The following is a 48,527-nucleotide window of genomic DNA, read 5'->3' as shown; positions in this document are numbered from 1 at the left end:
ATTTGCACCGGACGATGCTTCGCATCGCCGGGAGCAAATCGACCTCTCCCCGGCGGGGAGAGGTGGGCTGAATGTCGGGCCGGACCGACTCGATTAAACGCCATTCGGCTCCAGCCGCCGATACGTCAGGCCCATTCGCCCTTGCGGAACACCGGCACGCGCCGGCCGTCGGCGTGGATGCCATCGATGTCGATCTGATCCGAGCCGATCATCCAATCGATATGGATCAGGCTCGTGTTACCGCCCTGCGCTGCGATCTGTTCCGGCGACAGCTTGGTGCCGTTGACGAAGCATTTGGAATAGCACTGGCCGAGCGCGATGTGGCAGGCGGCGTTCTCGTCGAACAGCGTATTGAAGAACAACAGCCCGCTTGCCGAGATCGGCGAGGAATGCGGCACCAGCGCGACTTCGCCGAGCCGGCGCGCGCCCTCGTCGGTGTCGAGCACCTTGTTCAGCACTTCCTCGCCGCGCGAAGCCCTGGCCTCGACGATCCGTCCACCCTCGAACTTCACCGCGATATTGTCGATCAGCGAGCCCTGGTACGACAGCGGCTTGGAACTGATGACATGGCCATCGACCCGGCGGGCATGCGGCGTGGTGAAGACCTCCTCGGTCGGGATGTTGGCATTGCAGGTAATGCCGTTATTGGCGGTCGCGGCGCCGCCCTCCCATTCGTGACCGTCGGCCAGCCCGATCGTGAGATCGGTGCCAGGCCCCGTATAATGCAGCGCGCCGAAGTGCTGCGCGTTCAGCCATTCGGTCCGCAGCCGCAGCGCCGCGTTGTGCTTGCCCCATGCGGCGACGGCGTCGTCCTGGTCGACGCGCGAGGCCGCGAAGATCGCGTCGGCCAGCTTGGCGACCGCGACATCCTCCTCGTCATCCGGGAACACCTGCCTGGCCCATGACGGACTAGGATAGGCGATGATGTTCCAGTTGATGTCGAAGGTGACGATGCGCTCCAGCGCCGGCTTGTAGGCAATGGAATTGGCCTTGCTGGCGCGCGCGACCCTGCTGGGATCTTGGCCGGAGAGCAGCATCGGATCATCGCCGACGATCGCGAGCCGCGCGGTGTTGGCGGCAAAGGCTTTCGACATCCCCTCATAGAGCCAGCCCGCGGCGCGGTCGAAGCTCGAATCATGGCCGAATTTATAACGCGACAGCGTGATCGCTTCGTCGGAAAGAATCGGCGTCACGATGCCGGCGCCGGCCTTGTAGGCATGTTCGGCGATCCGGCGCACCAGCGGCAGCGCCACCGTCGGCGCCGTCAACAGCAGATCCTGTCCGGCCTGCAATTGCAGCCCGACCTTCACGGCCACTTCGGCCAACCGGTCGAGTTTGACGGGATCGATCGGCGTTGAAAAATTGCGTTGATGCGCGGTCATGACAGGTCCTTGTGCAAGATCGGTAGCTATCCCCAGAGATAGGCGAATTGACGGCGCCGTTCAACGCTTCGCCGACGCCAAAACCCGATCGACCATTTCAGGCGCCAGACCGAGATAGTTCTTCGGCGACGTCAGCCGCTCGATGGTGGCGCGATCGATGTGTTCGGAAACTCGCTTATCCGCCGACAATGCGTCCGCAAGATGGATGCCCTTTTCGTTGGCGAGCCGGCAGGCGTCATAGACGACGTCATGCGCCTGCTGCCGGCCAATGTCGGGGGCCAACCCCATCATCACGGCTTCGGCGACGATCAGCCCACGGCTGATATCGAGATTCTCGGCCATCTTCTTGTCGTCGACGATGAGACCCCCCAGCGCGAATTTCGCCTGATGCAACGCGCCGGCGGTCAGCACAAAGCTTTCCGGAAGCGCCATCCACTCGGCATGCCACGGCCCGGTGGCGCGTTCGAAATCCTGCACCATTGCATCCAGCATCAGGCCGGCATGCTGACGTACGCCTTTGCACGCCGCCAGCATCAATTCCGACGAAATCGGATTGCGCTTCTGCGGCATGGTCGAGGACGCGCCACGCCCCTTGACGAAGGGCTCATAGAGTTCGGCGAATTCGGTCGAGGCCATGATCATGATGTCGAGCGCGATCTTGCCGAGCGAGCCCGTGACGAGGCCGAAGAAATTCACCACCTCGGCCAGACCATCCCGCGCGACGTGCCAGGTGGAGACGGGAACGCCAAGCCCCAGCTCCTCGCACAGCGCCTGCTGGACCTCGAATCCCTTGTCGCCGAGCGAGGCCAGCGTACCGGCGGCGCCCGCGAATTGTCCGACCAGCACGCGCGGCTTCAATTGCGCCAGCCGTTCGGCGTGACGGTCGAACATCGCGAGCCAGATCGCGGTCTTGTAGCCGAAGGTCACCGGCAGCGCCTGCTGCAGATGGGTGCGGCCCGCCATCGGCGTGTCACGATGTTTTATCGAGAGATCAGCGAGGACGCCGCGCAGCACCGCGATGTCGGCTTCGACAATGGCAAGCCCGTCGCGCACTTGCAGGACCACCGCGGTGTCCATGATGTCCTGCGTCGTCGCGCCCCAATGCACATAGCGGCCTGCCTCACCGCACTGCTTCACCATCTGGTGCACCAACGGCAGGATCGGATAGCCGACGATATCGGTTTCACCGCGTAACAGATCGAAATCGAATTTCGACACATCGGTTAGCCTGGCGATGTCGTCAGCGGCCCCCTGCGGGATCACGCCGCAACGTGCCTCGGCCTTTGCCAGTGCGATCTCGACCTCGGCATAGCGCGAGATCAGGCTGAAATCCGAAAACACCTCGCGCATGCGCGGTGTGCCGAAGGCGTCACGAAACAGGATGGAGTCGAAAACCGTGGTCGAGGTGGGGAAGCCAGCCATGATTTTTCCTTTGGTCTGACTTGAAGAGTAGCCAATAAAGTCAGGCCAACCAAGGCTTCGTCATGCCGAGAGCGATTCAGACACCCACACGTCTAATGGGTCGCCACCATATAATCGACGATCTTGCCGACATCCGCGTCATCGATCGGGGCGCCGTAGACCTTGATCATCTTGGTCACCTCGGCCTGCCAAAAATCCTTTTTGAATGCGGTGCCATGCGGCTGGGTCTTGATGTAATCGGCCGAATGACACGCCGTGCAATTTCCGAGCGCGGCATCCTGGTTCGGGCCCGGCCCGAACGCCGCGGTCTCCTCAGGCAGCTGGTAGGAGATCGGTTTGGCCGATGAGATGATCGGCACGGCGCCGAGCACGAGGATCGATGCGGCGAACCAGAGCGCGATTTTCAGATGTGACATGCGCATTCCTCCTCAAGCCGCCGTGACGGAAGTGGTCTCGATCACGTTGCGCATGTAGCCGGGCGGATTCCACAGCGGCTTGTCCGGCTGGGTCTGCCCGGCCTGATTGGTGGCGCGCACCTTGATGTCATGCGGACCGGCCGTCAGAGGAACCGACACTTGCCATTCGCGGAAGGAGTAGTTGCCGAGATCCTTGCCGAGCTGGCTCGCAAGCCAGGTGGCGCCGCCATCGGTCGAGACGCTGACGTCCTTGATCCCCTTGCCGCTATCGAAGGCGATGCCTTTGAGCAGCACAGGTCCCGCCTTGAGCTTCGCGCCGCTGCTCAGGTTGGTGATGAACGAGCGGACGTTGAACTTGTTGATCGGGATGGTTGCCTTCGGCGAGGTGCCCGGCTCGACGCAAGCGCACTCGGTATCCGGAATGCGGTAGGCCGACTTCATCCAGAAGCCGTCGAACACGCTGTCGAGCACGGTGATCTCGTTGAGGTGTTTGACCCAATAGGTGCCGTAATAGCCGGGCACGATCAGCCGCAGTGGAAAGCCGTTGAGCAGCGGCAGATCGGCGCCGTTCATCGCATAGGCCAGCATAACCTCGCCGTCGCGGGCATGATCGATATCGAGCGCCTTGGCGAAATCGGGCGTCTTGTCGAACACCGGACCGTCCATGCCACCGAATACGACCTGTTTGGCGCCGGCCTGAACGCCCGCTTGATCCAGCACCGCCTTGAGCGGCACGCCTTTCCATCGCGCGTTGCCCATCGCACCATTGGCGAGCTGGCCGCCGGCGACGCGCGGCTCGGAAAATCCGCGACTGTTGCCCGAGCATTGATTGACCGCCACCAGTTCAACCGCCGGCATCTTCTTGATGTCGGCAAGCGACAATTTGATCGGCTTGTCGACCTTGCCCTTGATCTCGACCGAAAAGACATCGGGATCGATGTCATAGGGAATGCCGGCCAGATGATAGCGCACGAAAAACGCATCGTTCGGCGTGATGGCGCTTTCGTCGAATACCGCGAACGGGGTTTCAAGCTGAGGCGGCCGGCTGGTGAGGCCGATCATCGGCCGTTTCTGCGGATATTTGACCAGCGGCCGCTCGCCATTCTCGAACGGCAGGGTTACCGTATCAGCAGCAAACGCCCGCAACACCCCGAAGGCCGTACCGGAGCCGAGCGCGGCAAACGCAGCACCGGATCGCGTGATCAACTGACGCCTATCCATCATTCGAACCTCCCATAAAGAGTTCTTGTTCGTTCGCGAATACGCTTCCGAAGGGTGCCGCTTGCTCCGCATATCGGATCGGCGGCGAGAATCGTGTTCGCGGTTGGGGATTATGACGAGGCTATCGGGGATATGCAAAGCAGGCGACCGAAATAGACGAAAGAGCTCTCGTCGAACCGATCCGACGAAAGTCTATCTGCTGGCGCCGCCCTCGCCGGCCAGCACGGACCGCAGCCACGCGATCAAGGCGCGGCGAGACCGTCAACTCGCCGCGGTATGGCGCTCCGCTACTTCATCCCGGTGATGGAAGCGCTGACGGCGCGGGGATCTCGCGTCGGCCAGCGGCCGCTCTCGACCTGGGAGAGGAAATCGCCGACCAGCCGGTTATATTCTTCCGGTTCCTCGATGTTGATCGCGTGACCCGCGTTCGGCATCACCACCAGCGCCGATGAGGGAATGCTTTGCTTCATCAGGATGCCCGGCATCAGGCACGGCCAGTCTTCATCACCGGTGATCACCAGCGTCGGCACGGTGATGCGCTGCATTTCCTCGACCAGCGTATAGAGCGACGGCCGTTCCTTCTGGACCCCCTGCTGGGTGTTGGCCGATCCCACCGCCGAATGTTCAGCCAGCATCCTCTTGAACTCGGCGTGGCCGCGCGGGTCCTTGTTTTCATATTGAACGCGGGTCGGCCCGTAGGCGTAGCGTTCGGCGAAGGCCGGCATGCCCTCGGTCCGGATCATGCCCGCGATCACATCGGCTTCGGCCCGGAAGATCTCGCGCTTGTCGAGCTCGGCGCCGTAGCCGCAGCCGCCGATGCACAGCGAGCGCGCCCGCTCCGGGTGCCGCAAGCCGAAATGCAGCGTCGCGAATCCGCCCATCGAGAGGCCGATGATATGCGCCTGACGTTCGCCGACATGATCGAGCACGGCGAGAATATCGTCAGCGGCGCGGGCTTGCGAATACGACGAAACGTGCTCCGGCACTTCGGACGGCGGAAAGCCCCGCGCATTGAAGGCGATGGTGCGGTAGCGCTTGCCGAAATAACGCATCTGCTGCTCCCAGCTGCGCAAATCGCCAGCGAATTCGTGGACCAGGATCACGGGATGGCCAGATCCGGTTTCCTCGAAATACAGCCGTATTCCGTCATCCGTCGTCGCATGGGGCATGGTGGTCTCCTGGAATTCCTGGGCTCGTACTTTTAGTTAAGGTTGCGAAGCGGTACGCGCCGGCGCGTTTGGCCCGCGGCAGATAGCTGCCATAGCCCTTGGCGCCGACCAGCACGCCATCATCGACCACGACCTTGCCGCGCAGCATGGTCAGCACCGGCCAGCCCGTGACCTCGAGCCCCTCATAGGGCGTGTAGTCCGAGCCGTCGTGGATCAAATCGTGGCGGATCGTGACTTTTCGTTTCGGGTCCCACAACACGATGTCGGCGTCCGATCCAATCGCGATCGTCCCCTTGCGCGGATAGAGCCCGTAGATCTTGGCATGATTGGTCGAGGTAAATGCGACAAACGAGTTGAGGTCGATGCGGCCCTTGACGACGCCTTCCGAGAACAGGATCGGAAGCCGCGTCGCGACGCCGGGAATTCCGTTCGGCACCCAGCGGAAGCTGGTGCGGCCTTTCGGCGTCAACTTGCCTTGCGGATCGTCGTAGCGGAACGGGCAATGGTCGGACGAGAACACCGAGAACACCTTCTGCTCCAGGCCTTCCCAGCATGCTTGCTGGCTCGCAACGTCGCGCGGCGGCGGCGAGCAGACATATTTGCTGCCTTCCATGTTGAGCTGGTCGAGGTCTTTCTCGGTCAGCATCAGATATTGCGGACAGGTCTCGCCCATCACTTTCAGGCCGCGCTGCTGGGCACGGCGGATCTCGTCCATCGACTCGCGGTTGGAGACGTGCACGATCATGATCGGGACATCGATCAGTTCGGAGAGTGAAATCGCGCGATGCGTCGCCTCGCGCTCGACCGGGATCGGCCGCGATGTCGCGTGATAACGCGGCGCGGTGTTGCCGGCGCGCTCGAGCCGGTCGGTCAGGAAGCGAATCGCGTCAAAATTTTCCGCGTGCACCATCAGCACGGCGCCGGTCTCGCGTGCCACCGCCATGGTTTCGAGCAATTCGCGATCCGAGAGCGCCAGGCCCTCATAGGTCATGAACACCTTGAGCGAGGTATAGCCGTCCTCCACCAGCGCCGGCAGTTCCTGCCCCAGCACCTGTTCGGTCGGGTCGGTGACGATCAAATGAAAGGCGACGTCGATGTGACACTCGCCGTCGGCCAGCGAATGGTAATGCTTCAACGCCTCGCGCAGGCTCTGGCCTTTCTCCTGCAAACAAAACGGCAGCACCGTGGTGTTGCCGCCGAACGCCGCCGACCGCGTGCCGGTGGCGAAACCGTCGGCCATCACGATACCGTCGCCCGACGGCTGCGCAAAATGAACATGGCTGTCGATGCCGCCGGGCAAAACCAGCCGGTCGGTCGCGTCGATGATGGTGGCGGCCTCGCCGAGATCGTGTCCCAGCGCTACGATGCGTCCGTCGCGGATCGCGATGTCGCAGGCAAAGGTGTCGGCGGCAGTGGCGACGGTGCCGCCGCGGATGATGGTATCGAACGACATCAGATGGTTTCTCCTTTCGCATCGATTGGCCGCCGGTGCTCGATCCGCGCGGCCAACGGTTCCGTCAGCCCGATGGTCGGCTTCGGATCCGGACGACGGAACGTCCCGGCTGTGGCCTTGCGTGGCTTCAGCGCGACCAGTGTCTCGGCCTGCCGCACCGCCGCGGCGGTCGGATCGACGACCGGGACCGCAATGCGATCGCGGACCTTGTCGGCAAGGCCCGCCAGCGGCGCGCCGGAGAGAATGACGACGTCGGCGTCGTCCTCTTCGATCGCGCGGTTCGCCAGCGCCACCAGCATCTCTTCCTTCTCGGCCTGAACATCGGAGATCGATTTGAACGCGCCATCGAGCGTGCGGATACCGGCGCAACGCGCGTCCATGCCGTGCATGGTGACGCATTCCTGATACCAGGGCCCCAGCGCGCGGGCGAAGGTCACAATGGCGAACTTGCGGCCGAGCATGCAGGCGGTCAGCATCGCGGCTTCGGCAAGGCCAACCACCGGAAAATCAAACAGCTCGCGCGCTCCGAACAGGCCGGGATCGCCGAACGCGGCGATAATTGCGGCATCGATGCCGGGGCCGGCCGCCGCCAGCATTTCAAGCGCGATGGCGCCGCCGATCTGCGCTTCGGCGCGGGTCGCAATATACGGCACGCCACGCCGGGCGGTCACCGGGATGAGTTCGGTCCCCGGCGAAGCGACTTTCGAGCCAGCCGAATAGAGCAGATCCGTCACGGCGGCGGTGGTGTTGGGATTGAGCAGCAGGATTTTCACAGCCCGGCCTTTCGCTTCGCCGCGGCTCGGAGCTCGCGGGAGGTTTTCACGGCGCCGGCCTCGTCGGCCTCGAGCGGCAGCGTCCCGGCGACAACCTCGCCGGTACGACGAACATGATGTCCGAGCAATTGTCCGGCGCGGCCGGCGTCGCGCGCCTTCAGCGCATCCAGGATCTCCTGGTGGTCCCGCACCGACTCCTCCCAGCGCCCCAATACCGACAGGCCGAAGAAGCGCGCGCGCTCGGCGCGCGGCAGCAACGCGTCGTGGGTGGCCTTCAGCACGCTGTTGCGGGCAAAGCCGACGATGGCGCGGTGAATTTGCTGGTTGATCTCGAAATATTCACGCATCTCGCCACGGCTGTGATGCCATTCGATACGCCGTTGCATGGTTTCGAGTTGCTCGACATCGCGCGCCGCCATCCGTGTCGCCGCAAGCTCGGCGGCGCAACGTTCGATGCCGGCCAACGCCTCGAACAGTTCGACCAGTTCATCCTGGCGCAGCGGCGCCACGATGGCGCTGCGGTTCAGCCGCAGCTCGACCAGGCCTTCGGTCGCCAATTGTTTCAGGGCTTCGCGCAGCGGCGTTCGCGACACCCCGAGCGCGTCGGAAAGATCGGCCTCGAGCAATAGCTGTCCGGGCGCCAGATCGCCGCGCACGATCAACAGGCGAAGCCGCGTCGCGGCCTGCTCGTACAAACCCGCGCGTGGCACACGCAGTTGCCGTCGCGGCAGCGCCGTCACGGCGCGGCGCGGCTTGGCGGCGTTCTTGAGCGCGCTCTTGGCTTGAGCCTTGAGCTTGATCCTGCCTGCGCTCGATTTCGAACGGTTCATGAAGAAGACCTCTGGGTATCCCCGCCCGCGCTTGCAAGAACCGAATCAGTGAACAGCCCGCCCCAGCCCTCGATACGCGCCGGATCTATTCCGGTCGCGATCAAGCACGCCCATAGCGTCACCGCAATCGAATCGAAGACGGGTACGCCGAGTCTCGCTTCGAGCACCTCGGCCGGGCCGGCGCCACGCATATTGGTGCAGAGCACCGCCACGGCGTCGCAGCCTTCGCGCACGACTTCTTCGATCAGGCGCGCGACTTCGGCCTCGGGCACTTCGGCGAACGAAAAATTGTCCTGCAGCGACAGATGCCGCTCCACGACACAGTGCAATCCCTCGGAGCCCCAGACGGCGATGATCTTTTCCTGGACGTCCTTGCGATAGGGCGTCACCAGCCCGATCCGTTTGCTCCCGGTGCGCTGGAACAGATCGCGATAAGCGAGCACGGTGGTTCGCGCCTTGATGCCGGTTGCCGCCGTGATCCGTTCGCACAAACGTTCGTCGCGATCGAAACCGAGCCAGCTCGCCGACGTGCCGTTCCAGGCGATGACATCGACTTTGGCGTGCGCCAGAAGCTCCGCTGCGCGCAAGATCTCGCTGTCGTCGAATTGCGCCAGTGCTGCCTCGGACAGCGCGATTTCGGTCACCTTGAAGCGGGAGAAATGTACCGAGACATCCGCAATGCCGGCCAGCATCGCGTTGGTGATCGGCTCCAGCGCGGTGTTGGATGAAGGGGTCAGCATGCCGAGCCGGACTTGTCGTGTCGTCATTTGGAGCCTCATAAGAGAAGCAGGGATGGACGCGACGCATCGCCGCGTCCATCCTGTGTCGTATCAGACCGGCAGTTTGCGACTGTAATCGATCAAGCTCGAACAGATCAGCAGCGCCACGCCGGCGCCGGCAAAGAACATCAACGCCAGGAAGTAAGATCCGGTAGCCTGGACGATGAAGCCGACGATCAACGGCGTCAGCACGCCCGCGATGTTGCCGCCGAGATTCATGCAGCCGCCGAGGAAGCCGGCTTTTTCGCGGCCCGCGAGCGCTGCAGGTATCGCCCAATACATCCCGCACCAGCGCAGGAAGAACAGCGTGGCGGACAGCAGCACCACGACGGCGACGGGGTCGGTCACATAGGCCACCGAGAAGATCGACACCGTCGCCATGATCGCGGCTATGCCGAACAGCGTGCGGAACACCAGATTGGGTCCGCCGCCATGGCTGCGCCAGTAGTCGCCGACCCAGCCGCCGACCAGTTCGCCGACGAAGCCCGAGAAGAAGATGATGAAGGAAGCGCCGCCGAGCGTCTTGATGTCGAAGTTGTGGACCTTGAACAGATAGGTCGGCATCCAGGTCAGCAGGCCGTAGAAGGCGGTGTTGAAGAACATCCAGCCCAGGCACATGCACCACACCGAACGAAAGCGGAAATAAGCCGTCCAGCTGGCGCCGCTTGATGCGGGCATGCCTGCGTCTTCCAGCGCATGCGCCTGCTCGATGTAGCGTGCCTCGGCCTCGTTGATCGACGGATGCTGTCGCGGAGAATTGCGGATGTAATACCAGGCGAGCAACCCGCACAGCATGGTTCCGACACCGGCGATGACAAAAGCCATGCGCCACGAATTGAAGGCGGCGATCAACCACGCGATGATGATCGATCCCAGGGCCGCGCCGAGCGGCGCACCGCCGTCGAGCAGCGTCGCGCCACGGCCGCGTTCGGTCTGCGTCATCCAGATGCCGTTGAGCTTGCCGCCGGCGGGATAGATCGGCGCTTCAGACGCGCCCAGGCCAAGCCGCGTCAGCAGCAGGACGGGCCAGCTGGTGGCCACGGCCGCGATCGCCTGGAAGGCGCCCCAGAAAATCGTCGCCGACGCGATCACGACCCGCGGCTTGAAACGGTCGGCCAGCATGCCGCCCGGCACCTGCATCAACGCGTAAGTCCAGAAGAACGAGCTAAGGATCAATCCCTGCATCGCCGGATCGACATCGAACTCCTTGGAGATCAGCGGCATCGCGACCGATAGCGAGGCGCGGTCGACATAGTTGATCGAGACCAGGAACAGCATCAGAAGAAAAATCTTCCAACGCACACTGGTCGGCTTGGCGGTGTCGGTCGCTGCGATGGCTGAGACGGTATCGCTCATGGCTCTCTCCAATTGCCGGCGACGCCAAGTCTGGGGCATTTGGAAAGAAGCAGCAATAATTTTTTGTATTTTGCATGCAAAATTACATAAGATACTGATATTACATAGCATATTTGTGTAATTGCGGTGCTTGATTTAGCATGCCGGCCGTTCGCACGCTCAGCCGTTCCACTTTTCGTTCGTCGCGTTGAGAATCTTCACGAGGCTGGAATCTTCCTGTAGCCCGCCATGTTTTTCCCGCCATTTCGGCCCCGGGCCGCGCATATAATGCGCTTCCGGAAAATATTGCTTCGACGATCCGCCCCACAAAAACATCAGCAGCCGTTCCACCGCGTGGTGCATCGTCTTGCGGACCGGCGCACGTGCCTGCGCCTCTGTCGTATGGTGCATGTTCAACCTCCGCCGTTTCCTGGCGATCCAGGACAGCCGGAACTGAAAATGCGGATTGCGGCATAGGAAATCGATATGGCTGGACCGCGGTTGTTATAAACGCGAGATAGCCGTCAACCGCTTGCCATGGCATGCGGTTGACGGCGGTTTCGTTGACGGCGGAAGCCGCGTAAGCATCGAAATCCTCAGGCCGCGACATTGGGTTTGTAGCGTGCGGCCGGAGCGCTGCGCGACAGGTTAGGCAACAGTTTTTGCCGCGCGGCCTCGTAGGCTTCCCAATCGGCCGCATCCGGCAACGACGGAATGGTCACGAACTCGCCTTGCTCAAAGCCGGCCAACGCTGCGTCAACCATGTCGTCGGCCCGCATCACGATCGCGGTCGGAAGATGTTTTACCGGCGTGCCCGCCAGTTCCCAGAAATCGGTCGCGGTGGCGCCGGGCAGCACCACCTGAATCTTGACGTTCTTGTCCTTGAGTTCATGACGCAGCGACTGGCTGAAGGCGAGCACGAACGCTTTGCTGCCACCATAAACGCCGTTGAGGATTTCCGGCCCGACCGCGACAATCGATGCGATGTTGATGATCGCTCCGCCACCGCGCGCGATGAAGCCGGGCACCGCGGCATAGGTCAGACGGGTCAGCGCGCTGACGTTGATCGAGATCATCTCCGCCATTTTGTCGATGTCGGATCCGAGCAGCGGCGCGGTCGCGCCGACGCCGGCATTGTTGACCAGCGTGGTGATGCCGGTGTCGCTGCGAAGCCGTGATTCGACCCGGGCGAGGTCGGCGCTGTCGGTCAGATCCGCCGCGATGGTTTCGACCGAACGGCCGGTCTCCTCGGACAGGCGCTTGGCGTGCGCGTTGAGGCGATCGCGATTGCGGGCGACGAGGATGAGGTCAAAATCCTGGCGTGCCAACCGGTCGGCATAGATGGCGCCGATGCCTGAGGAAGCTCCGGTGATGAGGGCGGTGCCTTTTGCTGAAGTGGTCATTTTCGGTCTCCTGGATGCTGCCGCCTGGACCGGCGCCAGCGATGTCATGGAGATAGACCCTTCCCTCCGCGTCTCAAATGTCATATAAACATCTTTCTAGGACATTCGCGGATACCGAGGAGCGCGCATGCAGGAAATTGGATTTGTCGTTTTCCCCGGTTTCCAGGTGATGGGGCTGTCGGCGATCACTGCGTTCGAGGTGGCGAACCTGGTGCTGGAAAAGCCGGCCTACGCGATGACCTTGCTGTCGGAAAGCGGCGGACTGGTGCCGACCTCGGCCGGCTTTGCCGTCCAGACCGAAGCGTTCAGCGATCGACGCTTCGACACCGTGATGATCGGCGCCGGAACCGAGATCGAACCGATGACGCCGGGCCTGCTCGCTTTCGTGCGGCGGTCGCTCAAGACATCGCGCAGGCTCGCAGCACCCTGCACGGGGGCGTTTGTTCTGGCCGAAGCCGGCATCCTCGATGGACGCAACGTCACCACGCATTGGTTCTTCGCGCGCGATCTGCAAGCGCGCTATCCCGGCGTCAAGGTCGAGGAAGACCGCATCTACATCATCGACGGCACTGTCTGGACCTCGGCGGGAATGACGGCCGGCATCGATCTCGCGCTGGCGATGGTTGAAAACGACCATGGCCGCGAGACCGCCCGCGCGGTGGCTCGCAAGCTCGTGGTCTACCATCGCCGCGCCGGCGGCCAATCGCAATTCTCGACCATGCTCGAGCTTGAGCCGAAATCGGACCGGATTCAGAACGCGCTGCACCACGCCAAGCGAAACCTGCGCAACACGCTGTCGGTGGAGGAGCTGGCCGACGTGGCGCGGCTGAGCCCGCGTCAATTCAGCCGTGCGTTTCACGCCGAGACCCGGCAATCGCCAGCTAAGGCGGTCGAGCGGCTGCGCGTCGAAGCCGCGCGACTGATGATGGAAGACGGCCGCCATTCGATGGATGCGATTGCGCAGGAAACCGGCTTTGCCGACCGCGAGCGGATGCGGCGCGCCTTCCTGCGCGTGCTCGGACAGCCGCCGCAGGCGATCCGTCGCAATTCCAAGGCGGCGGCGTAGTCGTTCACGCCGGCTGGCATCCCCGCAGGAACAGCTTTACGCAGGCGCGAACCCGCGCCTCGATTGCCGGACGCGACGGCATCGGGACGCCGCCGAAGATCGCGGCGCGCTGCGGCGCCGAGGACAGCATGCCGATCAACATGCCCGCGGCCTCATCGGCATCGTCGAGCACGATCAGCCCGCGCGCCTGCTGCGCGCGCAGCCAGTCGGCCAGCGCCGCGCCAGTGCGCCGGATGCCGTTCTTGTAGAACGTGCCCGCAAGGTCGGAGAATTTTCCGGTCTCCTGCAGGATCATCCGCTGTAGGGCGACGACATCCTGATCCAGCATCAGATCCGCAACACTCATCAGTGACGCATGCAGCGCTTCGGCAATGTCGGTGTGATCGGCGGCTTGCAGATTGAACTCGGACAGAAAGCGATCGAGCCGGTCTGACACCATGCCCTCGAACAACGACGCCTTGTTGGGGATCAGGCGATACAGCGTCTTGGTGGAGACACCGGCCAACCGCGCCACCGCCTCCATGCTGGTCGCGGCATAGCCGTTGGCGGCGAATTCATGCCGCGAGGCCTCATAGATGATCTGGCGCGTCTCGGCGTCCGGCCGTAGTTGCGGCCGCCCGCGGGCGCGATCCTGGGTGTCGCTCCGAGCCATGCTTTTAAATGATGCCTGTCATTCTATTGACAGTCCCAGTATGGGGACTATTTTGGAAAATATCAAGTTTCCTAATTGGCGTCCCGAGCACGGACAGGAGCGCATCGTTATGACCCAGCATTCCACCACCTTCGAAATCGAACGCGCGGTCCCCGCCGGCGCGGCGGTCGGGGACCTGCTGCAAGACAAACCAATTGCCCAGGTCCCGGCAAAAAAATTCAACGTTCGCAAAGCCTTGTTCACCGGCGCGGCGCTGGTCGCGCTGCTTGGCGCGGCCTGGTATGGCTGGGATTACTGGACCGTCGGCCAGTATCAAGTGTCGACCGACGACGCCTATGTAAAGGCTGACAACACCACCATCGCCCCCAAGGTCTCGGGGTACCTGCACCAGGTGCTGGTCGGCGACAATGAGCGGGTCCGAGCCGGGCAAACCCTGGCCCGGATCGACGACCGCGACTTCAAGGTCGCGCTCGACCAGGCCAAGGCCGATGTCTCCGCGGCGAAGGCTGCGATCGCGAGCAAGCAGGCGCAGCTTGAAGTGCAGCAGGCGGTGATCAACGCCGCCCAAGCGACCATCGACGTCGACGACGCCAATGTCACCTTCGCCGCCCAGGACAACAAGCGCTATTCGGCGCTCGCCACCTCCGGCTACGGAAGCGTGCAGAACGCGCAACTGTCGCAATCCAAGATCGCCGGCGCCGAGGCCGCCCGGGCGCGCGACACCGCCAATCTCACCTCCGCCACCAAGCAGGTCGACCTGCTGAAGGCCGAGACCGTTCAGGCCGAAGCGACACTGGCCCGCGCTCAAGCCTTGCAAGGCCAGGCCGAACTCAATCTGAGCTACACTACCATCACCGTCCCGATTGACGGCGTGATCGGCAACCGCACGCTGCGCATTGGCCAGTACGTGCAGGCTGGCACGCAATTGATGTCGGTGGTGCCGGCGCGCGGCGCCTATGTGATCGCCAATTACAAGGAGACCCAGCTCACCGACGTCCACGAGGGCCAGGCCGTCGAGATCGCCGTCGACATGTTCCCGGGCCAGCTCGTGCGCGGCCATGTCGACAGCATCGCGCCCGCCAGCGGCCAGGAATTCGCATTGCTGCCCCCGGACAATGCCACCGGCAACTTCACCAAGGTGGTGCAACGCATCCCGGTCAAGATCGCGCTCGACGACGGCAGCAACGCGCCGATCGCGCTGCGGCCGGGCATGTCGGTGATCCCGACCATCGAAACGCGCGACCCGGCGCCGACCCGCCAAGCCCGCGGCACGTCTGAAGCCCGCGGCACGTCGAACCATGTTTCCGCCACTACGTCCTTCAATGGAGCGTGCCATGTCCAATCGCACCCCGTCAGCCTCGATCGCAGCGCTTCCGACCTCTTCGACCAGATCTGAGGCGGTCGATCCCAACCGCGCCAGCGTCACGGTATGGATCGCGGTGCTCGCGGCCATGATCGGGTCGTTCATGGCGATCCTCAATATCCAGATCACCAACGCCTCGCTGCTCAACATCGAGGGCGGCATCGGTACCGGCGTCGACAACGGATCCTGGATTTCGACCTCCTATCTGATCGGCGAGATCATCGTGATCCCGCTGACCGATTATCTCAGCCGCGTGTTCTCGTTCCGCCGCTATATGCTGGCGAGCGCGGCGCTGTTCGCGGCATTCTCGGTCGCCTGCGCCTTCACCCATGATTTGCCGTCGATGATCGCGATGCGCGGCCTGCAAGGCTTTGCCGGCGGCGTGCTGATCCCGATGGCATTCACGCTGGTGCTGACGAAACTGCCGAAGCCGCAGCAGCCGGTCGGGCTTGCGATCTTCGCGCTGTCGGTGACCTTCGCGCCCGCGATCGGGCCGACCATCGGCGGCTATCTCACCGAGAATTACGGCTGGCGCACCATCTTCTTCGTCAACGTGATCCCGACCATCGCGATGGTCAGCGCGCTGTACTTCACGCTGGAGCGCAAGCCGATGCAGCTTGGCCTGTTGAGGGAAGGTGACTGGCCCGGCATCGCGACCATGGCGATCGGATTGTCGGCGCTGCAGACCGTGCTCGAGGAAGGCAACAAGGACGACTGGTTCTCCTCGCCCTTCATCCAGCGCCTGGCCGCCATCGCGGTGGTCAGCCTGTCGCTGTTCCTCTGGATCGAGCTCACCACCGAAAAGCCGTTGATCCGGCTGCGGCTGCTGAAGGGACGCAATTTCGGCTTCGGCACCATCGCGATGACGATGCTGGGATTTGCGCTGTTCGGTTCGGTCTATATCCTGCCGGCCTATCTCGGCCAGGCGCAGGGCTACAATTCCGAACAGATCGGTTCGGTGATGGCCTGGACCGGACTGCCGCAGCTCATTTTGATTCCGCTGGTGCCGCAATTGATGCGACGCTTCGACACCCGCTATATCGCCTTCGTCGGACTGATGATCTTTGGCTATAGCTGCTTCATGAACACGGCGATGTCGCCGGATTATGCCGGCGACCAGCTCTGGATCCCGAACATCGTGCGCGCCATCGGCCAGGCCATGGTGCTGACGCCGCTGACCTCGGTGACGACAGGCGACATCGCGCCGCAGGACGCGGCCGCGGCCTCCGGCATCAGCAACATGTTCCGCAACCTCGGCGGCGCGATCGGCACCGCGGTGCTTGCCACCGTGATCACCAAGCGCGAGCAATTCCACTCCAACATCATCGGCCAGTCGGTCACGCCCGGCCGCGAGGAAGTACGCGACCGCATCGCGCAGATGACCGATTACTTCATGGCGCGCGGCGTCTCCGATCCGGCGGCAGCGCATCAGCAAGCCATCGTCGCGCTCGGCAATGCCGTCAAGCATCAGGCGCTGGTGATGGGTTTCAGCGACACCTTCGCGGTACTGGCCGCGGTGCTGGTGCTCGCCGCGCTGGCGGTCACGCTGACCCGCAAGGTGAAGGGAAGTGGTGGGGCCGGCGCGCATTGAGCGAGTGCTTAGAGCGGGATGACTTTTTATTGAATCAGTCCCGCTCGACTGTTCAGCCCACCTCTCCCCATCGGGGAGAGGTCGATTTGCGCAGCAAATCGGGTGAGGGGCGCTTAACGAGAGGCCGTAACCCCTCACCCCGCCCCTCTCCCAACGGGAGAGGGAGCGCGTTTCCGTTGCCTTTATGACTCGACCCAATCTCATCAGGCGTTAGTCGACGATGAACAACTTGGCGCCGGTCGCGGTCGACGACCGGTGCGCGGCGTCGCCATGGTCGGACACCTGATAGCTCATGCCGGGCTTCAGCTTGAAGGTGCGGCCGTCGCGCAGTTCGGTATCGAGTTCGCCTTCCAGGACATAGAGCACGTGTCCGCGGTCGCACCAATGATCCGCCAGATAGCCGGCCGAATATTCGACATGCCGCACCCTGAGATCGCCGATATTGAACGTGCGCCAGATCGCCTGTCCGCTCTCGCCCGGATGAAGGGTCGGCGCCACGGCGTCCCAATCGGTCACGGTGAATGGCAGTGCGGGAATTTTCATGCGGTCGGTCCTCGATTGGTTGCGCAGATGATTCAGATCACGAAGAAGCCAGGGCTGCCGTCGCGGCGGAGCCGTTCGACCAGGCCATATTCCCAGTCGAGACAGGCCTGCATAAGCGGCGCGAAATCACGGTCGCCATCGGCCCGCCGATGGAACAGTTGGTCGCTGTCGGGGTATTTACCTGATGGGGACAACGCCGCTTCGCGGCGGCCGCCAAACACGGGAGAAGTCGATGGTTGGAGTTGCGCAAGGATTTGGACGCAAGGCGCTGATTTTGGGCGCGCTCTTGATGATGACGGCCGGCGCGGCTTACGCCGAGACCACGCCGGTGCGGGTCCGCGGCACCGTGGTGAGCCTCGAAGGCAGCAAGCTGGTCGTCCACCCCAAGACCGGTGATGACATTACCGTGATGCTGAACGACGATTACGGCGCGATCGCCGTGGTGAAGGCGTCGATGGCGGACATTAAGGAAGGCACCTTCATCGGAACCGCGACGGTGACGCAGCCTGATTCCAGCCTGAAATCGCTCGAGGTCGTGGTGTTTCCCGACAAAATGCGCGGCACCGGCGAAGGCCATTACCCCTGGGACCTCGGCTCCAAGAGCATGATGACCAACGCGACCGTCTCCAATGCGGTGAAGGGTGTCGACGGCCAAACCATCACGGTGAGCTACAAGGGCGGCGAGAAGAAGATCGACGTCCCTGCTGATGTGCCTGTTGTGACGCTGGTACCCGGAGCCGACAAGGCGGACATCAAGCCCGGCGCCATCGTGTTCGTGCCGGCGCAAAAGCAGGAAGACGGCTCGCTGCATGGCGGCGCCGTATTGTTCGGCAAGGACGGGCTGACCCCGCCGATGTAAACAGCGGATATCGAAGCCGGAACTCAAGAGTTCCGGCTCAAGCCGCGTGGGACAAAGCAGCAAGATCGCGCCACCAGGACTGGAGTGCGGTCTTGTCCGCCGGGACGACGGGCTTTCACACCAGCAAGCCATCTCAGATCACGAAGAACCCATGCGTGCCGTCGCGGCGGAGCTGTTCGACCAGGCCATATTCCCAGTCGAGATAAGCCTGCATCGCGCCGGTGTCGATATCGGTGCCCTCGTAGGGACGCCGGTAGCGGTGCGCGGGATCGGGTTTTGGCCACACCAGCGGCGGCGTGACCTCAAGCGCGCCGTCGTAGCCGCCGTCGAGCACGTAGGTTTCCCACCCCATTTGCGCCAGCCATGACGCGGTCATGTCGGCGCGCACGCTCCTGTTGTCCGTCAGCACGATGCGCGCGCCGCGCACGGGGGCTGCCATGTCGATCTCCTGCACCAATTGGCCGCCGGGATAATGACGGAAGCCGGGGATGTGACCGGCGGCATATTCCGAAGCATCGCGAACGTCGAAGCTATAGAGCGTGCGATGGGTTTGCGCCTGGAGTGCCGTCATCTCCGCCATCGTGAGGCGCCGGACGCCGGCGCGATAGGCGACGTCGCGGGCGTTGGACTCGGCGCCCTCGAAAGCGCCGATCTCGCCGCGCCGGCCGGAGCCGTGCTCGAGATTTTGTTTGGCCAAGGTCCAGCCGATCGTGCCGTTGCGCAGCGCCCGCACCTTGTTGCCGACGCCGGCATTGATCAGCGACTGGGTACCGATGATCGAGCGGGTGCGCCCTGCACAATTGACGATGATGGTGGTTTCAGGATCGGGCGCGGCGCGTCCGGCACGCAGCACCAGTTCGGCGCCGGGCACGCTGACCGAGCCCGGGATGTTCATGGTGGCATATTCGTCGAACCGCCGGACATCGAGAATCCTGATATTGGCGTTGCTCGCGATCAGCGCGGAAACTTCTTCCGCCGAAAGTGACGGCGTGTGCCGGCGATGTTCGACCAGTTCGCCAAACGCTTTGGCGTAAGAATTCACATCCGCAAACAACTCATAGCCCGCCGCCCGCCATGCTTCGAGCCCGCCATCGAGTTCGCGAACATGGCTGTAGCCCAGCGCCGTCAGGCGATCGGCCGCCTGCGCAACGAGACCTTCGCCGGCATCGTACACGACAACAGGTACATCCTTGCGCGGCAGCCGCGTCTCGGCTTCGAGCTCAATGCGGTCGGCGGCCATGTTGGCGGCGAACAGCGGATGGCCGGTGGCGAACATCGCCTCATGCCGGACATCGAGCAAAGCGATTTCGTCACGCAGCAACAGCGCGCTGCGGATGTCGAAGGGAGTGACGGTGGGGAGGGGCATGATGATCGTCTGGATGAGTTGCGGTTGCGGTTACGGCGGCACTGTGACCTCAAACGGCGTGTCGCTTCAAGGGCATCTGCTTCACCCTCCCCTGGAGGGGTCCGAGACGAGCGAAGCTCGCTCGTGGGTCGACTCGCATTGAGCGCAGCGAAGTGCGAGACGGGGTGGGGTGGGGTGGCGAAGCGGCGGAACGAGATCTCGCCTACCACCACTCGCTGCTTCGCCACCCCACCCCGCTCGCTACGCGAGCGACCCTCCCCCTCCAGGGGAGGGTGAAGCAAGCCCGCACAACTCCGCATTCTCGCGACGGCATTCGCCCGAGTTTTGTAAATTCGTTTCGCCCCCAAAAAGAAAGAGGGCGCAGGGAAGACCGGGTGCGCGCTGCACCCGAGGTCTCATGTGCAAAGGCAAAACAGGAAAACGCACATGAGCATACAGGTTCAGCGGAAGCAGTCCGGCCTTCCCTGCGCAATGGTTTTACAGCTTATATCGTGCTCTCCCCGGCGAGACCTGGCTTGCTTGTCACCGTCGTCCCCAAGAAGCGTGAGCTCCTTGCGAACTTGACACCTGCCATCGGGGCGTCAGGACCACACGACTTTGCCGTCCGCATCACGCGCTGTTCGTCAAAAGCGCATCCGCGTCCACCGCTCCCCGCCCCAACGTCAGTGACGATGGCCAACGCCCCCTCTCTCGGGGCGGGATGGCAAGAAGTAAGCATCTGATTTGGGTCAAGAGTCAAGGACAATTTCTGAAAATCAGAAATGACGCAGAGGCGAGAAAGGAGCTGGACACAACATCGTGTGATTTGCCCCGGCGGAAAAATCAATCCGATGATCTCGCGGGCCAATGCCATGCCGTGCGACACACTCGCCCGTCATCCTGAGGTGCGCGCTCTTTCTTGCGCGCCTCGAAGGATGGCCGCGAGCACAGCGCGGAACAACATCCTTCGAGGCTCGCAAGGGCTCGCACCTCAGGATGACGTCCGAAATAGCTTCACAGGCTCTCAGGATGACGGTGCCGTTGCCGCGAGCGGGCGCCGACCGGCCCGGCCATTGATGCGCTTTCTATATCGCGGGCGATCGGTTCGTCTCGTTTCTTTATGCCGTTCTATCTACCTCTCAGGTGCTGTTAACCGGACTTGAAGGGTGATGTCATGATTTCCACGCCTACCACTGCAACGGGCGATCGGATCATCGAGCCGATGATCGCGCTCGCCGGCTGCTCGAAGCAGCATCGAATTGTCGTCGCCGGCGCCAGAGGCGTCGAGCTGATGTTGGAGCTGCATCGGCGCGGCTTTGCGCGCGCGGCATCGACGGCGAATTGCGGCCATCCGGCCGGCCAATACGACGTCGTGCTGGTCGATTGGCGCCGCCGCACCTCCAAAACCCTGGAGACCGCGCTTGACTGGCTGGCGCAGCTGTTGAGCCCTGCCGGCATGCTGGTGGTCTGGGTTGATCCGCAAAAGCCCGCGGCGACGCAAGACCTTCGGCTCTCGCTGGAAATGCGCGGCTTTGCTATTGAGGCCGGAACGGTCCATGAATGCGGCTGCGCCGTTTCGGCGCGGCGACGCGACATGCATCCGCTCCGCAAGGCGGCGTAGGGCATGATCCGGAAAAGTGGATACCGGTTTTCCGAAGAGATCATGCCCCAACAATAAACTAGAGCGGGATGACGATCCCGCTCTGGCCTGCTTACAGGAAAATGCTCATCTCATGGAAACCAGACCGCCCATTCCACGCGCGATCCTGGTCGGCGTCCAGACCCCCGATGTCGACGACGTCGCGCATGCCGCGAGCCTCGAGGAGTTGGGCCGGCTGGTGAAGACGCTTGGCTACGAGGTCGTCGGCACCGTCTCGCAGAAGCGCGACGGGATCGACGGCGGCACCGTGCTCGGCAAAGGCCGGCTTGAGGAGCTCGCGGCGCTCACCGGCGGAACCGGAATTGTCGGATCGATGGCGCCGCCGCGCAAGTCGAAGGCGCGCGAACGCTTCGAACAGGCGGATGAGGGCAAACCGGAACCCGCGCAAGCGGAATCCGATGCGGATGCGTCACCGAAGCCGGAATTCGTCATCATCGATCACGACATCTCGCCGGGCCAGGCTCGCAACATCGAGCGTGCGACCGGCGCGCAGGTGCTGGATCGGACCGGCGTGATCGTGGAGATCTTCCACCGTCATGCGCACAGCCGCGAAGCCAAACTGCAGGTCGAACTGGCCCGATTGAAATACGTCGCGCCACGGCTGCGGGAATCCTCAGGCGGCGGCGGGCGGCGCCAGGGCCCCGGTTCGGGCGAGTCCGATCTGGAACTCGACCGCCGCAAGATTCGCGATCGTCTCGCCGAGTTGAAACTGCAACTCGAGGATATCCAGCGTGACAGCGATCAGCGCCGGGCCACGCGCGGCGATCAGCTCCGGGTGGCGCTGGTGGGCTACACCAACGCAGGCAAGTCGTCGCTGATGCGCGCCCTGACCGGCAGCGAGGTGCTGGTCGCCGACAAGCTGTTTGCGACACTGGACACCACCGTGCGCGCGCTGCACCCGGAGGCGAGGCCCCGCGTGCTGGTCTCGGACACGGTTGGCTTCATCAAGAAGCTGCCGCACGACCTCGTCGCGTCGTTCCGATCCACGCTCGCCGAGGCGCTCGAAGCCTCCGTGCTGCTGTTTGTGGTCGATGCTTCCGATCCGACCTACGAGCAGCAGCTCGAGGTGAGCCGCAACGTGCTGCGCGAGATCGGCGCGGACACGGTGCCGTCGCGCCTGCTGCTCAACAAGATCGATCGCGTCAGCGAGACCGATCGCGCCGCGTTGCGCGCCAAGCACCCCGACGCGATCCTGCTTTCCGCGCAATCGTCCGAAGACGTCGCCGCGCTGCGCCAGACCATCATCGCGTTCTTCGAAGCGTCGATGGTGGAGGAACGCCTGGTGCTGCCCTATGCCAAGCAGGCCCTGCTCAGCGACATCTTCGAGAATACGCGCGTGCTCTCCGAAGACTACGACGCCACCGGCCGGATCATGAACGTGCGCGGCCTGCCGGGCGCGATCGCGCGGCTGCGGACGACGCTGGCCGCGTCGTAAGTTCGCACCGAGCGGCACGGCCAACCTCGCGGGGAAACTCGACTCGGCGATCCTGTTCGGCTATCAGCCGCCGACGCGGTAGGATTACGCCGCCTCGAACCGCACCCGTCTCGCGAAAGAACCGATGGACAACGCCTCACGTTCGGAACGATCCCGCAAGGCCGCTTTGCAAGCGGCGCTCACCATCATCTCGCGTGACGGTCCGGCGCGGCTGACGCTCGACGCCATCGCGCGCGAAAGCGGCATGAGCAAAGGCGGCCTGACGCACCAGTTCCCGACCAAGGAGGCGGTGCTGAAGGCGCTGCTCGAACATCAGATCGAATATTTCGGGGATTTCACGGAGCGCTATCTGGCCGAGGCGGGCGCGGCATCCGCGCAACCGCAACTGGCCGCGCAGATCGCCACGCTGCGCGAAGCCATCACCCAGCCGCACTCGGTCGCGCTTGCCATTCTCGGCGCGCTGACCCAGGACCCGAGCCTGTTGTCGCAAATCCGGGCCGCCAGCGGGAAAACGGTCGATGCCATCAAGGCCGAGGCGGCCGACCCGCAATTGGCGCTGCTGCGCTGGGCTGCCGCCCAGGGACTGGTGCTGATGAGCTTGTTCGGGCTCAACCCGTTGGCCGATCAGGAGCGCGGGCAGTTGTTCGACCGCCTGGGGGATGACCGGCAATGGTCCGCCCTCGCGGAAAGCAATCCGCGCGCCGCGGAACCTGGGCGCACCCGAAAAGTAAAGTCCTGACAGCGACTTAGTGGCGATCCTCGGCTTCCTCTCAAGCCCTCCGATAAGCCTGACGACATAGCGCCCGCCCTCGTCACGGACGGGCCATCGCGGAAATATGCAGAAACTTCTTGCAAACCGACCAGTCGGTTTGTATAGTTCATATTGCGCTGCGGCACCGAGGGCGGACGCGGGCTTGAAGTCAACAGGAGTTCGGAATGGACGTTGTGACGCGCACGGACCGGCTCATGGTCCTGGCGATCTGCACGGTTTTGGCCGCGGGGGCGAGCCTGGCGGGTTGCGCTTCCGCGGCGCTCGAGACATCGGGATCGCTCGCTTCTTACGACGGACTCGCGCCGGTGGACGGCGTTACGACGAAATCACAGCTTCGCATCGACAAAGCGAACGTTCTGGCCGCGCGGAGCGTAGCGATCGCACCGACCTCATTCTCCAGCGCGGCTTCACGGGCCGAGCTGACGGACATGCAGCAACGCGTCATCGCCAACGCCGTCGACAGGTCGGTCTGCGTCGGCTTGAGCGATCGCTTTTACGTCGTCCCGCCCGGGCAAGCCGCCGATCTGACGGTTCACGCCACCGTCACCCATGTGACCGTGACCAACGTCGCCGTGGCCGGCGCCTCGAAGGTCGCCTCGCTCGCGCCGATGTTCATCAGCGCAGGGGCCCCGATCATCGTGCCTCGCATTGCCATCGGCATGGGAAGCCTCTCGGTCGAGGCCGAGGCCAGGGATGTTCGCGGTCAACAAAAAGCAGCGTTCGTCTGGGCTCGCGGCGCGGACATCGTGACCAGCAACCCGCGCGTCGCTGCATCCGGCGATGCCTACGATCTGGCCGGCGAGTTCGGCACGGATTTCAGCAAATTGCTGGTGACCGGTGACAGCCCTTTCGACAAGTCACTGTCGATGCCGAGCGCGCAGCGCGTGAAATCCGCGTTTGGCGGCAAGCCGAAATATGCGGCGTGTGACGCCTTCGGCCGTACCGGCACTGCGGCCTTCATCGGCGGAAAAATCGGAGAGCCTCCGGAGTGGAACGACGATGCAATGCCGGTCACGGAATGAGCCGAGGAGCCATTGAGATGATGCAGAACTGTCAAATTCCACACACTGGGGCGCGCGGACCGCGGTCGCCGGCGCCTTGTTCACCGCAGGAGCGGATATCATGCGAATGAAGAAGTTTTACCCGATGATCTTGCCGATGATCCTGCGGCTCGCGCTCACGGCCAGCATGACGATCCGGCCCGCGATCGCGGCGCCCTCCGACGAGCCGAGCGGCACCTGGCTCACCGAGGACGGCCGCGCCCGCGTCCGCGTCGAGCGTTGCGGCGCGAAGCTGGAGCAGGTCTGCGGCTATATCGTCTGGATGAAGGACCCGATGGATGCGAAAGGCCGCGCAGCGCTGGACGTGCAGAATCCGGATGCGGCCAAGCGCTCGCGTCCGGTGCTGGGCCATCAACTCATCCTGGGCCTGTCGCTGAGCCCGGACCAGCGCTTCCACGGCCAGATCTACAATGCGGAAAACGGCAAGTCCTACGAGATCACGCTGTGGCGCGAGGCGGCCGACGGATTGCAGATCAGGGGCTGCATGATGTCGATCCTGTGCGCCACCCAGACCTGGACTCCGACCACCGACGTCGCGCCGGGACAATTGGTCGGATTGACCGGCGACGGCAATGGGCCGAGGGCGGACAGAGAGTGGGCGCAAATCATTCCAGCGAAGCCGCCGAAGACCACGCGGGCCGCGAGATAAAGCGGCCGGTCTAGGGCTGATGCCGCTTCTGCTCGCCTCGCTTCCGACGGCTTTTGTCGGTGGCTTCATCATATTGGATGAGCACATTTACAAGACCGTAACCGAATCGTCCTTCCGTTCGCCGCGACGATGCTTGCTTGGCGTCGAGCTCGCGATGGAGAAATTGATCGATCAACCCCGTTATGGGGCGCCGAGAAATTGGAAGTGGGTCACTTGGGAGAACCGGCAGACGGGTTGAACAATTTTTGTCCGTTCACTTCAAAGGCGCCGATTGCCTGCTGTCCCTCGGACGAAACCAGCCAATCGGCGAAGACCTTTGCGGCGGCCAGCTTTGCGCCTGCATGCTTCTCGGGATTTAATTCGATCACGTCGTATCGATTGAGCAGGCGCGGGTCGCCCTCGATCGCGACGATCAACGATCCTCTATTTTTAAAGCTGAGCCACGTACCACGGTCGGATAGGGTATACGCGTCCATTGCGCTCGCGGCGTTGAGGGCTTGACCCATGCCGCCGCCGATGTCGCGATACCATTTGTCCTTGAGCGCATCCGGCGTCTGACCCGCCGTTTTCCAAAGCCGTAGCTCCGCCGCGTTCGTGCCGCTCTTGTCGCCGCGCGAAACGAACGCCGCTTGCGCCGATGCGATCGCCTTCAGCGCCGCGACGCTATCGCTGCCGCCCTTGACATGAGCCGGGTCGGCGGACGGGCCGACAATGATAAAATCATTCCATGCGATTTGCCGCCGCGTTGACCCATGACCCTCTTCCATGAACTGTCGTTCGGCATCCGGATCGTGAACCAGCAGGAGATCGGCATCGCCCCGCCGCGCAGTGTCCAAAGCCTTGCCCGTGCCCTGCGCGACGACGTTGACCGTGATGCCGGTCCGGGCCGTGAACTGCGGAAGGATGTTCGCCAATAGCCCGGATGCCTCGACCGAGGTTGTCGAGGCCAGCACGATGGATTGATCGGCGGCGGAACTCGCATTTATCGCTGTGAGGGCCGCGACCAGCGCCAAAATGTTTCGAAACTTGATCATGCTTCGTCACTCCCTGCCGTTCGCGCCTGTCCCGCCAGCGCGAAGACCGTCGCACTGATCGAAATGCTGATCCCGACCAACACCGCGCCGACCGCCAAAGCCAACGACAGGTCCCCCTGGCTCGTTTGAAGTGCAATGGTCGTGGTCATCGTTCTAGTCAAGCCGCGAATGTTGCCGCCGACCAGGATCACCGCGCCGACTTCCGAGACGGTGCGACCAAAGCCCGCAAGGACGGCGGTCACAAGGTCGGCCCGAATGATCATCAGAATTTGCGGAATGGCCTGCAATCGGGTCGCGCCATCTGCAATCAGTTCGTCGCCGTAGCGCGCCCAAGCCCTCTCGCTGGCGCGGTGCACAAGCGCCGTAATGATCGGGATTGCAAGGATGGTTTGCGCGATCACCATAGCGGACGGCGTAAACAGCAGGGCAAGGGAACCCAACGGGCCGGAACGCGACAGTGCGAGATAGAGAACGAGGCCGACGACAACCGGCGGTAAACCGAAAAAGGCGTTGATCAAAACGACGATCAGTCGTCGCCCACGAAAAGCGACGACCGCAAGGGCGGTCCCGATGGGCAGACTGATTGCCGTCGCGGCAGCCGTCGCCACCAAACTGACGCTGACAGATAGTACGACGATCTGAATGAAGTCGCCCAATCCGGTAGTCATTCTGAACGAGTAAGGATTGCCAACGCCCGCTCCGGGCAGGCGCCATCATATTGCAGGATACCCGTTATCGGCACGCCCTTATTCGCCGATTGACAAACACTCGAAAGCAAGCAAGCCCGCACCGATTTTGTCGCGCGCAAACGTTGTCGTATCCGCTTCATTTCGATGTCACGCTAGAAACATTCTGATGTCACGCGGCGAATCTATAACGCCGCAACCTGCAAAGGTCGCTTCTGTCTTTCAGACCAGAGGTGTTTTCATTTCTATTTCATCAGAACAAGAGAGCTCCATGCAACGGAACGTTAGCAGGGCCGCGTCTGCCCTTTGCCTGTCGATGGCGTTATTCGCCCAGGGCGAAAGCCCGGCGTTTGCCGGATCGCCGCAAGATGCGCTTCCAACCTCCACCCCGATCAAGCACGTCGTGGTGATCTTCGGCGAGAACGAATCGTTCGACCATTATTTCGGCGCCTATCCGACCGCGACCAATCCGCCCGGCGAGCCGGCCTTCACCGCCGCTCCGAACACGCCCGCGGTCAACGGCTTCACCCCCGCTTTGCTGAACAACAATCCGAACCTGAACGCCGCCAACGGCACCGGTGCGGCCAACCCGTTCCGTCTCGATCGCTCGCAGGCTCACACCTCGAGCCAGAACCACGCCTACGGCCCCGAGCAGGCCGCCTTCGACGCCGGCAAGAACGACCTGTTTCCCAAGAACACGGGTGCTGCCGGCACCGGCGGCACCGGCGTCTTCAACACCAAAGGCCTGGTGATGGGGTACTATGACGGCAACACCGTCACCGCGATGTGGAATTATGCGCAGCACTTCGCCCTGAGCGACAATTCCTACAGTTCGACGTTCGGCCCCTCCTCGCCCGGCGCCATCGACCTGGTCTCGGGACAAACCAACGGCGCGGTGGGTTTTGCTGCCAGCAACGGCACCAATCCCGGCACCACGACCAACAACCTCGTCGCCGACGGCCAGGGTGGTTTCACCATGTACGGCGACAGCGATCCGCATGGCGACCTCTGCTCGTCGACCACGGCCCCCACCACCGAGTTGACCGGCAAGAATATCGGCGATCTCCTGAACGCCAAGAACATCACCTGGGGCTGGTTCCAGGGCGGCTTCAATCTCCAGGCCGTCAACGCCAATGGCACCACGGGCTGCACGCGCAGCACGAGCTCGGTGACCGTCGGCGCCAACGAGACCGACTATGTTCCGCATCACGCGCCGTTCCAGTATTATCCCTCGACGCGCAACCTCAGCCACACCAGGCCGCTCTCGATCGCATCGGTCGGCACCTCGGCCGACGGCGGCGCCAACCACCAGTATGACACCAGCGACTTCGTCGCCGCGGTGCAGGCTGGCAACCTTCCGTCGGTCAGCTTCCTGAAGGCTCCGGCGATCCAGGACGCGCATCCCGGCAACTCCGATCCGCTCGATGAACAGACCTTCGTGGTCAACATCATCAACCTGCTGCAGCAGAGCCCGGAATGGAGCAGCACCGCGGTGATCCTCGCCTATGACGATTCGGATGGCTGGTACGACCATACGAGCAACGTCATCAATCCGTCGGCCAGCGTGCAGGACGCCTTCAACGGAGCAGGGCTTTGCAATCCGCTGCCCGGCACCGCCGGCGCATTGTCCACGCCGCTGCCCGGCGTGAACGGCCAGCCGGTCAACGGACGCTGCGGCTACGGCACGCGTCAGCCGCTGCTGGTGGTTTCGCCGTTCGCGAAGCCGAACTTCGTCGATCACACGCTGACCGATCAGTCCTCGATCACCCGTTTCATCGAAGACAACTGGCTCAGCAGCCAGCGCATCGGTCAGGGCTCGTACGACACGATCGCCAACCCGATCAACAACATGTTCAACTTCACCCAGGCGCCGAATCCGAAACTGGTGCTGAACGCGAGCACCGGCAACAAGTAACAGCCGAACGCTTCCAAACTTCGAGACCGGGACGGGTGGAGAAATCCATCCGTCCCGATTTTGTCATTCCGTTGTCCCTGATCCGTACCGGGTTTTTCGATGAAGCGTGTTTTGCAAATTGAACCGACCGCATTCCGTGGCCGGTCGATCCGGCTTGCGGTGTTATCCTGCGCCATGCTGGCGATGCCGTTGGCCGTCGCGGAGACCGTCTTGCCTGCAAACGGCCCATCGGCGGAGCCGGTGGCCGAACTCTCGGCGGTCGCGCAGCTCGGGCGCAAGATGTTCTTCGACCCGTCTCTGTCCGGCTCCGGCCAATTATCCTGTGCGTCGTGCCATAGTCCCGCGCATGCCTACGGCCCCCCGAACGATCTCGTGGTGCAGTTCGGCGGGCCGGACCTGAAACGGCCAGGCGTCCGCGCGGTGCCGTCATTGCGCTATCTGGAGCACGCGCCGAACTTTTCCATCGGTCCAAGCCCCGAGACGGCGGACAACGATCCGCCGCCGGACGACACCGCCCAGGCGGCCGCGACACCGGCGGGCCAGACCAAGGTCGCATCGGTCGCCAAGGCCGACGCCAACAAAGTGGCACTTGCCGCCGCCGAAGCCAACGTGCCGCGCGGCGGGCTCGACTGGGATGGCCGGGCCAACACCTTGCAGCTTCAGGCGCTGGGGCCGCTGCTCGATCCGAACGAAATGGACAATCACAGCGCCGACGAATTGATCGAGCGGCTCGAACATGCCGCCTATGCCGACGACCTCAAGAAACTGTTCGGCGCAAACGTATTCAATCAGCGCGAGCTGGCGCTGGACGAAGCGCTGTTCGCGCTGGCGCGATTCCAGACCGAAGATCCGAGCTTCCATCCCTATGACAGCAAATACGACGCCGTACTCGCCGGCAAAGCCACGCTCAGCGAAGCCGAAGCGCGTGGCCTGAAATTGTTCGACGACCCGAAGAAGGGCAATTGCTCGTCCTGCCACATCGACCGGGCGACCCTGGACGGCGTGTTCAGGCCGGCCTTCACCGATTTCCAGTTCGAGGCGCTCGGCGCGCCGCGCAACCGGGATATTCCGGCCAATAGCGATCCGCGCCATTATGACCTCGGGCTGTGCGGACCGCAGCGCACCGACTACGCCACCTCCACCGCCTATTGCGGCCTGTTCAAGACGCCGACCTTGCGCAACACCGCGACACGCAAGGTGTTCTTCCACAACGGCGCGTTTCATTCGCTCGAACAAGTGATGCACTTCTATGTCGAGCGCGAAACCGAGCCGGCCAAATGGTATCCGCCACGCGCCGACGGCACGCTCGATCGCTACAATGATCTGCCGGCGGAAGTTCGCGGCAATGTCGATGTCGTCGATGCCCCGTTCGACGGCAAGCCCGGCGATCCGCCCGCGCTCAATGAAGCGGAAATCGCCGACATCATCACGTTCCTGAAGACGCTGAACGACGGCTATCAGGCCGAACAGAGCTCGGCGGCGAACGCACATTGAAGCGGCAGTCCGGCGGGCGCTTCGTAGAGTCCGACTCCAGAGGTCGTCATGCCCGGGCTTGTCCCGGGTATCCACGTCTTTGCTGAACTTAGGCAAGGAAAGACGTCGATGGCCGGGACAAGCCCGGCCATGACGAAAGTGATTCATGTCGCTTGGACGGTATTTTAACCCAGCGCCTGCTTCAGCTTCAGCACGGCGCTGTCCGGTGTCGTGACCACCGGACGTCCCGACATTTTGGCGACCAGCGCCGCCGCGGGCGCCATGCTGTATTGCGCGAGCGCGATCAGGTCGCAATCGCGCAGATCCCGTGAGGCCACCGCCACCAGGCGATCATGCTCGGCGCGGTCGCCGCGATCGAGCGCGGCCAGCGCGCCTTCAGCCAGTTTCGGCACGATCTCGACCGAGCCGGGAAACTCCGGCGGCATCGACACCAAGGTCGGCGCGAAGGTCGAGAGCAGGCCGATCCTGCAGCCTTTTCCAACGAGCTGGCCGACCGCCTGCTCGATCATCGCCTCATTGGGCTTGAGCACCGGCATCGGCGCCTGCTCGCGGGCGACGGCCTCGATGCAGGCGCCAAAGGCCGAACAGGTGAACAGGATCGCATCGGCACCGGCGCCCTTTGCATAACGCCCCAACTTCAAAAAGCGCTCGGTCATCGCCTCGGTGATCCCGCCGTCGCGCGCCACGTCGGCCGACAGGCTGTCGTCGAGCAGGTTCATCAGACGAGCTTCGGGCCAATGGCTGGCGAACGCCGCCTCGATCGGCACGATCGAATGCTTTAGGGCGTGGACAAGGGCAATGCGCATCGTGACAGGTCCTGTCGGGAGGCCGCGAGGGACGTCCCACGTTTCGGTGTCGGCCCTTCTAGTTCAATTTTGACGGGCTGCAAACCGCGCCACCACCCATCAATCCAGATCCAGCCATCAATCCAGGTGCCGGCTCTCAATCCAGATGCAGTCCAGCCTCCTTGATCAGCTTCGACCATTTGCTGTTGTCGATCTCGAGCTTGTCGGTAAACGCGGCGCTGCTGCCGCCGAGTACGACGCCGCCTTCCGCCTGCACCTGGGCGACGATCGCGGGTAATTTCAGCGCCGCGTTGCCGGCCTCGTTGAGGCGCTTGACGATTGCAGCAGGCGTGCCGGCGGGGACCAGCAGGCCGTACCAGGTGCCGGCATTGAAGCCCGGATAGCCTTGCTCGGCGACGGTCGGAACGTCGGGCAATACCGGGGTGCGCGCCAGCGCGGATACCGCGATCGCGCGCAACTCGCCACTCCTGATCAAGCCAAGCGCGGTCGGGATCGACGACAGCATCAAGGGAATGCGGCCGGCCGCGACATCGAGCAGCGCAGTATTGGCGCCACGCGAGGGAATGTGGCGCAGCTTGATGCCGGCGCTGCGCGCGAACAGTTCGGCGGTCAGGTGCGAGACGGTGCCTATGCCCGGCGTCGCGAAGTCCATGCCGTCGGGCATCTTCTTTGCCGCCGCGACGACATCGGCGAGCGATCGATACGGCGAGGACGCCGGCACCACTACGACGTTGGGCGCGTCGGCGAGCAGCAGCACCGGCACGAAATCCTTGATCGGATCGTACGGCAGATTGCCGTACAGCGAGGGATTGATCGCGAGCTGCGAGGTCTGCCCGAGCACCATGGTGTAGCCGTCGGGCGCCGACTTCGCGAGTTGATTGACCGCGATATTGCCGGCCGCGCCAGGCTTGTTCTCGACCACCACCGGCTGCTTCAGGGTTTCGCCGATGGTGTTGGCGACCATCCGCGCCACCGCATCCATGCCGCCGCCGGCCGCACCCGGCACCAGCAGGCGGATCGGATGATCGGGATAATCGCCAGCGGCGGCATCGATCGCGCCCAGCATCAGCACCGATGCGACGCCGACCGCGATCCGCGCCGCGATACGGATCGGTCTAGTGATGAGTCTTGTCACGGGTCGCTCTCCCTTTTGGCTTTTATGGTCGCGACTTTTATTATTCGTGCGCGTCGTCAGACCTTGGCGGGCGCAAGGCCGGTTTCGGTACCGGACTCCGGCACCGAGCTGCCGTAGAGCAGTCCCTCCTGAAGCCTCGGCATGGTCTTCGGCACGTTCAATATCGGCAGGCCATGGGTCGGCGCGATCGCTTTGACGTCGAGCCGGTCGCACAGCCATTGCAGGCGATCGACATAGAGCTTCATGTCGGTGAACTTGGTCCAGAACAGCGCGCGGTCGGCGAACACCGCCGAGACATCGGCGAGATCGAGCGAGATCGCTTCCTCGGCGAGCAGGCCGCAATGGCCGTCCTCGTGATAATGGCTGTAGGCAAAGCCATCGCCCGGAAACAGCACGCGCTCTTTACTGTCAAAACCCCACCACGTGGTGCGCAGGTCGCGGATCACCGGCTCGACCGCGACAAATGTACGCCCGCCGAGATCGATCTCGTCGCCCGAGATCATCGGCAACATGCGGTCGGCGAATTGCGGAAAGGCGAGGTGATAGTCGCTCATGTCGCCGCAAAGAATAGCTTCCGGATAACGCGCCAGCACGCGGCCGAGCCCGCCGGAATGCGGCGTCTCCTGATGGGTGACGAACAGATATTTCAGCGGCGCCCGGCCCGCCAACAGACCCCTGAGCTGCCGCTCGATGATCGGGAAATCCTTGGGATGCCCGGTTTCGATCAGCATTGAGGCCTCGGTGCCGCACAGCAGGAAGGCCGCGTTGTAGCTGTGATAGATCTTGCCCTTGGCGCGCTGCTCCAGGCAGTCGCCGAGCCAGAATACGCCGTCGGCCAGTTCGCGCGGCATCGGTTTTGCGGAATTGGGCATCGCTCACCTCACCTCGTCGCGGTCGACATATCGGGGCGCGATCACGCTCTGGTCGAGCCGCGCCAGGACCTCGTCGAACATCTTGTATTGCCGCTCGACCAGCGCGCGGCCGCGCAGTACGCGGCCATACCCCGGCGCGATGGTCTCGATCGGATATTTGTCGAATACGGCAGCGAGCTTGCGGCGCAGTTCGGTGGTCTTGCCGCCTTCCATCCACCAATAGCGGGTGTTGAGCAGGAAGCTGCGGACGTGGTCGGCCGTCGTGTTGCACTCCTCCGCCGAGATCGACCACGGACCGTCCGGATTGTCGCTCCATTCGTGCGAGAAGCTGTCCGACGTGAACAAGGTCCGGGTGTCCTGGTCGAACATCCAGCGGGTGTTGATCAGGCGGATCGGCGCCTGGAACACGTCGATCGGCCTGGCGTCGCCGACGCGCAGGGTTTCGGCGCGCGACACCAATGTGGTCTTGAGCGAGTAAGGACGGCCATCATTGGCATCCGAGCGGCGGCCGAAATCGACCCATAACGCTGCGTCCGGATTGCCGGAGTAACACTGCTCGACATTGAAGTTCTGCGCGATCGCCTCGACGTTGCAGACCGACATGTATTCGTTGATGCGTAGTGGAAACACTGACAGCAGCGTGTCCGGTGTCGTCAGCGTGCGGATCTGCGCGATGATCGAGGCTTCGTGCGCGGACAGGCCGCTGTCGAGCAACAGCGCGCGATCGCCCTGTTTGATCAGATAGCAGTTGGAGACCGAATAGCCGCGCGCGTTGGCGGGATAGGCGCTGACCCGGCCGTCGAGCTCCAGCACATTCTGAAGCGCGTAGAGCTTGCCGTCCGCGATGGTCTCGATATGGCTCTTTTCGATGGTGCTGCGGCCAACCGGAAAGACCGGCCGCGCGGCCTGTGGTTTTGTCTGTAGATTCAAAGGCCTGTCCTTCCGCAGCGCATCACTGAGCGCGCCGATCAGACGAGCGGCCCCTTGCCGGGTCAAACGAGTTATTGTCTAACCATTGTGAGAAAAATGCACAGTCAGGCCAACTGATGTCGCTGCCACCGCTGAACGCCATCAGGGCCTTCGAGGCCGCCGGCCGGCTGGAGAATTTCTCCAGGGCGGCGGCCGAACTCAATGTCACGCCCGGCGCGATCAGCCGGCAGATCAAGAATCTGGAGCAGCACCTCGGCATCGACCTGTTCGCGCGGGTCGGCAACGAAGTGCGGATCACCGCGGCGGGAAGGCTCTATCTCGGTTACGTCAACGAGGCCTTCGCCAAGCTCGAAAGCGGCACCCGCGCCATCAGCGTCGACCGCGGCAGCCAACCGCTGCACATCTGGGGCTCGCGTTTTTTCATCCGGCTCTGGCTGCTGCCGCGGCTGCCGGACTTTCATTTGCAGTTTCCCGATCAGGAGGTGCTGATCACGACGGTGCGCCCCGACGAGCCGCTGCCGAGCGAGTTCGACGTCGCGATCATGCTCGGCAAGGGCAGCTGGAATTCGATGGGCGCAGAGCTGTTGCTGCGGCGGGTGCTGATGCCGGTGGCAAGCCCGTCTTATTTGAAGTCAGCGCCGCCGCTGCGCGCGCCGGCCGACCTCGAACAGCACACGCTGCTGGAAACTTCCGCTGGGCTCGATCAATGGGACCAGTGGTCGAAGCATGCGGGCGCCGGATCGCTGGCGCTGGCGCGGCGCATCACCTTTACCAGCACCGATCTTGCCTTCAGCGCCGCGCTCGATGGCCTTGGCATCGTGCTGGGACGGCGCGGCTTCGTCGAAAACGATCTGCGCAAGGGCAACCTGATCAAACCGTTCGAGCACACCGTCGATGCCGGCGACGGCTTTTACCTGATCACGCCGGATCGCGCCCGGGTGCCCGCCAAGGTACGCCAGTTCAAACGCTGGATCACCGGTCAGCTCGCCGCGGAACAGGCTTGAGGTAAAGCTGTCGTCGCCACAAGACTATTGTAGTTGCCACCAAACGGATATGGTTTCAAAAAAACGGGAGAGAACAATGCAAGAGACCGCGGCGCGACACGCGGCCGAAATGCTGCTCGCCGAGCACAACGCGAACACGCAGTTTCGGCCATTCGACCGGGCGCAAGGGCCCGCCACCATCGCCGATGCCTACGACATCCAGCGCCAATTTGTCGGGCTGCTCCGCGCCGAGCACGGCGACCCCATCGGCTACAAGGTCGGACTGACCTCTGAGCCGATGCAGAAATTCTGCGGCATCGATCATCCGATCGCCGGCGTGGTTCTGGCCAAACGCGAGCATCGATCGGGAGCGACCATCCGCCGTGCCGCATTCGGGCGGCTCGGCCTCGAATTCGAAATCGCCGTCCGCATCAAATCGGACGTGCCGGCAAATGTGTCGCCGATGACGGCCGAGATGATCGCGCCCTATATCGGCGGCGTTTGCGCCGCGATCGAACTGGTCGACGATCGCGCCGCGGATTACACCGGCCTCGACGTGCTCGCGCTGCTGGCGGATAATTCCTGGAACGGCGGTATCGTGCTTTCGGAACTGGTCACGCCGTGGCCGGACCTCGCGAACGTGCTCGGCAAGGCGACGCAGGACGGCGCGGCGATTGGCGAAGGCCATGGCCGCGATATCCTCGGCCACCCCTTCAATTCGGTGGCGTGGCTTGCCGCGCATCTCGCCGCGACGGGCGAAAGCCTCAAGGCCGGACAGATCGTGATGACCGGAAGCGTGATGAAGACCATCTTTCCCACCGAGGACGCGGCTTACGGATTCTCAATGGATGGGATCGGAGATGTCAGCGTCATCGTGCGGTGATCTTGAGGGCGACTGCAATGCCTGCGAGCTTCAAAGACATCCAAGAGGCTTTCGATTTCGCCGACACGCGTGGCGACTTCGGCGAGAATCGCGCCTTTCTCTGCCGGCGGACCGGCAAGGTATACTGGCACTCCGACTATTCCGACTTCGACGAACTGAATGATGAGCTGCCGGACGACATCGAGGATGAGGAAAAATATCTGACGATCCCGAACAAACGAGAGCTCGGTCTCGGCAAGCCACTGGTGCTGGACTTTGCACGCGAATATCTGCCGGACGATTTTGACGAGGTTCGCTACATCTTCAACAAGAGCGGCGCCTACCGGAAATTCCGGGCGCTGGTGACAAGGCGCAACGTCCTCGAACTCTGGTACGCGTTCGAAGCCAAGGCGACGGAACGCGCGTTACGCGATTGGTGCGAGCTCAATTCCATCATTGTGACGGACTGATAGCTGCCGCGCGAGGCCTCTCAGCCTCGCGACATCTGGCGGTCAATACGGCGGCTTCTTGCGCTGTCGCTGCATGCTGGCCGCTTCGACCCACCACATCAGATCGTCGGCGAAGCGCGGGAACGCCGCTTCGAGAGCCTTGCCGGCCTCGCCGATGGGCGCACCATCGGCCGTGAGGGCATGTCCGATGCCACCAACGGCAATCGTGCTTGAAACCACCACCATTCCCATCTCGGAGAGCGTGCCGTGCCAGGCGGTCGAGGCCCGTGCGCCGGACAAACGTCCGGCCGAATAGCTCGCAATCGCGGCCGGCCGCCAGAACCATTCCTCCAGAAAATGATCCGTCAGGTTTTTCAGCCCGGGCTGAATACCCCAATTATATTCGCCGGTGACGAATACGAAGCCGTCCGCATCGCGAATCTTGCCAGCCAATTGCGCCAGTTGCTCGGGGGCTTCTCCCGGAGGATATTCCTTGTACATTCGATCGAGCATCGGGAGGTTGACCGCCTTGGCGTCGATCAGTTCGACCGCCTCGCCTCGGCGCCGCAACCGCTCGACCACGAATTCAGCGAGGCGGATGCCCATCCGGTCGGACCGATATGAGCCGTAAAAAACCAGGATTTGATGGCTCATGGCGGTTTCCTCGGCGGCCACACGCTGGCAGCGCCCAAAACGAAACTGTCGCGCCCGCCTGCTTCACGCGGTTCGGCCAGACGAAACTTGCCGCACCATCTTATGTGCACCGTTGCCAGTTGCAAAGATATGCCCGCCCCCACGAACCAGCTCACACATGGAGGACTTCACATGCGATCCGATATGGCGCCGGGAGTTATTTTTCCCGACTATGAACTGGCCGACCATACGACGAAGCATCGAAAGCTCTCCGAGCTGCAGCAAGAGCAGCCGATGGTGCTCGTCCTGAGCCGCGGCGGGTTCTGCCCGAAAGATCGCCGTCAGGCAGAAGGGCTGTTGCAACTGCATCGCGAGATGGAGGTCGGCTATTGCCGGCTGGTCACGATCAGCACCGACAATATCACCGAGACCAGCGAAAATCGCAGCGGAATAGGCGCCCACTGGCCGTTCCTGTCCGATCCCCGGCGCGTTGTTCAGAAGGATCTCGACATCGCCGAATACACAGATCCCCTCCACAATCCCATGATCCCGCATGTGATCGTGCTGGAGCCCGGCCTTGTCATTTACAAGATCTACAATGGCTACTGGTTCTTCGGGCGGCCGACCATGGAAGAGCTGCGCCAGGACCTGCGCGCCGTCAGCAGGAAGTGCCGGCCGGATTGGGACATCACCACGCCCGAACTCAAGGCGGCCTGGCAGCAGGGCCGCAAGGAACAGTTCTATCCGTACGGCAAAACCTATCGTCAAACGCTCGGCGAACAGGATTAGGCGAAACGGCCGGGCAACCGATTGAATGTCGATCTGCTCGCCGGCAGGCTGCGGTCGCGGCCGGTTCGACTGCGTGCCGCCTCCTCCTAGAGCCTCTTCGGTTCTGATGGAATCAGAACCGGGCTCTAGACTCTTGTTTTGACGCGTTTTCTTGACGCGAACCGGTATCCACTTCGCTCGAAAACGCTCTAAAGGATGACGCTGGTGGCCGCGCTCGGAAATATGGAGCTCGCTAACACGCCGGCGCACAATATCCGCGGTTAGCTTCGATACGACGGCTCCTCGATATCGAGTCTCCTTTTGATAGACTCCAAATGCAATCTACCGGATTCAGCATCGCCGTCACGCATCTGCCTGGCTACCGCGGCAGCGATACTGGTTGCCACGGGCGTGACCTTACGGCCGGTCGACAGCGCCAACGTTTGCACCTGACAGGCTCTCTCGAGGTAATAGATATCGTCCCATGCTTCGGCAATGCTACGGCCCAATACCATAACGCCGTGGTGCTTCATAAAGAGAACATCCGCGTCGCCGATACTGCTTGCGATACGGTCTCCTTCTGCATTGTCCAGCGCCAGGCCACTATAGTTGCTATCGACTGCGGTACGGCCATAGAACTTTAGCGCTGTCTGGCCCGCAAACAAAAGCGGCTCGCCTTCAGTCATGGATAGCGCCGTTGCGTATGGCATGTGGGTATGAAAAACGGCTCTTGCTCTCGGCAGCCGATCATGGACACGCGCGTGGATATAGAACGCCGTTGCCTCAGGCGAACCGTCGCCGGAGACGACCCGCCCGTGAAAGTCACAGATGAGCAGACTGGAGGCCGTTATCTCGGCAAAAGCTTTTCCATACGGATTGACGATGAAGAGATCGTCATACCCTGGGACCAACACGGAGAAATGGTTACAGATCCCCTCTTCCAGGCCCAATCTCGCCGCCATTCTGAAGCATGCGGCCAGATCCATACGTGCCTTCATAACTTCGGGAGCATCGAGCGGTGGACGATTGGAGATGACCTCGACGGTGGCGTCGGGCTTCTGCGTGGGCATGGAGTGGGCCAAGGCTTGGATCCTTCAAAAAGACGCGGGGTAGTCTAGGCGGCGTGGCCGGGCTTGTCTGCCGTCACGAGGTCGGCCACGATTTGCGCCGTCGCCGCGGATAAAGTCCAGCCCAGACGTCCGTCCTCGATACAAGCGGCCCCCGCCGGCCGGCCGCTTGCCGAAATATAGAGTTCGTTAACACGCTAGCCCTAATTCTTAGACACGTTAGTCCTTGGACACATGGGCAAAGGACGCATGGGCAAAATCCCGGAATGCTGCCGCAACATCAATGAGAGATGAAGCAGACCATGCGGCCGCGGCCCTGTCGGATGCGGTTCGCGTGCGCCTCTACGACCAGGCCTTGAATCACGCCCGCATCGGCGCCTGGGAATGTGACCTCGAGACCGAGCGCCTGACCTGGACGCCGGGCGTCCACGACATCTTCGGCTATCCGATCGGCAACCCGCTGCGGCGCGCCACCATCGTCGATCTCTATGTCGAGGAGTCGCGGCGCAACATGGAACTCGCGCGTGCCGAGGCGATCCGGAGCGGCCGCGCGGTGACGCTCGATACCGAGATCAGGACCTGGCGCGGCGAAAGGCGCTGGATGCGCCTCTCGATCAACACGGAGGGAAACAACGGGCGGCCGAGGCGGATCTTCGGCGCCAAACAGGACATCACCTCCGACCGACAAGCCATGGAGTGCCTGCGGCGGCAGGCCGAAACCGATTCGCTCACCGGGCTCGCCAATCGCTCGGTTTTCCAGGCCCGTTATCGCGAGGTCGTCGGCGACAGCCTGAATCATGGCTTCGCGTCGGCACTGGTCCTGATCGACCTCGATCGTTTCAAGGACCTCAACGATACGCTCGGCCATTCGGCCGGAGATGCGTGCCTGTGCGAGGTCGCGCGGCGGCTGGGGCAAGCCTTTCACAAGGCTGGTCTGGTCGCCCGGCTCGGCGGCGACGAATTCGCGATCATCCTGCGCGCGCCGACAAACCCTGCCCGGATCGCGCATGTGCTGCGGCAGACCGTCGCGATGTTGAGCCGACCGTTGTTCTGGAATGGTCTTCGCCTCGAGGTCGGCGCCTCGATCGGCGTTGCTCTGGTCGGCCGCCCGCATCGGCGGCGGATCACCGAACTATTCGCCGAAGCCGACATCGCGCTCTATGATGCGAAGGCCGCCGGCCGCAACAAGGTCCACCTGGTCGGCGACGACGGCTACAGCCGGGCGGCGTAGGCAATCCTGGCCAGCCGGAACGGGGCCGTTCCGGGTTCGAAGATGAGTACCAAATGGCGCGCCATTCAGAATAAAACTACAAACTTTTATGTAATTGAAATTATTTCATAAATCGTCTTTGTCAAACCGCCCGCCGGCACGTTTTGCCACCACCGTTACCGTCCGCTGCCAGCAAACTCGCTGAGCAATTATCGCGATTGATCAATGCGACAATATCTTGTCGAGGAATAGTCGCGCTCGATCGGAGCGGGACTGCGGGTGACTGAAAAACGCCTCGGTCGAGCAATCCTCCACCACTTCGCCCATATCCATAAAAACCACGCGGCTGGCGACGCGGCGCGCAAATCCCATCTCGTGAGTGACCACCATCATGGTCATACCGTCGGCCGCGAGCGCCGTCATGACGTCGAGAACCTCATTGATCATTTCGGGATCGAGCGCCGATGTCGGTTCGTCGAACAGCATGATCTCGGGATCGAGCGCCAGCGCACGCGCGATCGCAATGCGCTGCTGCTGGCCTCCCGACAGATTCATCGGATACGCCGCTTCTTTGTCCTTCAGGCCGACCCGATCGAGCAGACGCCGGGCCCGCTCTCTCGCTTCCTCAGCGTGGCGCTTGAGGACAACGCGCTGCGCGAGGCAAATATTCTCGATCACACTGAGGTGCGGATAGAGTTCGAAATTCTGGAACACCATGCCGACCCGCTGCCGCAAATGGGTGGCCGATCGCGCTTTATTTCCGACATCGATGCCATCCACAAGAATATGGCCATCCTGGTAGGGCTCGAGTGCGTTGACGCACTTGATCAGCGTCGACTTGCCCGATCCGGACGGTCCGCAGACCACGACGACCTCGCCGCGCGAGACCGTCATCGTGACATCGCGAAGTACATGGTTTGCGCCATAGTATTTGTTGACGTGTTTGAACTCGATCATCGGGCGAATGTCCTTTTCAGCTTTTCCACACCGGCTGTCGCTGCAAGGCAGATCAGGTAATAGACGAGACAGGCAAACGCATAGGCTTCGATCAGCCGCCCGTCCCGGTTGGCGATGATGGTCGTCGCGGTCAGGAAGTCATGCAGCGAGACGACAAAGACCAGCGAGGTATCCTGAAACAGGATGATCGCCTGGGTCAGGAAGATCGGGATCATGGCGGCAAAGGCTTGCGGAAAGATCACGTAGCGCAGTGCCTGCGCCCGGCTCATGCCGCCGGCGAGCGCCGCGTTCAATTGCCCCGCGCGAACGCTCTTCAGGCCGGCCCGCAGGATTTCGCTGTAGTAGGCACCTTCGAATAGCGTGAAAGCGACGATCGCAGAGGTCCAGGCGCCGACCGGTCTCCCCAGGATCAGAGGCACCATGAAATAAAACCAGAAGATCACCAGGATTAGCGGAATCGCGCGAAACACGAAAACGTAAGCGTCGACCGCATAATTGCCGATGACGCCAGTGAACAGCCGGACCAGCGCCAGGGCGGTACCGACCGCAAGCCCGCCGATAACACCGATCAGTGTCAGGGTCAGACTGAGCAGCAGACCGTCGAAGAGAAAGCTGGCGTTTCGTACAATGAACGAATAATCCGGCATCGGAGTTACACCGCAACGGGTAAGGCCAGGGTCCGCTGCAGGCAGACCATGACCAGGTTGAGGACGAGCGCGACCAGTACGTAGAAGGCCGTCGCGGCACCAAATGCTTCAAAGCCGTGAAAGGTGAAATTTTCGATTTGCCGGCTCTGCGCCGTCAGTTCGAGCACGCCGATGGTCAAGGCCAGCGACGAGTTCTTGACGATGGACATAAATTCCGAGGTCAGCGGTGGCAGGATGATCCTCAGCGCCTGAGGCATAACGACGTAACGCAAGGCCTGCGCCCGGTTCATGCCGGTTGCATCGGCGGCCATCCTCTGCCCGCGCGGAACGGCCTGCAGCCCGGCCCGAAATAACTCCGCCAAGCGGCCGGAGGTATAGAACCCGAGCGCCAGCACGGCGGTCCAGAACTCGGGGGCCGGCAGATCCCGCTTGAACCACAGACCGAGCTTGGCGGGCAGTAATTCCGGCACCACAAAGAACCACACGAACATCTGCAGCAGCAGCGGAATGTTACGAAACACGGAAACATAGAAGCCGGAAAGTCGCAGTACCCAGCGCGACGATGACGTGCGGGCAATGCCGATCGTGGTTCCGAGTGGCAGCGCGATGAGCCAGCCCGCGATCGACAGCGCGACGGTCCAGCCAAGCCCGGTCAGCAGCCAGCCGGCGTAAGGCGCTCTCAGCAGAAGACCCCAATTCCACTGATAGTTCATGACGCAGCGCCTCGCGCTTCGATCACCGACAACAGCATCACGCCCGCGGGCCTATTTTTATTCGGCAATGGCTTCGATCTTGAACAGAGTGTCGACCTCACCTTCGATCGGCACGCCATAGGGCGTGATCCATTGGTCGTAAAGTCGATGAAGTTCACCGCTGGCGAGCAGCCGGGCAATCGTCCCGTTGACGATGGTCAACAGGCCGGAATTGTTTTTTCCGACCATGAAGGCCACCTGCTCGAACGACAGCGGCTTGCCGACAATGGCCAAGTCATCCTTGTTCGGCGCCGTGCGGAGCACACCGCCGAGCAAAACCGCATCATTGACGAATGCATCGACCCGCTGCGAGTTGACGGCGAGCAGCCCTTCCGCGTTGTCCCGGACTTGAAGCACCCGGACGTTGATCTTATTCCGATCCAGTGCAGCACGCACGTAGCGCTCGGCCGTGGTGCCCGCGGCAAGTGCTACAATCTTGCCATTGAGATCCGACAGGTCCTGGATGCCCGACGTCTTTTTCACCAACAGCCTGCCCTCGGCGAGCGCAACGGCATAGCTGAAGTCGACCTGCTCCTGACGGCCCAATGAATTGACGGTGGTTCCGCACTCGATATCGACCGTGCCGTTGGCGATCAGCGGAATCCGCGTTTGCGGCGTCACCGGCACATACCTGGTCTCGATGTGGGGGATGTTGAGCTTGCGGCCGATCTCCTGGGCGATCCTGTTGCAGATGTCGATAGAATAGCCGCTCGCCTGCTTGCTCTCGTTGAGATAGGCGAATGGCGCCGCACTTTCGCGAAATCCGATGGTGACGGCTTTGTTCTGCTGAATACGCGCCAGGGCGGTATCGGCTTCTTGCGCGCCGGCCAGCGCCGGCAGGAGAGCCGCCACGACGACGGTCAGCAGGCTGATCTTTCGAACGAACATCACACGCTCCTCGTTGCATTGCTCTTAGATGTGGACGACGCTGCTCAGGGATTGAATATCCGGGAAAATGAAATCCGGGCGTGGGACGGAAGCGTCGAGCGCTATCTGGCGACGGTTGATCCAGGCAATGGTCAATCCAAGCGGCTTGCCGCCGACGAGATCGGTGAATTGCGATTGCCCGGAGTGCAGGATTTCGTCCTTCGCGACGCCCGCATTTTCGATCAGGTAGCGAAACAGCGTGCCGTCGGGCTTGTAGCCCTGGGCTCGCTGCGCGGTACATACAAGGTCGAAGTTTCGCTTCAGTGGCGTCAACGCCAAAAGATCATCATCGATGTTGGACACCACCGCCAGTCTGTAATGGCGCGACAGTTGATCCAGCGTGCGGACGACATCGTCGTAAAGGAAGAAGCGCGGGAAGGCCTCGAAGTAGCGATCGATCAATCGGCTGTCGCCCACCACCTTGAAATGCTCAAACGTTTCGGCAAGCGAGAGTTCGCAGATCTCCCGATACGAGCGATATGGGCCCCAGTAATGCGCGATATTCCGATGTTCCCAATGCTCCCAGAACGCCTTGATGTCGAGATGACGCGCGCCGGCATCGGCCAGGATGCGCTCAAAGGCGCTATAGGAACTGTCGCGAACGCTGATCAGCGTTCCGAAGACATCAAACGACATCAGCTTCGGCCGCAGGCGTGTCGGGTGTATTTCGCTATTCATTAATCGAATTCCAGAGGATGCTTTGATTCTGAACGAGTGCGCGCCGCCGCACGCACCTTTGCTTCATCGGACGGCGATAGCTTCGAGTTCGATCAGGTAGCCGTGATGTAGCGCCGGAACCGGCACCACCGCGCGCGCCGGTCGATGATTGCCCAAGACCTCGGCATAGATCGCGTTGAACGCCGGCCAGTATTCGACGCCGACGAGATAGGCGGTCACTTTTGCGATGCGATCGCGGCCGAGGCCTGCTCCCTCAACGATCGCGATGATGTTGGCGAGCGCCTGGCGGGCCTGAACCTCGAAAGGTTGGTCCGCGAGTGACGCCCCATCGGCCCGCGCGGCGAGTTGGCCTGAGACGTACACAACGCCCGCGGCCTCCGCCGCCTGCGCGTAGTGCCCAAATGCTTGCGGAGCCGTTTCAGTTGCAATGGCCTTGATTGGGTTCGACATCGGATCACCATCCATAAATACGAGGCCAGATCGCGGACACGATCCGGTCGTGGTCGACGACGTAGTAGCGGTCATGTTGGGCGCCGGTGGCGCAGGCATGGTTGGGAAAGATCCGCACCATCGCGCCCACCGGAAGTTTCGGCGGAGACGATTGAGCGCCGGGGCGCGCAGCCAGAATGCCATGTTCCTGATTGGCGTCGATCATGATCAGATCCGGAATCGGATCGCCCGTGAGATCGCAAACCACGCCGTAGCCCTGATCGACCGTGAGACGCGCGGTGCCACGATCACGCGACATCGCCATCCAGCCGGCATCGACGATGATCCAGCCCTTGTCATGCTGATGTCCGATCACGGTTGCGAGTACCGAGAGGGCGATGTCCTCGATATCGCAGACGCCGATCCCCGCCATCACCAGATCGAAGAACATGAAAACCCCGGCACGCACCTCGGTGACGCCGGCGAGGTCGCGGGCGAAATGCGCGGTCGGCGTGGATCCCACGCTCACCTCCGGACATGGTAATCCCGCGGCTCGCAGCGCGGCGGCGGCCGCTACGATGCCGGACCGTTCCTGCTCGGCCGTCGCCTCGAACGACGCCTGGTTTTGCAGGCTGTAGGAACTGCCGGCATGGGTCATCACACCGCGAAGCACGGCACCGCCCGCGTGAAGCGTGCGCCCAACCGCGACGAGGATACTGTCCGGCGGCTTGATTCCGGACCGGTGGTCGTCGGTATCGACCTCGATCAGGACCGGAAGCGGATCGCGCCGTTCGGCGCTTTTTGCCGCCACCAGTTGCGCGGTTTCCAGATTGTCGAGAACGATCGCCAGATCGGCGCCGCGCCGGCGCAGGTCGAACACGTGATCGAGCTTGTTCGGGGCGATACCCACCGCATAGAGCAGATCCGTGACGCCGTGACTGAAGAAGTATTCAGCCTCTCTCAGCGTCGAGACTGTTGCCGGCCCTTGTGCGCCATCCATCACCAGCCGGGCGACATCAATGCTCTTGGCGGTCTTGAGATGCGGGCGAAGCCTGACGCCCAACGGTTGCAGATGCCGCTTCAGCCGCGCGACGTTCGCAACCAGCCGGGATTTTTCCAGCACCAGACACGGCGTCTCCAGAACGTCGAGCGCTAGACCGATCTCCTGGCGTGAGTAGGCGCCGGCGGATGACATGGCCGATCAATCCACGCGGCCGGAGATTGAAGTTGCGATAGCGATCGGACTACGCGCCGCAGATACGCCGATGCAGATCCGGCAAAATTGCATATTATATATAATCTTAAACGACACCGGCTTTGCCTTTTCCCTCTCCCATTGCACGGGCTACAGGATTATATATTATATGTCAAATTGAATTCGAGGAGATGTCCTTGCCAGGCGCAACCAGACCCAAACCGATCGGTAGCACGGAAATGATCGCCGACGCCCTACGCGGCGCGATCTGCAGCGGCGAGATTGCCCCCGGCGCACCGCTGAAACAGGATGAGATCGCCGCAGAGTTCAGCGTGAGCCATACGCCGGTGCGCGAGGCGCTCAAGGCTCTGGTCGCGGAGGGGCTTGCCATCTTGCATCACAATCGCGGTTGTTTCGTCTCGGATCTGTCGAGCACGGTCGCACGTGAACTGATGGAATTCCGCGCCATTCTCGAACCCCGGCTGGCCGGCTGGGCGACAGATCATCTGACCGAGCGCGATATCGAACACGCCCGCCTCATCATGGCGAAGATCGACAAGACCAGCGATCCGGCGCAGCGCTTGCGGCTCGCCACCGAATTCCACACCGTCATATACACGCGCGCCAACCGGCCGTTCTTTCTCGAGCAGGTCAGCCGCGCCCGCAACAATCTCAATCGCTATTGGCGATTAGCATGGGGTGACCAGACGTTCCCGGTCAGCACCCAGAACGAACATCAAAAAATATTGGACCTTTGTATTGCCAGGGACCGAGCCGGCGTGATGGCGTTTATCGAGCAACACATCATGACTTCAGGGGAAGTTGTGTTGCGGTACCTGCAAAAAATGGAATCAGATCAGACGGCACGTCCGTGAGATTGGCGAAGTAAAGTTCGCCGTTTTATTTTGGATGGTGGAAGTTTTGGCGCGCCACGACCGATGAAGATGGGCACTATTGCTTCGTCGTAGCGCTACGTTAGAACCGGCAGAGCTAACCCGGCGCGCGCCACGCGGTGGAGGCTGGAGCCGCTGCCACATCAGACGCGCCAGCTTTCGAACGCGCGTGCCACAGCGTCCGGGTCTGGTGCGATGACCGTTAGCAGCACTTGCGCGGCCTTGTCGGGACGATGCCTCGGCAGAAACGTCAGCTTGTTTCGTTGGCAGATTAGATCGAAACAACGCACCTCGCGGTTCAGTCGCGGTCGCCCACAACCGCCCTCCAAGCGCTTCGATCCCAATATGCTCTATCGAACGGCGACGCCTGACCGCACGAGCGACCTCATTCCTTATGATGCTGTAGCAACGGAGGAGGACTTCGTGAGCGCCCAGTTCGAATGCACGATGCGCCATTGGCCATCGACAAGACGATAAACCTCCGTCGTATTCCAAGCCTTGCGTAGCTTGTCGCCACCCGCTTCGTCCGAGTTAAAAGTATTGAGGTTGTAGCTCAACACTGCAAGATCGCCGCCATCGCTGACAATCACATGCGGGTTGAGATATTCGCTCCGCACGATATGCGGATTCTTATAAATCTTCAGGAGATGCTCGACCACGGACTCACGGCCAACAAGGATCCTCTCGACGACGGGGTCGAAATAGCTGATATCGTCGTGGTAGTTGTCGAGATAGCCGTGGCAGTCTCCTGCGCTCCAGCGCTCGTTGAGCGAGCGCTCCAGTTCGAGAATCGCCCCGCCGATCTTCTTCACATCCACCGCCATCTTTGCTCCTTCCAACACGATCAAGGGAATGGCTATTAGCGGCCAACTATGCGTCAATTAAAGGCATGAAACGGGCATTTTCTGATATAATTCGGACATATCGCCCGGACTCGTCAACCTAGACGACGCGGAAAGAGCTTGGAAATGACTCCGATCTCCCGACGGAAGGTCAATATCGAGCGCCTCAGCTATCAGCCCTCAAAGCCCTACCACTACGACTTGGAAATCTTTCGTGTGTCAAACCTCAAGCGAAGAACCCGCGCAGAGGCAATGCACCGGACCTACAGCTATGAGTTCTACATGCTGATCTGCATCACCCAGGGCCGCTGCATTCAGCTATTGGATTTTGAACCCGTTTCATGCAGTGCCGGGACCTTGCTCTTGCTGCGGCCCGGCCAGGCTCACAATTTCGGACTTGACGAAGGCTGGGATGGATGGATTATTCTGTTTCGCCCCGAGCTTCTTTTGCCGGCTGCTTCGTCACCTCACGATCTACGGCCAGGCTTCAATCTTGACCGTTTGCCTGAACGCCTCAGCCTGGACAGCGGGCAACTGAATCGAGCAACGGCTGCGATCCGTCGGATGAGCGACGATTCCATGCTCAACACCTTCTTGCGATCAAACATTCCTTCATCGGAGAATGTCGACCGCACTAATGAACTCACGGCCGATGTTCATGCGTTACTGCGCTATCAGTTCTACGCATTCGTGACCTGGCTTACGGTTGTTCACGGCCAGCGGCGGATACAGGAGCCGCGGCATTCGGGCTCCATGCAGCGCTTCAACCGCTTTCAGAGACTCGTCGAGAAGCACTTCGCGGAGTGGAACCAAGTCAGCGATTACACAAGGCACCTTGGCTGCACCGAGAGGAGCCTGACGCGCGCCACGACGCTGGCCGTCGGCATGAGCGCAAAAGCCCTCATTTCGAGGCGCATCAATCTGGAAGCCAAACGCCTACTGGTTCACACGGACTTGCCCGTGGGCGTCATCGCTGAAAGATTAGGATTTCAGGAAGCCACGCATTTCAGCAAATTCTTCAGGCGCGAGACAAGCTGCACTCCGAAGGAATTTCGAGCAAGGTCCGATGCAAAATAATCTGGAGCCTTGGGAATTACGGTGATGGGGTGGACGGCGCCCCGACCGGCATCGATGTGCCAAGATGGTCGTTGTCACAACCCATCTGAGGAGAGCCGTCCATGGGC

50 protein-coding genes are annotated in these 48,527 nt (G+C 62.3%); 18 read left to right on the top strand and 32 right to left on the bottom strand.

Translation table 11 applies throughout. The annotated features are described in order from the left end of the window. Positions 1 to 125 precede the first annotated feature (125 nt). The 12 genes from GSQ88_RS07035 to GSQ88_RS06980 all read right to left on the bottom strand — a co-directional run bounded on the left by GSQ88_RS07035 (position 126) and on the right by GSQ88_RS06980 (position 12,183). Complete coding sequence (locus GSQ88_RS07035) at positions 126 to 1,382, bottom strand: aminopeptidase (RefSeq protein WP_159006660.1); 1,257 nt, start codon at positions 1,380 to 1,382, stop codon at positions 126 to 128. Between the two features lie 60 nt (positions 1,383 to 1,442). Continuing rightward, entirely contained in the window at positions 1,443 to 2,804 is a 1,362-nt protein-coding gene (locus GSQ88_RS07030; RefSeq protein ID WP_159006659.1) for a class-II fumarase/aspartase family protein, read from the bottom strand. A 92-nt stretch (positions 2,805 to 2,896) separates the two neighbouring features. Further along, on the bottom strand, positions 2,897 to 3,220 hold the full coding sequence (sorB, locus tag GSQ88_RS07025) for a SorB family sulfite dehydrogenase c-type cytochrome subunit (RefSeq protein WP_159006658.1): 324 nt from the start codon (positions 3,218 to 3,220) through the stop codon (positions 2,897 to 2,899). A gap of 12 nt (positions 3,221 to 3,232) precedes the next feature. Next, positions 3,233 to 4,444 carry a SorA family sulfite dehydrogenase catalytic subunit gene (gene sorA, locus GSQ88_RS07020; protein ID WP_159006657.1) on the bottom strand — a complete coding sequence of 404 codons (1,212 nt, stop codon included), beginning with the start codon at positions 4,442 to 4,444 and terminating at the stop codon, positions 3,233 to 3,235. A 284-nt stretch (positions 4,445 to 4,728) separates the two neighbouring features. Further along, positions 4,729 to 5,610 (bottom strand): alpha/beta fold hydrolase, encoded by an 882-nt coding sequence (locus GSQ88_RS07015; protein WP_159006656.1) that lies wholly within the window; start codon positions 5,608 to 5,610, stop codon positions 4,729 to 4,731. Continuing rightward, positions 5,588 to 7,063 carry a dihydropyrimidinase gene (gene hydA / locus GSQ88_RS07010; protein WP_246735104.1) on the bottom strand — a complete coding sequence of 492 codons (1,476 nt, stop codon included), beginning with the start codon at positions 7,061 to 7,063 and terminating at the stop codon, positions 5,588 to 5,590. Before hydA ends, GSQ88_RS07015 begins: the two co-directional genes overlap by 23 nt. After that, a complete protein-coding gene (locus GSQ88_RS07005; RefSeq protein WP_159006655.1) occupies positions 7,063 to 7,836 on the bottom strand; it encodes an aspartate/glutamate racemase family protein in 774 nt (257 codons plus the stop codon). Before GSQ88_RS07005 ends, hydA begins: the two co-directional genes overlap by 1 nt. Then, positions 7,833 to 8,666: a GntR family transcriptional regulator gene (locus GSQ88_RS07000; protein ID WP_159006654.1), complete on the bottom strand. Its 834-nt coding sequence runs from the start codon at positions 8,664 to 8,666 to the stop codon at positions 7,833 to 7,835. The genes GSQ88_RS07005 and GSQ88_RS07000 overlap by 4 nt, the downstream gene beginning before the upstream one ends. Then, on the bottom strand, positions 8,663 to 9,433 hold the full coding sequence (locus tag GSQ88_RS06995) for a maleate cis-trans isomerase family protein (RefSeq protein ID WP_159006653.1): 771 nt from the start codon (positions 9,431 to 9,433) through the stop codon (positions 8,663 to 8,665). The genes GSQ88_RS07000 and GSQ88_RS06995 overlap by 4 nt, the downstream gene beginning before the upstream one ends. 63 nt (positions 9,434 to 9,496) lie before the next feature. Continuing rightward, entirely contained in the window at positions 9,497 to 10,801 is a 1,305-nt protein-coding gene (locus GSQ88_RS06990) for an MFS transporter (protein WP_159006652.1), read from the bottom strand. A gap of 159 nt (positions 10,802 to 10,960) precedes the next feature. Continuing rightward, positions 10,961 to 11,191 (bottom strand): hypothetical protein, encoded by a 231-nt coding sequence (locus GSQ88_RS06985; RefSeq protein WP_159006651.1) that lies wholly within the window; start codon positions 11,189 to 11,191, stop codon positions 10,961 to 10,963. A gap of 185 nt (positions 11,192 to 11,376) precedes the next feature. Then, on the bottom strand, positions 11,377 to 12,183 hold the full coding sequence (locus GSQ88_RS06980; protein WP_159006650.1) for an SDR family NAD(P)-dependent oxidoreductase: 807 nt from the start codon (positions 12,181 to 12,183) through the stop codon (positions 11,377 to 11,379). A 127-nt stretch (positions 12,184 to 12,310) separates the two neighbouring features. Here GSQ88_RS06980 and GSQ88_RS06975 point away from each other — a divergent pair, with 127 nt between their 5' ends. Next, positions 12,311 to 13,249 carry a GlxA family transcriptional regulator gene (locus GSQ88_RS06975; RefSeq protein ID WP_159006649.1) on the top strand — a complete coding sequence of 313 codons (939 nt, stop codon included), beginning with the start codon at positions 12,311 to 12,313 and terminating at the stop codon, positions 13,247 to 13,249. Between the two features lie 4 nt (positions 13,250 to 13,253). On the opposite strand, the gene GSQ88_RS06970 is transcribed toward GSQ88_RS06975, so the two are convergent. Next, the gene (locus GSQ88_RS06970) at positions 13,254 to 13,901 is read right to left on the bottom strand and encodes a TetR/AcrR family transcriptional regulator (RefSeq protein WP_159006648.1); all 648 of its coding nucleotides are present in this window, start codon (positions 13,899 to 13,901) and stop codon (positions 13,254 to 13,256) included. Between the two features lie 109 nt (positions 13,902 to 14,010). Here GSQ88_RS06970 and GSQ88_RS06965 point away from each other — a divergent pair, with 109 nt between their 5' ends. Then, positions 14,011 to 15,297 carry an HlyD family secretion protein gene (locus GSQ88_RS06965; protein ID WP_174247944.1) on the top strand — a complete coding sequence of 429 codons (1,287 nt, stop codon included), beginning with the start codon at positions 14,011 to 14,013 and terminating at the stop codon, positions 15,295 to 15,297. Further along, positions 15,236 to 16,855: a DHA2 family efflux MFS transporter permease subunit gene (locus GSQ88_RS06960; protein ID WP_174247943.1), complete on the top strand. Its 1,620-nt coding sequence runs from the start codon at positions 15,236 to 15,238 to the stop codon at positions 16,853 to 16,855. The genes GSQ88_RS06965 and GSQ88_RS06960 overlap by 62 nt, the downstream gene beginning before the upstream one ends. A 210-nt stretch (positions 16,856 to 17,065) precedes the next feature. On the opposite strand, the gene GSQ88_RS06955 is transcribed toward GSQ88_RS06960, so the two are convergent. Both GSQ88_RS06955 and GSQ88_RS06950 read right to left on the bottom strand, forming a co-directional pair. After that, positions 17,066 to 17,398 (bottom strand): DHCW motif cupin fold protein, encoded by a 333-nt coding sequence (locus GSQ88_RS06955; protein WP_159006646.1) that lies wholly within the window; start codon positions 17,396 to 17,398, stop codon positions 17,066 to 17,068. A 32-nt stretch (positions 17,399 to 17,430) separates the two neighbouring features. After that, positions 17,431 to 17,619, bottom strand: a complete 189-nt coding sequence (locus GSQ88_RS06950; protein ID WP_210253768.1) for a rhodanese-like domain-containing protein — start codon at positions 17,617 to 17,619, stop codon at positions 17,431 to 17,433. An 11-nt stretch (positions 17,620 to 17,630) separates the two neighbouring features. Between GSQ88_RS06950 and GSQ88_RS06945 the strand changes: the two genes are divergently transcribed. After that, complete coding sequence (locus GSQ88_RS06945; RefSeq protein ID WP_159006644.1) at positions 17,631 to 18,257, top strand: hypothetical protein; 627 nt, start codon at positions 17,631 to 17,633, stop codon at positions 18,255 to 18,257. Between the two features lie 133 nt (positions 18,258 to 18,390). On the opposite strand, the gene GSQ88_RS06940 is transcribed toward GSQ88_RS06945, so the two are convergent. After that, positions 18,391 to 19,623 (bottom strand): rhodanese-like domain-containing protein, encoded by a 1,233-nt coding sequence (locus tag GSQ88_RS06940; protein WP_159006643.1) that lies wholly within the window; start codon positions 19,621 to 19,623, stop codon positions 18,391 to 18,393. A 1,153-nt stretch (positions 19,624 to 20,776) separates the two neighbouring features. Between GSQ88_RS06940 and GSQ88_RS06935 the strand changes: the two genes are divergently transcribed. From GSQ88_RS06935 to GSQ88_RS06915, 5 genes are all read left to right on the top strand, one after another. After that, on the top strand, positions 20,777 to 21,223 hold the full coding sequence (locus tag GSQ88_RS06935) for a hypothetical protein (protein WP_159006642.1): 447 nt from the start codon (positions 20,777 to 20,779) through the stop codon (positions 21,221 to 21,223). 112 nt (positions 21,224 to 21,335) lie between these two features. After that, positions 21,336 to 22,697 (top strand): GTPase HflX, encoded by a 1,362-nt coding sequence (hflX, locus tag GSQ88_RS06930; protein ID WP_159006641.1) that lies wholly within the window; start codon positions 21,336 to 21,338, stop codon positions 22,695 to 22,697. Positions 22,698 to 22,821: 124 nt separating this feature from the next. Next, positions 22,822 to 23,436, top strand: coding sequence for a TetR/AcrR family transcriptional regulator (locus tag GSQ88_RS06925; RefSeq protein ID WP_159006640.1), 615 nt, complete (start codon positions 22,822 to 22,824; stop codon positions 23,434 to 23,436). A 197-nt stretch (positions 23,437 to 23,633) separates the two neighbouring features. Next, complete coding sequence (locus GSQ88_RS06920; protein WP_159006639.1) at positions 23,634 to 24,491, top strand: DUF3313 family protein; 858 nt, start codon at positions 23,634 to 23,636, stop codon at positions 24,489 to 24,491. Between the two features lie 100 nt (positions 24,492 to 24,591). Further along, positions 24,592 to 25,179, top strand: coding sequence for a DUF2147 domain-containing protein (locus GSQ88_RS06915; protein ID WP_246735103.1), 588 nt, complete (start codon positions 24,592 to 24,594; stop codon positions 25,177 to 25,179). Between the two features lie 209 nt (positions 25,180 to 25,388). On the opposite strand, the gene GSQ88_RS06910 is transcribed toward GSQ88_RS06915, so the two are convergent. After that, positions 25,389 to 26,213 carry an ABC transporter substrate-binding protein gene (locus tag GSQ88_RS06910; protein ID WP_159006638.1) on the bottom strand — a complete coding sequence of 275 codons (825 nt, stop codon included), beginning with the start codon at positions 26,211 to 26,213 and terminating at the stop codon, positions 25,389 to 25,391. Continuing rightward, positions 26,210 to 26,881: an ABC transporter permease gene (locus GSQ88_RS06905; RefSeq protein ID WP_159006637.1), complete on the bottom strand. Its 672-nt coding sequence runs from the start codon at positions 26,879 to 26,881 to the stop codon at positions 26,210 to 26,212. The genes GSQ88_RS06910 and GSQ88_RS06905 overlap by 4 nt, the downstream gene beginning before the upstream one ends. A gap of 289 nt (positions 26,882 to 27,170) precedes the next feature. On the opposite strand from GSQ88_RS06905, the gene GSQ88_RS06900 reads away from it, so the two are divergent. Together GSQ88_RS06900 and GSQ88_RS06895 are read left to right on the top strand one after the other, a co-directional pair. Then, on the top strand, positions 27,171 to 28,814 hold the full coding sequence (locus GSQ88_RS06900) for a phospholipase C (protein ID WP_159006636.1): 1,644 nt from the start codon (positions 27,171 to 27,173) through the stop codon (positions 28,812 to 28,814). A 99-nt stretch (positions 28,815 to 28,913) separates the two neighbouring features. Further along, positions 28,914 to 30,308: a cytochrome-c peroxidase gene (locus tag GSQ88_RS06895; protein WP_159006635.1), complete on the top strand. Its 1,395-nt coding sequence runs from the start codon at positions 28,914 to 28,916 to the stop codon at positions 30,306 to 30,308. A gap of 164 nt (positions 30,309 to 30,472) precedes the next feature. Here GSQ88_RS06895 and GSQ88_RS06890 read toward each other — a convergent pair whose 3' ends face one another. From GSQ88_RS06890 to GSQ88_RS06875, 4 genes are all read right to left on the bottom strand, one after another. Further along, entirely contained in the window at positions 30,473 to 31,114 is a 642-nt protein-coding gene (locus GSQ88_RS06890) for an arylsulfatase (RefSeq protein WP_159006634.1), read from the bottom strand. Positions 31,115 to 31,250: 136 nt separating this feature from the next. Next, positions 31,251 to 32,249 (bottom strand): Bug family tripartite tricarboxylate transporter substrate binding protein, encoded by a 999-nt coding sequence (locus GSQ88_RS06885; RefSeq protein WP_210253765.1) that lies wholly within the window; start codon positions 32,247 to 32,249, stop codon positions 31,251 to 31,253. Positions 32,250 to 32,305: 56 nt separating this feature from the next. Continuing rightward, complete coding sequence (locus GSQ88_RS06880) at positions 32,306 to 33,121, bottom strand: MBL fold metallo-hydrolase (RefSeq protein WP_159006633.1); 816 nt, start codon at positions 33,119 to 33,121, stop codon at positions 32,306 to 32,308. Positions 33,122 to 33,124: 3 nt separating this feature from the next. Next, on the bottom strand, positions 33,125 to 34,051 hold the full coding sequence (locus tag GSQ88_RS06875) for an MBL fold metallo-hydrolase (protein ID WP_159006632.1): 927 nt from the start codon (positions 34,049 to 34,051) through the stop codon (positions 33,125 to 33,127). Positions 34,052 to 34,167: 116 nt separating this feature from the next. On the opposite strand from GSQ88_RS06875, the gene GSQ88_RS06870 reads away from it, so the two are divergent. The 3 genes from GSQ88_RS06870 (at position 34,168) to GSQ88_RS06860 (ending at position 36,366) form a co-directional block, all read left to right on the top strand. Further along, positions 34,168 to 35,055 carry a LysR substrate-binding domain-containing protein gene (locus GSQ88_RS06870; RefSeq protein WP_159006631.1) on the top strand — a complete coding sequence of 296 codons (888 nt, stop codon included), beginning with the start codon at positions 34,168 to 34,170 and terminating at the stop codon, positions 35,053 to 35,055. A 76-nt stretch (positions 35,056 to 35,131) separates the two neighbouring features. Continuing rightward, the gene (locus tag GSQ88_RS06865) at positions 35,132 to 35,917 is read left to right on the top strand and encodes a 2-keto-4-pentenoate hydratase (RefSeq protein WP_159006630.1); all 786 of its coding nucleotides are present in this window, start codon (positions 35,132 to 35,134) and stop codon (positions 35,915 to 35,917) included. A 17-nt stretch (positions 35,918 to 35,934) separates the two neighbouring features. Next, positions 35,935 to 36,366 carry a hypothetical protein gene (locus GSQ88_RS06860; protein WP_159006629.1) on the top strand — a complete coding sequence of 144 codons (432 nt, stop codon included), beginning with the start codon at positions 35,935 to 35,937 and terminating at the stop codon, positions 36,364 to 36,366. Between the two features lie 42 nt (positions 36,367 to 36,408). Here GSQ88_RS06860 and GSQ88_RS06855 read toward each other — a convergent pair whose 3' ends face one another. Beyond that, on the bottom strand, positions 36,409 to 36,999 hold the full coding sequence (locus GSQ88_RS06855; protein ID WP_159006628.1) for an NADPH-dependent FMN reductase: 591 nt from the start codon (positions 36,997 to 36,999) through the stop codon (positions 36,409 to 36,411). A 171-nt stretch (positions 37,000 to 37,170) separates the two neighbouring features. Here GSQ88_RS06855 and GSQ88_RS06850 point away from each other — a divergent pair, with 171 nt between their 5' ends. Next, entirely contained in the window at positions 37,171 to 37,767 is a 597-nt protein-coding gene (locus GSQ88_RS06850; RefSeq protein WP_174247942.1) for a redoxin domain-containing protein, read from the top strand. 260 nt (positions 37,768 to 38,027) lie between these two features. Here GSQ88_RS06850 and GSQ88_RS06845 read toward each other — a convergent pair whose 3' ends face one another. Continuing rightward, a complete protein-coding gene (locus GSQ88_RS06845) occupies positions 38,028 to 38,828 on the bottom strand; it encodes an aldolase (RefSeq protein WP_502706703.1) in 801 nt (266 codons plus the stop codon). A 268-nt stretch (positions 38,829 to 39,096) separates the two neighbouring features. Between GSQ88_RS06845 and GSQ88_RS06840 the strand changes: the two genes are divergently transcribed. Beyond that, positions 39,097 to 40,044, top strand: a complete 948-nt coding sequence (locus GSQ88_RS06840) for a sensor domain-containing diguanylate cyclase (RefSeq protein WP_159006627.1) — start codon at positions 39,097 to 39,099, stop codon at positions 40,042 to 40,044. 201 nt (positions 40,045 to 40,245) lie between these two features. Here GSQ88_RS06840 and GSQ88_RS06835 read toward each other — a convergent pair whose 3' ends face one another. The 7 genes from GSQ88_RS06835 to GSQ88_RS06805 all read right to left on the bottom strand — a co-directional run bounded on the left by GSQ88_RS06835 (position 40,246) and on the right by GSQ88_RS06805 (position 45,608). Further along, positions 40,246 to 40,980: an amino acid ABC transporter ATP-binding protein gene (locus GSQ88_RS06835; protein ID WP_159006626.1), complete on the bottom strand. Its 735-nt coding sequence runs from the start codon at positions 40,978 to 40,980 to the stop codon at positions 40,246 to 40,248. After that, positions 40,977 to 41,627: an amino acid ABC transporter permease gene (locus GSQ88_RS06830; RefSeq protein WP_159006625.1), complete on the bottom strand. Its 651-nt coding sequence runs from the start codon at positions 41,625 to 41,627 to the stop codon at positions 40,977 to 40,979. Before GSQ88_RS06830 ends, GSQ88_RS06835 begins: the two co-directional genes overlap by 4 nt. Before the next feature lie 5 nt (positions 41,628 to 41,632). Continuing rightward, positions 41,633 to 42,340 (bottom strand): amino acid ABC transporter permease, encoded by a 708-nt coding sequence (locus GSQ88_RS06825; RefSeq protein ID WP_159006624.1) that lies wholly within the window; start codon positions 42,338 to 42,340, stop codon positions 41,633 to 41,635. Positions 42,341 to 42,397: 57 nt separating this feature from the next. Next, the gene (locus GSQ88_RS06820) at positions 42,398 to 43,267 is read right to left on the bottom strand and encodes an amino acid ABC transporter substrate-binding protein (RefSeq protein ID WP_159006623.1); all 870 of its coding nucleotides are present in this window, start codon (positions 43,265 to 43,267) and stop codon (positions 42,398 to 42,400) included. A 24-nt stretch (positions 43,268 to 43,291) separates the two neighbouring features. Continuing rightward, positions 43,292 to 43,984, bottom strand: a complete 693-nt coding sequence (locus GSQ88_RS06815; protein ID WP_159006622.1) for an HAD hydrolase-like protein — start codon at positions 43,982 to 43,984, stop codon at positions 43,292 to 43,294. 63 nt (positions 43,985 to 44,047) lie between these two features. Next, on the bottom strand, positions 44,048 to 44,434 hold the full coding sequence (locus GSQ88_RS06810; protein WP_159006621.1) for a RidA family protein: 387 nt from the start codon (positions 44,432 to 44,434) through the stop codon (positions 44,048 to 44,050). Positions 44,435 to 44,438: 4 nt separating this feature from the next. Next, complete coding sequence (locus GSQ88_RS06805) at positions 44,439 to 45,608, bottom strand: DSD1 family PLP-dependent enzyme (protein WP_159006620.1); 1,170 nt, start codon at positions 45,606 to 45,608, stop codon at positions 44,439 to 44,441. A gap of 239 nt (positions 45,609 to 45,847) precedes the next feature. Between GSQ88_RS06805 and GSQ88_RS06800 the strand changes: the two genes are divergently transcribed. Further along, positions 45,848 to 46,483 (top strand): GntR family transcriptional regulator, encoded by a 636-nt coding sequence (locus GSQ88_RS06800; RefSeq protein ID WP_159006619.1) that lies wholly within the window; start codon positions 45,848 to 45,850, stop codon positions 46,481 to 46,483. A 410-nt stretch (positions 46,484 to 46,893) separates the two neighbouring features. Here the strand turns inward: GSQ88_RS06800 and GSQ88_RS06795 are convergent, their stop codons facing one another. Continuing rightward, entirely contained in the window at positions 46,894 to 47,325 is a 432-nt protein-coding gene (locus GSQ88_RS06795; protein ID WP_159006618.1) for a YybH family protein, read from the bottom strand. 144 nt (positions 47,326 to 47,469) lie between these two features. Here GSQ88_RS06795 and GSQ88_RS06790 point away from each other — a divergent pair, with 144 nt between their 5' ends. Then, a complete protein-coding gene (locus GSQ88_RS06790; protein ID WP_159006617.1) occupies positions 47,470 to 48,420 on the top strand; it encodes an AraC family transcriptional regulator in 951 nt (316 codons plus the stop codon). The last annotated feature ends 107 nt before the right edge of the window (positions 48,421 to 48,527 follow it).

The sequence above is a fragment of the Bradyrhizobium sp. S69 genome, from assembly GCF_009766005.1.
Taxonomy (GTDB): domain Bacteria; phylum Pseudomonadota; class Alphaproteobacteria; order Rhizobiales; family Xanthobacteraceae; genus Bradyrhizobium.
This window is presented reverse-complemented; position numbering and strand designations above follow the sequence as displayed.

Coding starts and splice junctions, on each gene's coding strand:
- hflX (WP_159006641.1), top strand. CDS start 21,336: ATGGAAACCAGACCGCCCATTCCACGCGCGATCCTGGTCGGCGTCCAG.
- GSQ88_RS06840 (WP_159006627.1), top strand. CDS start 39,097: ATGAGAGATGAAGCAGACCATGCGGCCGCGGCCCTGTCGGATGCGGTT.
- GSQ88_RS06895 (WP_159006635.1), top strand. CDS start 28,914: ATGAAGCGTGTTTTGCAAATTGAACCGACCGCATTCCGTGGCCGGTCG.
- GSQ88_RS06815 (WP_159006622.1), bottom strand. CDS start 43,984: ATGAATAGCGAAATACACCCGACACGCCTGCGGCCGAAGCTGATGTCG.
- GSQ88_RS06955 (WP_159006646.1), bottom strand. CDS start 17,398: ATGAAAATTCCCGCACTGCCATTCACCGTGACCGATTGGGACGCCGTG.
- GSQ88_RS06830 (WP_159006625.1), bottom strand. CDS start 41,627: ATGCCGGATTATTCGTTCATTGTACGAAACGCCAGCTTTCTCTTCGAC.
- GSQ88_RS06910 (WP_159006638.1), bottom strand. CDS start 26,213: ATGATCAAGTTTCGAAACATTTTGGCGCTGGTCGCGGCCCTCACAGCG.
- GSQ88_RS06865 (WP_159006630.1), top strand. CDS start 35,132: ATGCAAGAGACCGCGGCGCGACACGCGGCCGAAATGCTGCTCGCCGAG.
- GSQ88_RS06880 (WP_159006633.1), bottom strand. CDS start 33,121: ATGCCCAATTCCGCAAAACCGATGCCGCGCGAACTGGCCGACGGCGTA.
- GSQ88_RS06850 (WP_174247942.1), top strand. CDS start 37,171: ATGCGATCCGATATGGCGCCGGGAGTTATTTTTCCCGACTATGAACTG.
- GSQ88_RS06810 (WP_159006621.1), bottom strand. CDS start 44,434: ATGTCGAACCCAATCAAGGCCATTGCAACTGAAACGGCTCCGCAAGCA.
- GSQ88_RS07035 (WP_159006660.1), bottom strand. CDS start 1,382: ATGACCGCGCATCAACGCAATTTTTCAACGCCGATCGATCCCGTCAAA.
- GSQ88_RS06795 (WP_159006618.1), bottom strand. CDS start 47,325: ATGGCGGTGGATGTGAAGAAGATCGGCGGGGCGATTCTCGAACTGGAG.
- GSQ88_RS06985 (WP_159006651.1), bottom strand. CDS start 11,191: ATGCACCATACGACAGAGGCGCAGGCACGTGCGCCGGTCCGCAAGACG.
- GSQ88_RS07015 (WP_159006656.1), bottom strand. CDS start 5,610: ATGCCCCATGCGACGACGGATGACGGAATACGGCTGTATTTCGAGGAA.
- GSQ88_RS06990 (WP_159006652.1), bottom strand. CDS start 10,801: ATGAGCGATACCGTCTCAGCCATCGCAGCGACCGACACCGCCAAGCCG.
- GSQ88_RS06935 (WP_159006642.1), top strand. CDS start 20,777: ATGATTTCCACGCCTACCACTGCAACGGGCGATCGGATCATCGAGCCG.
- GSQ88_RS06960 (WP_174247943.1), top strand. CDS start 15,236: ATGTCCAATCGCACCCCGTCAGCCTCGATCGCAGCGCTTCCGACCTCT.
- GSQ88_RS06860 (WP_159006629.1), top strand. CDS start 35,935: ATGCCTGCGAGCTTCAAAGACATCCAAGAGGCTTTCGATTTCGCCGAC.
- GSQ88_RS06920 (WP_159006639.1), top strand. CDS start 23,634: ATGGACGTTGTGACGCGCACGGACCGGCTCATGGTCCTGGCGATCTGC.
- GSQ88_RS06940 (WP_159006643.1), bottom strand. CDS start 19,623: ATGCCCCTCCCCACCGTCACTCCCTTCGACATCCGCAGCGCGCTGTTG.
- GSQ88_RS06790 (WP_159006617.1), top strand. CDS start 47,470: ATGACTCCGATCTCCCGACGGAAGGTCAATATCGAGCGCCTCAGCTAT.
- GSQ88_RS06835 (WP_159006626.1), bottom strand. CDS start 40,980: ATGATCGAGTTCAAACACGTCAACAAATACTATGGCGCAAACCATGTA.
- GSQ88_RS06905 (WP_159006637.1), bottom strand. CDS start 26,881: ATGACTACCGGATTGGGCGACTTCATTCAGATCGTCGTACTATCTGTC.
- GSQ88_RS06825 (WP_159006624.1), bottom strand. CDS start 42,340: ATGAACTATCAGTGGAATTGGGGTCTTCTGCTGAGAGCGCCTTACGCC.
- GSQ88_RS06800 (WP_159006619.1), top strand. CDS start 45,848: ATGATCGCCGACGCCCTACGCGGCGCGATCTGCAGCGGCGAGATTGCC.
- GSQ88_RS06805 (WP_159006620.1), bottom strand. CDS start 45,608: ATGTCATCCGCCGGCGCCTACTCACGCCAGGAGATCGGTCTAGCGCTC.
- sorA (WP_159006657.1), bottom strand. CDS start 4,444: ATGATGGATAGGCGTCAGTTGATCACGCGATCCGGTGCTGCGTTTGCC.
- GSQ88_RS06995 (WP_159006653.1), bottom strand. CDS start 9,433: ATGACGACACGACAAGTCCGGCTCGGCATGCTGACCCCTTCATCCAAC.
- GSQ88_RS07000 (WP_159006654.1), bottom strand. CDS start 8,666: ATGAACCGTTCGAAATCGAGCGCAGGCAGGATCAAGCTCAAGGCTCAA.
- GSQ88_RS06870 (WP_159006631.1), top strand. CDS start 34,168: ATGTCGCTGCCACCGCTGAACGCCATCAGGGCCTTCGAGGCCGCCGGC.
- GSQ88_RS06855 (WP_159006628.1), bottom strand. CDS start 36,999: ATGAGCCATCAAATCCTGGTTTTTTACGGCTCATATCGGTCCGACCGG.
- GSQ88_RS06965 (WP_174247944.1), top strand. CDS start 14,011: ATGACCCAGCATTCCACCACCTTCGAAATCGAACGCGCGGTCCCCGCC.
- GSQ88_RS06820 (WP_159006623.1), bottom strand. CDS start 43,267: ATGTTCGTTCGAAAGATCAGCCTGCTGACCGTCGTCGTGGCGGCTCTC.
- GSQ88_RS06900 (WP_159006636.1), top strand. CDS start 27,171: ATGCAACGGAACGTTAGCAGGGCCGCGTCTGCCCTTTGCCTGTCGATG.
- sorB (WP_159006658.1), bottom strand. CDS start 3,220: ATGTCACATCTGAAAATCGCGCTCTGGTTCGCCGCATCGATCCTCGTG.
- GSQ88_RS06970 (WP_159006648.1), bottom strand. CDS start 13,901: ATGGCTCGGAGCGACACCCAGGATCGCGCCCGCGGGCGGCCGCAACTA.
- GSQ88_RS06890 (WP_159006634.1), bottom strand. CDS start 31,114: ATGCGCATTGCCCTTGTCCACGCCCTAAAGCATTCGATCGTGCCGATC.
- GSQ88_RS06925 (WP_159006640.1), top strand. CDS start 22,822: ATGGACAACGCCTCACGTTCGGAACGATCCCGCAAGGCCGCTTTGCAA.
- GSQ88_RS06945 (WP_159006644.1), top strand. CDS start 17,631: ATGGTTGGAGTTGCGCAAGGATTTGGACGCAAGGCGCTGATTTTGGGC.
- GSQ88_RS06975 (WP_159006649.1), top strand. CDS start 12,311: ATGCAGGAAATTGGATTTGTCGTTTTCCCCGGTTTCCAGGTGATGGGG.
- GSQ88_RS06980 (WP_159006650.1), bottom strand. CDS start 12,183: ATGACCACTTCAGCAAAAGGCACCGCCCTCATCACCGGAGCTTCCTCA.
- GSQ88_RS06915 (WP_246735103.1), top strand. CDS start 24,592: ATGCGAATGAAGAAGTTTTACCCGATGATCTTGCCGATGATCCTGCGG.
- hydA (WP_246735104.1), bottom strand. CDS start 7,063: ATGTCGTTCGATACCATCATCCGCGGCGGCACCGTCGCCACTGCCGCC.
- GSQ88_RS07030 (WP_159006659.1), bottom strand. CDS start 2,804: ATGGCTGGCTTCCCCACCTCGACCACGGTTTTCGACTCCATCCTGTTT.